Source organism: Streptomyces cyaneofuscatus, assembly GCF_042718795.1.
GTDB lineage: Bacteria > Actinomycetota > Actinomycetes > Streptomycetales > Streptomycetaceae > Streptomyces > Streptomyces cyaneofuscatus_A.
In genome coordinates this window covers 56,112-105,721 of the sequence record NZ_JBHXOX010000002.1, presented here as the reverse complement: position 1 = coordinate 105,721, position 49,610 = coordinate 56,112, and the positions used below count along the sequence as shown (strand labels likewise).

At 73.1% G+C, this 49,610-nt stretch carries 47 protein-coding genes, 1 other RNA gene and 1 pseudogene (1 of these 49 only partly in view); 25 read left to right on the top strand and 24 right to left on the bottom strand.

From position 1 onward, the window contains the following. Positions 1-1,024: MBL fold metallo-hydrolase (locus ACFWRT_RS02160; RefSeq protein WP_380949473.1), on the bottom strand; the 1,024-nt coding region annotated here is incomplete at its 3' end. Positions 1,025-1,223: 199 nt separating this feature from the next. On the opposite strand from ACFWRT_RS02160, the gene ACFWRT_RS02155 reads away from it, so the two are divergent. Further along, complete coding sequence (locus ACFWRT_RS02155; RefSeq protein WP_380949474.1) at positions 1,224-2,693, top strand: aldehyde dehydrogenase; 1,470 nt, start codon at positions 1,224-1,226, stop codon at positions 2,691-2,693. Then, complete coding sequence (locus ACFWRT_RS02150; protein WP_179222419.1) at positions 2,693-2,926, top strand: ferredoxin; 234 nt, start codon at positions 2,693-2,695, stop codon at positions 2,924-2,926. Before ACFWRT_RS02155 ends, ACFWRT_RS02150 begins: the two co-directional genes overlap by 1 nt. A gap of 160 nt (positions 2,927-3,086) precedes the next feature. Here the strand turns inward: ACFWRT_RS02150 and ACFWRT_RS02145 are convergent, their stop codons facing one another. Together ACFWRT_RS02145 and ACFWRT_RS02140 are read right to left on the bottom strand one after the other, a co-directional pair. Further along, positions 3,087-3,290 (bottom strand): DUF397 domain-containing protein, encoded by a 204-nt coding sequence (locus ACFWRT_RS02145; protein ID WP_380949476.1) that lies wholly within the window; start codon positions 3,288-3,290, stop codon positions 3,087-3,089. Next, entirely contained in the window at positions 3,287-4,171 is an 885-nt protein-coding gene (locus tag ACFWRT_RS02140; protein WP_380949477.1) for a helix-turn-helix domain-containing protein, read from the bottom strand. The genes ACFWRT_RS02145 and ACFWRT_RS02140 overlap by 4 nt, the downstream gene beginning before the upstream one ends. A 191-nt stretch (positions 4,172-4,362) precedes the next feature. On the opposite strand from ACFWRT_RS02140, the gene ACFWRT_RS02135 reads away from it, so the two are divergent. After that, on the top strand, positions 4,363-5,034 hold the full coding sequence (locus tag ACFWRT_RS02135) for an ATP-binding protein (RefSeq protein ID WP_380949478.1): 672 nt from the start codon (positions 4,363-4,365) through the stop codon (positions 5,032-5,034). A gap of 265 nt (positions 5,035-5,299) precedes the next feature. Next, positions 5,300-5,674, top strand: a complete 375-nt coding sequence (locus tag ACFWRT_RS02130; protein ID WP_380949479.1) for a type II toxin-antitoxin system VapC family toxin — start codon at positions 5,300-5,302, stop codon at positions 5,672-5,674. Between the two features lie 32 nt (positions 5,675-5,706). Here ACFWRT_RS02130 and ACFWRT_RS02125 read toward each other — a convergent pair whose 3' ends face one another. Beyond that, positions 5,707-6,348, bottom strand: a complete 642-nt coding sequence (locus tag ACFWRT_RS02125) for a TetR family transcriptional regulator (protein WP_380949480.1) — start codon at positions 6,346-6,348, stop codon at positions 5,707-5,709. A 239-nt stretch (positions 6,349-6,587) separates the two neighbouring features. Between ACFWRT_RS02125 and ACFWRT_RS02120 the strand changes: the two genes are divergently transcribed. The 3 genes from ACFWRT_RS02120 (at position 6,588) to ACFWRT_RS02110 (ending at position 9,814) form a co-directional block, all read left to right on the top strand. Next, entirely contained in the window at positions 6,588-7,910 is a 1,323-nt protein-coding gene (locus ACFWRT_RS02120; protein ID WP_380949481.1) for a glycosyltransferase family 4 protein, read from the top strand. Between the two features lie 102 nt (positions 7,911-8,012). Then, positions 8,013-8,744, top strand: a complete 732-nt coding sequence (locus tag ACFWRT_RS02115) for a class I SAM-dependent methyltransferase (protein WP_380949483.1) — start codon at positions 8,013-8,015, stop codon at positions 8,742-8,744. Then, positions 8,741-9,814: a prenyltransferase gene (locus ACFWRT_RS02110; protein WP_380949485.1), complete on the top strand. Its 1,074-nt coding sequence runs from the start codon at positions 8,741-8,743 to the stop codon at positions 9,812-9,814. Before ACFWRT_RS02115 ends, ACFWRT_RS02110 begins: the two co-directional genes overlap by 4 nt. Positions 9,815-9,893: 79 nt before the next feature. Here the strand turns inward: ACFWRT_RS02110 and ACFWRT_RS02105 are convergent, their stop codons facing one another. Beyond that, a complete protein-coding gene (locus tag ACFWRT_RS02105) occupies positions 9,894-10,187 on the bottom strand; it encodes a hypothetical protein (protein ID WP_015608233.1) in 294 nt (97 codons plus the stop codon). A 137-nt stretch (positions 10,188-10,324) separates the two neighbouring features. On the opposite strand from ACFWRT_RS02105, the gene ACFWRT_RS02100 reads away from it, so the two are divergent. Then, positions 10,325-10,921, top strand: a complete 597-nt coding sequence (locus tag ACFWRT_RS02100) for a hypothetical protein (RefSeq protein WP_380949486.1) — start codon at positions 10,325-10,327, stop codon at positions 10,919-10,921. Positions 10,922-10,976: 55 nt separating this feature from the next. Next, positions 10,977-11,756 carry a maleylpyruvate isomerase family mycothiol-dependent enzyme gene (locus ACFWRT_RS02095; protein WP_380949487.1) on the top strand — a complete coding sequence of 260 codons (780 nt, stop codon included), beginning with the start codon at positions 10,977-10,979 and terminating at the stop codon, positions 11,754-11,756. Between the two features lie 13 nt (positions 11,757-11,769). Here the strand turns inward: ACFWRT_RS02095 and ACFWRT_RS02090 are convergent, their stop codons facing one another. From ACFWRT_RS02090 to ACFWRT_RS02070, 5 genes are all read right to left on the bottom strand, one after another. Beyond that, a complete protein-coding gene (locus ACFWRT_RS02090; protein WP_380949488.1) occupies positions 11,770-12,780 on the bottom strand; it encodes an LLM class F420-dependent oxidoreductase in 1,011 nt (336 codons plus the stop codon). 117 nt (positions 12,781-12,897) lie between these two features. Continuing rightward, the gene (locus ACFWRT_RS02085; RefSeq protein WP_380949490.1) at positions 12,898-13,776 is read right to left on the bottom strand and encodes a hypothetical protein; all 879 of its coding nucleotides are present in this window, start codon (positions 13,774-13,776) and stop codon (positions 12,898-12,900) included. A gap of 216 nt (positions 13,777-13,992) precedes the next feature. After that, the gene (locus ACFWRT_RS02080; RefSeq protein WP_380949491.1) at positions 13,993-14,907 is read right to left on the bottom strand and encodes an N-acetylmuramoyl-L-alanine amidase; all 915 of its coding nucleotides are present in this window, start codon (positions 14,905-14,907) and stop codon (positions 13,993-13,995) included. Between the two features lie 89 nt (positions 14,908-14,996). Continuing rightward, a complete protein-coding gene (locus ACFWRT_RS02075; RefSeq protein ID WP_380949492.1) occupies positions 14,997-15,650 on the bottom strand; it encodes a class I SAM-dependent methyltransferase in 654 nt (217 codons plus the stop codon). A gap of 52 nt (positions 15,651-15,702) precedes the next feature. Beyond that, a complete protein-coding gene (locus ACFWRT_RS02070; protein WP_380949493.1) occupies positions 15,703-17,247 on the bottom strand; it encodes an MFS transporter in 1,545 nt (514 codons plus the stop codon). 205 nt (positions 17,248-17,452) lie between these two features. Between ACFWRT_RS02070 and ACFWRT_RS02065 the strand changes: the two genes are divergently transcribed. The 6 genes from ACFWRT_RS02065 (at position 17,453) to ACFWRT_RS02040 (ending at position 25,744) form a co-directional block, all read left to right on the top strand. Then, on the top strand, positions 17,453-19,738 hold the full coding sequence (locus tag ACFWRT_RS02065) for an acyl-CoA dehydrogenase (protein ID WP_380949494.1): 2,286 nt from the start codon (positions 17,453-17,455) through the stop codon (positions 19,736-19,738). A 27-nt stretch (positions 19,739-19,765) separates the two neighbouring features. Then, positions 19,766-20,956 (top strand): lipid-transfer protein, encoded by a 1,191-nt coding sequence (locus tag ACFWRT_RS02060; protein WP_380949495.1) that lies wholly within the window; start codon positions 19,766-19,768, stop codon positions 20,954-20,956. 125 nt (positions 20,957-21,081) lie between these two features. After that, entirely contained in the window at positions 21,082-22,563 is a 1,482-nt protein-coding gene (locus tag ACFWRT_RS02055) for an MFS transporter (RefSeq protein WP_380949496.1), read from the top strand. A gap of 217 nt (positions 22,564-22,780) precedes the next feature. Further along, a complete protein-coding gene (locus ACFWRT_RS02050; protein WP_380949497.1) occupies positions 22,781-23,638 on the top strand; it encodes a MaoC/PaaZ C-terminal domain-containing protein in 858 nt (285 codons plus the stop codon). Between the two features lie 47 nt (positions 23,639-23,685). Continuing rightward, a complete protein-coding gene (locus ACFWRT_RS02045) occupies positions 23,686-24,762 on the top strand; it encodes a Zn-dependent alcohol dehydrogenase (protein WP_380949498.1) in 1,077 nt (358 codons plus the stop codon). Positions 24,763-24,796: 34 nt separating this feature from the next. Then, entirely contained in the window at positions 24,797-25,744 is a 948-nt protein-coding gene (locus ACFWRT_RS02040) for a 3-oxoacyl-ACP reductase (protein ID WP_380949596.1), read from the top strand. 418 nt (positions 25,745-26,162) lie between these two features. On the opposite strand, the gene ACFWRT_RS02035 is transcribed toward ACFWRT_RS02040, so the two are convergent. Continuing rightward, positions 26,163-27,485 carry a hypothetical protein gene (locus tag ACFWRT_RS02035; RefSeq protein WP_380949500.1) on the bottom strand — a complete coding sequence of 441 codons (1,323 nt, stop codon included), beginning with the start codon at positions 27,483-27,485 and terminating at the stop codon, positions 26,163-26,165. A 190-nt stretch (positions 27,486-27,675) separates the two neighbouring features. Here ACFWRT_RS02035 and ACFWRT_RS02030 point away from each other — a divergent pair, with 190 nt between their 5' ends. From ACFWRT_RS02030 to ACFWRT_RS02020, 3 genes are read left to right on the top strand one after another with little or no spacing between them, the layout of a single operon-like run. After that, positions 27,676-28,512, top strand: coding sequence for a Nif3-like dinuclear metal center hexameric protein (locus ACFWRT_RS02030; protein ID WP_380949502.1), 837 nt, complete (start codon positions 27,676-27,678; stop codon positions 28,510-28,512). Further along, positions 28,509-29,252: a zinc ribbon domain-containing protein gene (locus tag ACFWRT_RS02025; protein ID WP_380949597.1), complete on the top strand. Its 744-nt coding sequence runs from the start codon at positions 28,509-28,511 to the stop codon at positions 29,250-29,252. Before ACFWRT_RS02030 ends, ACFWRT_RS02025 begins: the two co-directional genes overlap by 4 nt. After that, complete coding sequence (locus ACFWRT_RS02020) at positions 29,252-30,628, top strand: bifunctional RNase H/acid phosphatase (RefSeq protein ID WP_380949503.1); 1,377 nt, start codon at positions 29,252-29,254, stop codon at positions 30,626-30,628. The genes ACFWRT_RS02025 and ACFWRT_RS02020 overlap by 1 nt, the downstream gene beginning before the upstream one ends. A gap of 101 nt (positions 30,629-30,729) precedes the next feature. Here the strand turns inward: ACFWRT_RS02020 and eda are convergent, their stop codons facing one another. Both eda and yaaA read right to left on the bottom strand, forming a co-directional pair. Next, positions 30,730-31,389: a bifunctional 4-hydroxy-2-oxoglutarate aldolase/2-dehydro-3-deoxy-phosphogluconate aldolase gene (gene eda / locus ACFWRT_RS02015; RefSeq protein ID WP_380949505.1), complete on the bottom strand. Its 660-nt coding sequence runs from the start codon at positions 31,387-31,389 to the stop codon at positions 30,730-30,732. 89 nt (positions 31,390-31,478) lie between these two features. Next, positions 31,479-32,279 (bottom strand): peroxide stress protein YaaA, encoded by an 801-nt coding sequence (gene yaaA / locus ACFWRT_RS02010; RefSeq protein WP_380949506.1) that lies wholly within the window; start codon positions 32,277-32,279, stop codon positions 31,479-31,481. Positions 32,280-32,476: 197 nt separating this feature from the next. On the opposite strand from yaaA, the gene ACFWRT_RS02005 reads away from it, so the two are divergent. Next, positions 32,477-33,925 (top strand): RNB domain-containing ribonuclease, encoded by a 1,449-nt coding sequence (locus tag ACFWRT_RS02005; RefSeq protein ID WP_380949507.1) that lies wholly within the window; start codon positions 32,477-32,479, stop codon positions 33,923-33,925. Here the strand turns inward: ACFWRT_RS02005 and ACFWRT_RS02000 are convergent. Both ACFWRT_RS02000 and ACFWRT_RS01995 read right to left on the bottom strand, forming a co-directional pair. Then, entirely contained in the window at positions 33,876-34,799 is a 924-nt protein-coding gene (locus ACFWRT_RS02000) for a hypothetical protein (protein ID WP_380949508.1), read from the bottom strand. The two genes, ACFWRT_RS02005 and ACFWRT_RS02000, sit on opposite strands and share 50 nt — an antisense overlap. After that, positions 34,796-35,551, bottom strand: coding sequence for a MerR family transcriptional regulator (locus ACFWRT_RS01995; protein ID WP_380949509.1), 756 nt, complete (start codon positions 35,549-35,551; stop codon positions 34,796-34,798). Before ACFWRT_RS01995 ends, ACFWRT_RS02000 begins: the two co-directional genes overlap by 4 nt. Positions 35,552-35,688: 137 nt before the next feature. Between ACFWRT_RS01995 and rnpB the strand changes: the two genes are divergently transcribed. Then, an RNA gene (rnpB, locus tag ACFWRT_RS01990) (RNase P RNA component class A) lies at positions 35,689-36,099 on the top strand. A gap of 37 nt (positions 36,100-36,136) precedes the next feature. On the opposite strand, the gene ACFWRT_RS01985 is transcribed toward rnpB, so the two are convergent. Continuing rightward, on the bottom strand, positions 36,137-36,466 hold the full coding sequence (locus ACFWRT_RS01985; RefSeq protein WP_380949511.1) for a hypothetical protein: 330 nt from the start codon (positions 36,464-36,466) through the stop codon (positions 36,137-36,139). On the opposite strand from ACFWRT_RS01985, the pseudogene ACFWRT_RS01980 reads away from it, so the two are divergent. Next, a pseudogene (locus ACFWRT_RS01980) lies at positions 36,447-36,548 on the top strand (GNAT family N-acetyltransferase); the annotation flags it as partial. The gene ACFWRT_RS01985 and the pseudogene ACFWRT_RS01980 sit on opposite strands and share 20 nt — an antisense overlap. Here the strand turns inward: ACFWRT_RS01980 and ACFWRT_RS01975 are convergent. The 3 genes from ACFWRT_RS01975 to ACFWRT_RS01965 all read right to left on the bottom strand — a co-directional run bounded on the left by ACFWRT_RS01975 (position 36,541) and on the right by ACFWRT_RS01965 (position 39,685). Then, positions 36,541-37,443 (bottom strand): glycosyltransferase family 2 protein, encoded by a 903-nt coding sequence (locus tag ACFWRT_RS01975; RefSeq protein ID WP_380949512.1) that lies wholly within the window; start codon positions 37,441-37,443, stop codon positions 36,541-36,543. The pseudogene ACFWRT_RS01980 and the gene ACFWRT_RS01975 sit on opposite strands and share 8 nt — an antisense overlap. A gap of 76 nt (positions 37,444-37,519) precedes the next feature. Beyond that, the gene (locus ACFWRT_RS01970; protein ID WP_380949514.1) at positions 37,520-38,203 is read right to left on the bottom strand and encodes a GNAT family N-acetyltransferase; all 684 of its coding nucleotides are present in this window, start codon (positions 38,201-38,203) and stop codon (positions 37,520-37,522) included. 87 nt (positions 38,204-38,290) lie between these two features. Then, positions 38,291-39,685 carry an MFS transporter gene (locus tag ACFWRT_RS01965; protein ID WP_380949515.1) on the bottom strand — a complete coding sequence of 465 codons (1,395 nt, stop codon included), beginning with the start codon at positions 39,683-39,685 and terminating at the stop codon, positions 38,291-38,293. A gap of 188 nt (positions 39,686-39,873) precedes the next feature. On the opposite strand from ACFWRT_RS01965, the gene ACFWRT_RS01960 reads away from it, so the two are divergent. Continuing rightward, positions 39,874-40,518, top strand: a complete 645-nt coding sequence (locus ACFWRT_RS01960; protein ID WP_380949517.1) for a TetR/AcrR family transcriptional regulator — start codon at positions 39,874-39,876, stop codon at positions 40,516-40,518. A gap of 67 nt (positions 40,519-40,585) precedes the next feature. Beyond that, complete coding sequence (locus tag ACFWRT_RS01955) at positions 40,586-41,611, top strand: hypothetical protein (RefSeq protein ID WP_380949518.1); 1,026 nt, start codon at positions 40,586-40,588, stop codon at positions 41,609-41,611. 21 nt (positions 41,612-41,632) lie between these two features. Here the strand turns inward: ACFWRT_RS01955 and ACFWRT_RS01950 are convergent, their stop codons facing one another. From ACFWRT_RS01950 to ACFWRT_RS01940, 3 genes are all read right to left on the bottom strand, one after another. Continuing rightward, the gene (locus ACFWRT_RS01950; RefSeq protein WP_380949520.1) at positions 41,633-42,541 is read right to left on the bottom strand and encodes a PhzF family phenazine biosynthesis protein; all 909 of its coding nucleotides are present in this window, start codon (positions 42,539-42,541) and stop codon (positions 41,633-41,635) included. Between the two features lie 131 nt (positions 42,542-42,672). Next, on the bottom strand, positions 42,673-43,152 hold the full coding sequence (locus tag ACFWRT_RS01945) for a lamin tail domain-containing protein (RefSeq protein WP_380949522.1): 480 nt from the start codon (positions 43,150-43,152) through the stop codon (positions 42,673-42,675). A gap of 164 nt (positions 43,153-43,316) precedes the next feature. Further along, positions 43,317-44,072 carry an SDR family oxidoreductase gene (locus ACFWRT_RS01940; protein WP_380949523.1) on the bottom strand — a complete coding sequence of 252 codons (756 nt, stop codon included), beginning with the start codon at positions 44,070-44,072 and terminating at the stop codon, positions 43,317-43,319. Positions 44,073-44,225: 153 nt separating this feature from the next. On the opposite strand from ACFWRT_RS01940, the gene ACFWRT_RS01935 reads away from it, so the two are divergent. Next, positions 44,226-45,959, top strand: a complete 1,734-nt coding sequence (locus tag ACFWRT_RS01935) for an alkaline phosphatase D family protein (protein ID WP_380949524.1) — start codon at positions 44,226-44,228, stop codon at positions 45,957-45,959. Positions 45,960-45,984: 25 nt separating this feature from the next. Here ACFWRT_RS01935 and ACFWRT_RS01930 read toward each other — a convergent pair whose 3' ends face one another. After that, positions 45,985-46,980: a Gfo/Idh/MocA family protein gene (locus ACFWRT_RS01930; protein WP_380949526.1), complete on the bottom strand. Its 996-nt coding sequence runs from the start codon at positions 46,978-46,980 to the stop codon at positions 45,985-45,987. Between the two features lie 88 nt (positions 46,981-47,068). On the opposite strand from ACFWRT_RS01930, the gene ACFWRT_RS01925 reads away from it, so the two are divergent. Next, a complete protein-coding gene (locus tag ACFWRT_RS01925; protein WP_380949528.1) occupies positions 47,069-48,490 on the top strand; it encodes a multidrug effflux MFS transporter in 1,422 nt (473 codons plus the stop codon). A 14-nt stretch (positions 48,491-48,504) separates the two neighbouring features. Here the strand turns inward: ACFWRT_RS01925 and ACFWRT_RS01920 are convergent, their stop codons facing one another. Beyond that, positions 48,505-49,610: the 3' portion of a hypothetical protein gene (locus ACFWRT_RS01920; RefSeq protein WP_380949529.1), read on the bottom strand. Its footprint extends 208 nt past the window's final position; the window shows 1,106 of its 1,314 coding nt (coding positions 209-1,314); its start codon lies beyond the right edge, outside the window; the stop codon is at positions 48,505-48,507.

Here is a 49,610-nt window from a genome sequence, read left to right as displayed (position 1 = left end):
ACGTCACCGGGTCGGCGCCCGGCACCGCCTCCGCGCGCCCGAGCTTCACCAGCCGCCGCAGATGGGACTCGGCCTCCGAGACGGCGATCGACCGCGAACCGTGCGGGATCTGCTCCCAGGGCCGGTTCCACGCCATCCGCTCGGCGAGCTGCCACGGGGTGAGCGGCGTGGCGAGCAGGGCGAGCAGCCCGGTCAGCCGCTCCTCGTGGTGGTCCAGCAGCTCCCGTACGCGTCCGCCCGCACCGGTGAACGCGTGCTGGTGGGCGGGCAGCACCTCGGCCACCCCGAGCCGCCCGATCCGCTCCAGCGAGGCGAGGTAGTCCCCGAGGGGATCGGAGACGGCGGAGTCGTCCGGGTCCTCGTACAGCCCGATGTGCGGGCTGATCCCGGGCAGCAGGTGATCCCCGGAGAACAGCCGCCCGTGCCCCGGCAGATCCGCCGGATGCCGCTCCTCCAGATGGAGGCAGACGTGGCCCGGGGTGTGCCCGGGGGTCCAGACGGCGCGCAGCCGCCGCCCGGCGAGGGCGAGCAGCTCGCCGGGGACGATCTCCCGGTCCGGCAGGGCGGGGCGCAGCCCGGGCAAGGTCCGCGGCCGGCCGCTGCCGCGGGCGGCGAGCAGGGGGGCGAGGTGGTCGTCGGGCGCGCCGACGGCGGCGAGCTTGCGGGCGAGGTAGTCGAGCCAGGTGCCGGGCGCGGCCTCCCGGGTACGCCGGACGATCGCGGCGTCCGCCTCGTGCATCGCGATCCAGGCCCCGGACGCCTCGCGGACCTGGCCGGAGAGGCCGTGGTGGTCGGGGTGGTGGTGGGTGATGACGACGCCGTGGACGTCGGTGACGGCGGTGGAGAGGGCGGTGAGCCCGGCGACCAGGGTGTCCCAGGACGCCGGGTCGTCCCACCCCGTGTCGATGAGGACGGGCCCCCGGTCGGTGTCGACGAGGTGGACGAGGGTGTGGCCGAGGGGGTTGTCCGGGATGGGGACCTTGATGCTGTGGACGCCCCCGCCGTGGTCGGTCACCTGAGTCATGGGCTCCCCATCTCTGCTCGGCAGGCGGCGCGAACTGCCCCCACTCTAACGAGAACTTGTTCCAGTGGTAGCCCAGCCCAACCACATCGACGCCTCTCGGCCGCGGTCCACGCCGTGGACTCCTGGAACAGGAACTGGTATCAGTTCTGACGAGCAGTCAGTTGCGGTGTACGGGTTCGCTTCGCGGGAGGCAACGGCCATGACGGAACGTACGGAGCTGGTGGAACACGGAAAGCTGTTCATCGGCGGGGAGTTCACCGACCCGCTCGGCACCGGCGTCATCGAGGTGATCTCCCCGCACACCGAACAGGTCATCGGCCGCGTACCGCACGCCTCGGAGGGGGATGTGGACCGGGCGGTCGCCGCCGCCCGCCAGGCCTTCGACGAGGGCCCCTGGCCGCGCATGACGCTGGACGAGCGGATCGCGGTGATCACGCGGATCAAGGACGCCTTCGCCGTCCGGTACGAGGAGTTCGCGCGCCTGATCAGCGCCCAGAACGGCACCCCGTACAGCGCGAGCGTGATGGTGCAGGCGCTGGCCGCGATGATGGTGTGGGACTCGGCGATCACGGTGGCGCGGACGTTCCCGTACGAGGAGCGGCGCGACGGGGTGCTGGGCCCCCTCCTGGTCCGCCGCGAACCGGTCGGGGTGGTGGCGGCGGTCGTCCCGTGGAACGTCCCCCAGTTCACGGCCGCGGCCAAACTGGCGCCCGCGCTCCTCTCCGGCTGCACGGCGGTCCTGAAGGTCTCCCCGGAAACCCCCCTGGACGCCTACCTCCTGGCGGAGATAGCGGCGGAGGCGGGCCTGCCGCCCGGGGTCCTCTCGATCCTCCCGGCCGACCGGGAGGTGAGCGAGTACCTGGTGGGCCACCGGGACATCGACAAGGTCTCCTTCACCGGCTCGGTGGCCGCCGGCCGCCGCGTGATGGAGGTCGCCTCCCGCAACCTGACCCGCGTCACCCTCGAACTCGGCGGCAAATCGGCGGCAGTCATCCTCCCGGACGCGGACCTGGAGGCGGCGGTCGCGGGCATCGTCCCCTTCGCCTGGATGATCAACGGCCAGGCGTGCGTGGCCCAGACGCGCATCCTGGCCCCGCGCTCCCGCTACGAGGAGATAGCGGAGGCGTTCGCGGCAGCGGCGGGCGCCCTGCGGGTGGGCGACCCCTTGGACCCGACCACCGAACTGGGCCCCTTGGTGGCGCAACGCCAACAGCAACGCTCTCTGGACTACATCAAGTTGGGCCAGGAGGAAGGCGCCAAGATCCTCACGGGCGGCAGCCGCCCCGCCTCCCAGGAACGCGGCTGGTACGTCGAACCGACCCTCTTCGGCTCGGTCGACAACTCCATGCGCATCGCCCGCGAGGAGATCTTCGGCCCGGTGATCTGCCTGATCCCGTACGGCAACGAGGCCGAGGCGGTCCGCATCGCCGACGACTCCCCGTACGGCCTCAGCGGCAGCGTCTGGACGGCCGACACCGAACGCGGCATCGACATCGCCCGCCGCGTCCGCACCGGCACGTACAGCGTGAACACCTTCAGCCTGGACATGCTCGGCCCCTTCGGCGGCTACAAGAACTCCGGTCTGGGCCGCGAGTTCGGCCCCGAGGGCTACGGCGAGTTCTTCGAGCACAAGATGATCCACCTCCCCGCCGGCTACCGGGAGGCATGATGGGCGACCGCTGGCACGTCGAGGTCGACCGCTCCGTCTGCATCGGCTCCGGCATGTGCGTGAACCACGCCCCGGACGCCTTCCACCTGGACACGGCCCGCCAGTCCCACCCCCGGACCGAGGACCGCGACGCCGGCGAACAGGTCCTCGCGGCGGCGGAGGGCTGCCCGGTCGAGGCGATCACGCTGACGCTGGTGGGGTCGGGGGAGGTGGTGTTCCCGCCGGAGGAGTGACGGGGGAACGGACTTCGCGCGGCCAGGTCGCCGCCGGTGCGTAAACGGCTGCTCCCCTCCGGCCGAGTGGTCGGTCTGCCGGAGGGGAGGTGGGTGTTCGGGAAACGGTTCGGCCGGACGGAGGGGCGGATGGCCCTGAGGGGCTGTACCGGCCCGAGGCCTAAGCCAGGTCACCGATGAACGCCTGCCAGGCGGTGTGGTCGAAGGCGAGGACCGGGCCCGTCGGGCGCTTGCTGTCGCGGACCGGGATCAGGTGGGGGAGGTTCGGGGCGACCTCCACGCACTCGTTGTTGCCGCCGCTGTACGAGCTGGTACGCCACTGCGCGCCTGACAGGTTCGGCGTGCTGTGGTGTGCGCTGTTCATGCTTGATGCTCCTTGGCCCTGCGACGGATGACAGCGCGGGATTCCGTCGGGGAGAGCGCGGACGTCCGCGCGGCATCGAACAGGTCCTGGTAGCGCGAGACGTCCGCCTCCCGTTCCAGCCACATGGAACCGGACGGGTTGTCCGCCAGCACCACGTCGAGCGCGCCCTCCTCGGGAAAACCCAGCACTACGTACGGGCCGAACATACTCGCATGTGCCCCGCGCGAGAACGGCAGCACCTGCACGGTCACGTTCGGGTGCTCGGAACTGGCCAGCAGGTGCTGCAACTGCGCGTTCATCACCTGGGCACCGCCGACTTGCTGGAGGAGGACGGCTTCCGACAGTACGGCCCAGAGCTGTAGCGGGGTGTCGTCCAGGAGCCGTTCCTGTCGTGCCAGCCGGACCTGGACGAACTTGTCGATCTCGTCCGCCGTCTGCCACTGGCGCGAAGCCACGGTGACGGCGCGGATGTACTCCGGAGTCTGGAGCAGACCGGGAATCAGCTGCGCCTGGAAGGTCCGGATCGATCCGGCCATGGCTTCCAGGGCGATGTAGTCGCGGTAGGTGTCGGCGAGTACATCGCCGTACTGGTTCCACCAGCCCTCCCGGCGCCTGCGGTTGGCCTTGCGGGCCAAGGAGGCGAGACGGTCCCGGATGTCGGGATCGGAGATTTCGTACGCGTGCAGCATCGCCGTCAGATCGGGGAGCCGGACGGCCACCCGGCCGTTCTCGATCCGGCTGATCTTGCCCTTGGTGCAGTCCAGGGCTTCGGCCGCTTGGCTGGTGGTCAGGCCGGCTGCCTCCCGCAACCTCCTCAGTTCATCGCCGAGTTGGCGGCCGAGAACGGTGGAGGTGTTGGCGGCGGTGCTCTTCGCGTGCATGTGAACACCTTTAGCAAAGTAGCGGCTCTGTCGGGGGGAGGTTACCCGAAAGAGGGAAAAATGATGTGGAGGCCATCGGCAACGTTGCATTTTCGAGCAGTCCGCGTCCATCCTGCTGATGTCGGAGAGGCCCGGGTGAACGGGCCTTTCCCGCAAGGGATTTCAGTCGACCGCGCCACTGGAGGACCGTGATGGCTGAACTGTGTGAAGTGAACGTCCGGCTGGTCCGTCGCCGCAGCAGCGTCCCCGAGGCCCGCGCACTCCTGCGCGCCAAGCTCGGTGAATGGCGAGCGGGGGAGGCGCCCGCCGACATCGGTGAGTTGGTGCTCTCGGAGCTGGTCACCAACGCCCTGCGGGTCGCCGTCCCCGGGGACCGGATGATCGGCGTACGCATCGTGTGCCGGGAGCGAGGCGCCTCGCTCCGGCTTGAGGTGAGTGACGCTGGGGGAGGCCGTCCCGTGGTGCGGGTGCCCGGTGAGCTGGAGCAGGGCGGGCGGGGGCTGCTGCTCGTGGAGGCGCTCGCGTACCGCTGGGGCGTGGACGAGCGGTCGGCGGGGATCGGCAAGACGGTCTGGGCGGAGGTGGTGGCGCCCGGCGCCGCGCCTGCATCCGTGGGCGCCGAATCCCTGGCCGCCGAGGCCGAGATCGCCGCCGCTACCGTCCGTCCTGGTCAGTCCGTACGGGTCTGGGGCGCCTGGTGCACCGTCCGGAGCGTGCGCAGTGAGCGGTACGCGTCGGGCGGGCTCGCGGTCGTGATCGGCCTGGATGACGGGCCCGGTCTGCGGATGGATGCGGCGGAACCGCTCCTGGTGCGGGACGGTGCGCGGCCGACCGCGGCCGGCGACCCCGTGGTGGCGTCGTGAGGAGTCTGTGGCGCAGGGTTCGGTGGCGTTCGGCGCGCCGTGCGGGGCCCCGGTTTCGCGGCACTCTGGTCCAGCTCGTCGGCGGGTGGCCGACCGTGGTCAGCCGGGGCGGTGTGCCGGTGGTGCCGGTGCCGCTGCTCGTTGCCGCGTCCGTGCGGCCCACCGTCCGGCGGGCCGGGCGGGGTTCGCTGCGGGGGCAGGTGCGTGTGCCTGCTCGTTTCGATGATCCGCATCCCAGGGTCGCCGCTGTCTTCGGGATGGCGTGATGCGGCTCCTCCTCGATACCCGCGTGATCGTGTGGTGGCTCGACGATGCGCCGGAGCTGTCCGAACCCGTCAGGCACCTGCTCGACTCCGCGAACGCCGTACACATCAGTGCCGTGTCGCCGTGGGAGATCACCCTCAAGCAGCACCTCGGCCTGATCGAAGGTCCGGGTGATCTGGCCGAACGGGTGCGCGACCTCGCGTTTCCGAGTCTGCCCGTCACCGCCGCGCACGGCGTGCGGGCCGGGCGGCTCCCGATGGTGCACGAGGACCCCTTCGACCGGATTCTCGTCGCCCAGGCACAGGCCTGTGGGCTGGTCCTCGTGACCCGAAGCCCGTGGATCTCGCAGTACGACGTCGAGGTCATGCCGGTCTGAACCGTGCGGCGGCCGGACTCCGTGCGGGCCCCTCAACCCCGTCCGGGCCCCGGCTCCGCCGTCAGGTCGATCAGGCGGCAGACCGTCTCGATGTCGATCTTGACCTGGGCGATCGAGGCCCGGCCCGACAGCCAGGTGATCAGCGCCGAGTGCCAGGTGTGCTCGATCACCCGGACCGCCGAGAGCTGCTCCGGCGTCGGGTTCTCCAGGCCCATCGCGTCCAGGATGATCGCCGTCGTGAGGCGGGAGACCGTGTCCACCTCCGGGCTCACGCTGCGGTCCGCGAAGGTGAGGGCGCGGACCATGGCGTCCGCCAGGTGGGGTTCGCGCTGGAGGGCGCGGAAGGCGCGCATCAGGGTCTCGGCCACCCGCTGGGCCGCGTCGTCCCCGGCCGGGGGGCGTTTGCGGAGCGTGGAGTGCATGTGCTGGAGCTGGTCCTGCATGGTGGCAACCAGCAGGTGGATCTTGGAGGGGAAGTAGCGGTACAGGGTGCCCAGGGCGACCCCGGCCGCCTCCGCCACCTCGCGCATCTGCACCGCCTCGAACCCGCCGCGGCTGGCGAGCTGGGCGCTGGCGTGCAGGATGCGGCGGCGGCGGGCCTCCTGCCGCTCGGTGAGCGGAGGCGTCGCGCGGTCCGTGGGCGGCTGCGCTGCCGGTCTGGCGTCCGCGGTCATGCTGTCCCCGTTCACGATCCATGGCGTTGATCCCGCACCCGGGTGGACGAAGCGATTGCGTCCGGGCGCGCACAGCATGCCAGGGCCTCCGTCGTGGCGCGAATCACCTGATCCGGGCCTCACACCGTCGCTACCTGCCGGTAGATTCGATGCACGTCGAACGATCAAGTCTGGAACTTGTTCTAGATTAGCGCTACCGGTTACGCTCCGGCGAACACGCAGTCAGAAGGGGGCCGAGTGTGACCGCTGAGGCCATAGAGACGGGCCCCCGCACGGGCGGCAGCAGCTCCGCCGCCGGGGCCGGCGACCGGCCGCTGCGCATCGCGCTCCTCACGTACAAGGGCAACCCGTTCTGCGGTGGCCAAGGCGTCTACGTACGCCACCTCGGGCGTGAGCTGGCCCGGCTGGGCCACAGCGTCGAGGTCATCGGCGCGCAGCCCTACCCCGTGCTCGACGAGGGCGTTCCGCTCACCGAGCTCCCCAGCCTGGACCTGTACCGGCAGCCGGACCCCTTCCGTACGCCGAAGCGGGGCGAGTACCGGGACTGGGTCGACCTGGCCGAGGTCGCCACCATGTGGACCGGCGGCTTTCCCGAACCGCTCACCTTCAGCCTCCGCGCCCGCCGCCATCTCCTGGCCCGGCGCGGCGAGTTCGACGTCGTCCACGACAACCAGACCCTCGGTTACGGGCTCCTCGGCGACCTCGGGGCCCCACTCGTGACGACGATCCACCACCCCATCACCGTGGACCGCAGGCTCGACCTGGCGGCCGCCACCAGCCGCCGCCGGCGCGCCTCCATACGCCGCTGGTACGCCTTCACCCGGATGCAGAAGCGGGTCGCCCGCAAGCTGGACACCGTGCTCACCGTCTCCGGCTCCTCCCGTGACGAGATCGTCGAGGACCTCGGCGTACCGGCGGACCGGATCAGCGTCGTCCACATCGGCGCCGACACCGGCCTCTGGTCGCCCGACCCCTCCGTCGCCGAGGTGCCCGGCCGCATCGTCACCACCTCCAGCGCCGACGTCCCGCTCAAGGGCCTGGTCCACCTCGTCGACGCCCTCGCCAAGCTCCGTACGGAGAACCCCGCCGCCCACCTCGTCGTCGTCGGCAAGCGCGCCGAGGACGGGCCGGTCGCCCGGGCCATCGAGCGGCACGGGCTCACCGACGCCGTCGAGTTCGTCAAGGGCATCAGCGACGCCGAGCTGGTCGACCTCGTGCGCAGCGCCCAGGTCTCCTGTGTCCCGTCGCTGTACGAGGGGTTCTCGCTGCCCGCCGCCGAGGCCATGGCCACCGGCACGCCCCTGGTCGCCACCACCGGCGGCGCGATCCCCGAGGTCTCCGGCCGCGACGGGGAGACCTGCCTCGCCGTGGCGCCCGGCGACGCGGACGCGCTGGCCGGGGCGCTCGCCCGGCTGCTGGCCGACCCGGAGCTGCGCGCCCGGCTCGGCGCGGCGGGCCGGGAGCGGGTACTGGCCAACTTCACCTGGGCCCGGGCGGCCGCCGGAACGGCCGAGCTGTACCGTCAGGCGATCGCCGTCCGTAAGGCAGCGGCCCGCAGGTGACGGCGTGACCACGTCGTACCCGCAGGTGACGGCGGCCCCGTTCACCGGCTGCCGTACCCCGCTTCTCCGAACCCGTCCCTCCGACCTCGAAGGCAGGCCCCCGTGCTGACCGTCGACTTCACCCGCTTCCCGCTCGCCGCCGGCGACCGAGTGCTCGACCTGGGCTGCGGTGCCGGCCGTCATGCCTTCGAGTGTTACCGGCGCGGCGCACAGGTGGTGGCCCTCGACCAGAACGGCGAGGAGATCCGCGAGGTCGCCAAGTGGTTCGCCGCGATGAAGGAGGCCGGGGAGGCCCCCGAGGGCGCCACCGCCACGGCGATGGAGGGCGACGCCCTCAACCTGCCCTTCCCCGACGACTCCTTCGACGTCGTGATCATCTCCGAGGTCATGGAGCACATCCCCGACGACAAGGGCGTCCTCGCCGAGATGGTCCGGGTCCTCAAGCCGGGCGGCCGCATCGCCATCACCGTCCCGCGCTACGGCCCCGAGAAGATCTGCTGGACCCTCTCCGACGCCTACCACGAGGTCGAGGGCGGCCACATCCGCATCTACAAGGCCGACCAGCTCCTCGCCCGCATCCGCGAGGCCGGGCTCAAGCCGTACGGCACCCACCACGCCCACGCCCTGCACTCGCCGTACTGGTGGCTGAAGTGCGCTTTCGGCGTGGACAACGACCAGGCGCTGCCGGTGCGGGCGTACCACAAGCTGCTGGTCTGGGACATCATGAAGAAGCCGCTCGCCACCCGGGTCGCCGAGCAGTTGCTCAACCCGGTCGTCGGCAAGAGCTTCGTCGCGTACGCCACCAAGCCGCACCTCCCGAAGGCGCAGGCGTGAGCACTCCCGAACAGACCGAACACCTGGTCCTGCCCGGCGTTCTGACGGCGGTTCAGGCCGCCGAGACGGTCGCCGCGCTCGCCGCCGTACAGCGCGAGGACGGGGCGCTGCCCTGGTTCCGGGGCCACCACCTCGACCCGTGGGACCACACCGAGGCCGCGATGGCGCTGGACGCGGCCGGCGAGCACGAGGCGGCCGAGCGCGCCTACGACTGGCTGGCCCGCCACCAGAACGGCGACGGTTCCTGGTACGCCGCCTACCACGACGGCGACCCCGGGCAGCCCACCGACCGCAGCCGCGAGACCAACTTCTGCGCGTACGTGGCCGTCGGCGTCTGGCACCACTACCTCGCCACCGGGGACGACGCGTTCGTCGACCGGATGTGGCCGACCGTCTTCGCGGCGATCGAGTTCGTGCTCCGACTCCAGCAGCCCGGCGGGCAGATCGGCTGGAAACGGGAGGCGGACGGGACGGCGGTGAACGATGCCCTGCTGACGGGTTCCTCCTCCGTCCACCAGGCGCTGCGCTGTGCGCTCGCCATCGCGGAGCAGCGCGAAGAGCCGCAGCCCGACTGGGAGTTGGCGACCGGGGCGCTGGCCCACGCGATCCGCCACCATCCCGAGCGCTTCCTCGACAAGAACCGCTACTCGATGGACTGGTACTACCCGGTGCTCGGCGGCGCCGTCACCGGGGCCGAGGCCACCGCCCGCATCCAGGAGGGCTGGGACCGCTTCGTCGTCCCTGGCCTCGGGGTGCGCTGCGTCCTGCCCAATCCCTGGGTCACCGGCGGCGAGAGCTGCGAACTCGCCCTCGCCCTCTGGGTGACGGGGGAGTCGGACCGGGCCCTGGAGATCCTCCAGTCCATCCAACACCTGCGTGCCGAAGGCGGGTTGTACTGGACGGGGTACGTCTTCGAGGGCAACAAGGCCTTCTGGCCCGAGGAGTTGACCACCTGGACGGCGGGCTCCCTGCTGCTGGCGGTGGCCGCACTCGGGGGGGACGAGGCGACCACCGCGGTCTTCTCCGGCGAGCGGCTGCCGGTCGGCCTGGAGCCGGACTGCTGCCGGTAGCCGACAGCCGCTCGCCTGTAGCCGGCAGCCGCTCGCCGGTAGCAGTCCGGCGCTGACCGCTGGTGCGGCCGGTCCGTCGTCAGCGGCGGATCCGGCCGGCTATGGCGTGCCCGATGAACAGGTAGACCACGGCCGCGAGACCGTAACCGGCCACCACCCGCGCCCACGCCGCGTCGAACGTGAACAGGTCGTACGACCAGCCCGCCAGCCAGGTGGCCGCGTCGTGCACCCACTGCACGAAGTCGTTGCCCCGATTGGCGTCCAGCAGGTACATCAGGATCCAGAGAATGATGATGAAGGCCAGGATGTCGGCCACGACGGCGATGATCCTCGCCGCTGAACTGCTGCCAGAAGAACGGGTTCTGTAGGACATGGAGTCCTGGTTACCGCTTTACCCTCAGTGAAACCCGAATGGCGGTACCGGGTGGCGGGCCGTGCGGGGCCGGGTGAGCCTGGCCGGGAGTGCCGAGGTTCGTCACTCCTTGTGACGCTCCTGCCCGGGAGGCCGCTGTGACCCGTTCCGTACCGATCCGTCGGCCGCTGGTGGCTTTCCTGCTCGCCTGCGCCGTGCTGGTGTCCGTCACGGCGTGCGGGGATTCCGGTGATTCCGGCAGTGCGACCGGTACGGGGACCAGTAGTTCCGCCTCCGCCTCCGCTTCCGCCTCGGCCTCTGCCGCCAGTCCGTCCGCCTCGACCGAGAGACAGCGGCTGGCCAAGACCCGCTTCGTGGCCAACGCCGGGCTCGCGGCCGGGGCGACGTATCAGTGGATCGTGAAGCCGTACCACGCGGGGACCTTCAAGAAGGGGGCCGAGGGGCGCACCTTCGCCCTCGTCAAGGCGGGGCTCGCGGGCGGGTTCGCGTACAACCGGCTCAAGGCGGCCGCGGAGAACGCCAAGGGCGACCCGCTGCTGTCGAAGGCCGTCGCCCCGCTCACGGCCGGGATCGAGTCCCTCCAGGGCATGGCCACCAAGCTCCGCAAGGGCGAGGCGGGCGAGGGGGACATCGGGGCGTTCGAGAGCGTCATCGACAGCATCAAGAACGCCGGGAAGGACGCGGGTGCCGAGGTGAAGGAGAAGGTCCCCTCCACCTCGCAGCTGACGGGGTAGAGCGGTCGTCCGTTATTCAGATGATCAACGTCTGCGGTGCGGTTAGGGTCCCGGCATGACGCTTCTTTCCTACGACCGTTACTGCGACGAGATCCTCGCGCAGACCGACGCCCTGCGCGCGACCCTCAAGGGCGCGGATCTCACCGCGAACGTCCCCTCCTGCCCCGACTGGAACCTGCGGCAGCTCGCCGTGCATGTCGGCGGCGCCCACCGCTGGGTCGGGGAGATCGTGCGCGGGCGGGCCACCGAGGACGTGCCGGAGGAGAAGGTGCCGGGCGCCGCGGGGCCCGGGAGCGACGACCCGGGCGCGCTGGACGCCTGGCTCGCCGAGGGGGCGGCCGCGACCGTCGAGGCGTTGCGGGAGGCGGGGCCGGACACCGAGGTGTGGACCTGGGCGTGGGAGCGGCGTACGGCGTTCTGGGCGCGGCGCATGACGCACGAGACGGTGGTGCACCGGGCGGACGCGGCGCTCGCCGCGCGGGTCCCGTACACGGTCGACGCCGAGGTGGCCGCCGACACCATCGACGAGTGGCTGCGGATCGTCTCCTTCTCGCAGGAGGAGGGCGACCCGGAGGCGGACGAACTGCGGGGTGGCGGACGCTCGTTGCACCTGCACGCCACCGACGTACCGGGGGCGGAGTGGCTGATCGAGTTCGGCGATGACCGCTTCACCTGGCGGCACGACCACGCGAAGGCGACGGTCGCCCTGCGCGGTTCGCTCACCGACCTGATGCTCGTCTTCAACCGCCGTCTGGAGCCGACGAGCGAGCGGGTCGAGGTGCTCGGCGACGCGGAGCTGCTGGACTTCTGGCTGGACCGGTCGTCGTTCGGGTGAGCCCGGACCCGCCCTAGCTGTTCAGCTCCGCCAGGACCCGGAGCGTGTGCGGGTCCGGGGCGGTGACCAACAGGTCGGTCACCGGGCCCTTGCGCCACTCCGCGAGCTTCTCCGCGATCCGGGCGCGTGGGCCGATCAGGGAGATCTCGTCGGCGAAGGTGTCCGGGACCGCTTGGATCGCCTCGTCCTTGCGGCCCTGGAGGAAGAGGTGCTGGATGCGGCGCGCTTCCTCCTCGAAGCCCATCCGGGCCATCAGGTCCGCGTGGAAGTTGCGGGCCGCGTGGCCCATGCCGCCGATGTAGAAGCCGAGCATCGCCTTGACCGGCAGCAGTCCCTCCGCCACGTCGTCGCAGACGTGCGCGCGGGCCATCGGCGCGACCATGAAGCCCTCGCGGAGGCCCGCGAGCGAGGCCTCGTACACGTCCGTGCGGTGCGGTGACCAGTAGAGGGGGAGCCAGCCGTCCGCGATCCGGACCGTCTGCGCGATGTTCTTCGGGCCCTCCGCACCCAGCAGGACCGGGAGTGAGGCCCGCAGCGGGTGCGTGATGGGCTTCAGCGGTTTGCCGAGGCCGGTCGCGTCCGGGCCCGTGTACGGGTGGGAGTGGAAGCGGCCTGACACCTCCACCGGGGCCTCGCGGGCCAGCACCTGGCGGATCACCTCCACGTACTCGCGGGTCGCGGTGAGCGGGCTCTTCGGGAACGGGCGCCCGTACCACCCCTCCACCACCTGCGGCCCGGACAGGCCGAGGCCGAGCAGCAGCCGGCCGCCGGAGAGGTGGTCCAGGGTCAGCGCGTGCATGGCCGTGGCGGTCGGCGTACGGGCCGCCATCTGCGCGATCCCCGTACCCAGCCGGATCCGTGAGGTGTGCGCGGCGATCCAGGTCAGCGGGGTGAAGGCGTCCGAGCCCCACGCCTCCGCAGTCCACACCGAGTCGTAGCCGAGCCGCTCCGCTTCCTGGGCGAGGGCGAGATGGCCGGGGTCCGGGCCGCGACCCCAGTATCCGAGTGCCAGTCCGAGCCGCATTCCGTTGCCTCCGGCCGTAGGTGACGATCCGTCAGGTAGGGAGGGTGCGGGACGGACTGTACGGCAGCGGCCCCCCGCCCGGAAGGGCGAGGGGCCGCAGGCGTCACGCGTACGGGATCAGCCGCGCTGGATGCCCGTCGTGTCCTGGAGCACGCCGCGACGGCCGTCCTGCGTCTGGGCGATGAGGCCCTGACCGCGCTGCTCGACCGCGAGGTACCAGGTGCCCGGCGCCAGCTCGGCGATCGGGTTCGGCGCGCCGTCCTCGCCGTACAGCGGACGGGCCACCGGAACGGCGAACCAGAACGGGGTGAAGTCGGCCGCCGGAGCCGCGCCGCCCTGCGGAGCGGCCTGCTGGGCCTGGGCGGCCTGCGCCTGTGCCGCGTCGGGCTGGCTCTGCTGCCCCTGGTGACCCTGCTGCCCCGGCTGGCCACCGGTCTGCGCGCCCGGGTAGCCGTACCCCTGGCTCGGCTGCGCGCCGTAGGGCTGCTGCTGGGCGCCCGGGTAGCCGTAGCCCTGGCCTTGGCCCGGCTGGCCACCGTACGGCGGCTGCACGGCCTGCGCCGGCTTCGGGGCGCCGACGAGCGGGGCCTTGAGTGCGGGGACCAGCGGGCCGGCGACCGTGGCCGCGGCGAGCACGAGCGTCCCCAGCAGGCCCAGGATCAGGCCGGCGCCGGCATCGCTGACGTCGATGATCGTCCAGAAGGCGGTCCACAGCGCGAAGACGGTGAACGCGGTCCCGAACTGGCCGAGGTCGAGCCCCACGACCTTGCGGGGCGCCAGCCGGCCGAGGATCACCAGCGCCGCGCCGATGATGCCGGCGAGGAAGACGCTCATCAGTAGCCCGAGCGAGTCCCAGGCGTTCGGGCTGCTGAAGCGGGAGCAGTCCACGCCGGAGGGGCAGTCGTAGCCGGCGAGGTCGAGGAAAGAGGCGATGAACAGCACGACCGCTGCTCCGATCACCACGCCGTCGCCTCGAGTGAGGGAGCGGATATTCACGTGAAGGTCCTTAGTCGGTCGTCTCGTCGGGGCGGTCGTCGCTGCCGCCTCTGCGGCGGGCGCGGCATGAAGCTCGGGGGTGGCTCCCCATCGTACGGATGAATCTATCGTCTGACCGGTCGGGTTGCGCCCGTGCCCGGTTCTTGAACAGTTATCCCCCCAATATCCCCGCAGACCCACCCCTTGCCCGGCGGCCCCCCTCCCCGCCGGTCAGACCTACCCCTTCAGGTGGGCGGCGATGCCGTCCGCCATCCCCTGGGCCGCCTTCTGCCGCCAACTCGCGTCGGTGAGCAGGGCCGCGTCCTTCGGGTCACGCATATTGCCGCATTCCACGAAGACTTTGGGCACGGTCGACAGATTCAGTCCGCCGAGATCATCACGGGTGTCCAGCCCGGTACCGCCGCCGATGTAATTGGAGGGAGCGCTTCCGGTCGTGCGGACGAAATGGCCGGCGATACGGGCTCCGAGATCGGCCGAACTCTTCACGATCTTCGAGGTGTCCGCCCCGCCGCCCTTCACCGCCGCCGGCAGGATCACATGGAAGCCCCGGTTCCCCTCCGCCGAGCCGTCCGCGTGCACCGAGACCACCGCGTCGGCCTTCGCCTCGTTGCCGATCCGGGCCCGCTCGTCGATGCAGGGCCCGAACGGCCGGTCGTCGTCGTGCGTCAGCAGGACCCGGGCCCCCTGCGCCTGGAGCAACTCCCGGAGCCGGTGCGACACATCGAGGGTGAAGCGGGCCTCCGCGTAGCCGGCGTCCGTGGACGTGCCGGTCGTGTCGCACTCCTTGCGGCCGGTGCCGATGTCGACCTGCTCGTTGATCTCCTTGGTGTGCTCGCGGTTACGGGGGTTGTGGCCCGGGTCGATCACCACGGTCCTGCCGGTCAGCGGGCCTTGGGGGAGTGGGGCGGTGGGGGAGGCCTTCGGAGTGGCCGAGGCAGAAGCGGAAGCCGGAGCGGAAGCCGGAGCGGAGGCCTTCGCGCCCGCCCCGTCCGTCGTGTCCGGAGAGCCGCCGCACCCGGCGACGGCCGTCAGGCAGAGCGCGGCCAGTGCGGCGGCCACGAGGAGCGGGCGGGTGCGGCGGGTGGGGCGGGTGGCGGGAACGGTGGGGGGAACGCTGTCGTCGTACGGCACGCGGCGATGCTATCCGTACGGGCCGGAGGGCAGCGGGACCTCAGATGCCCGCGCCTCCACGGGTACGGGAATGGCGCGCCCGGGTGCGTTCAGACCCCCGCGCCCGTGCGCCGCAGCACGCGCAGCGAGTCCGTCACCGACACCTCGGTGAACGCCCCCGAGGCCAGCGCCCGCCGGTACACCCGGTACGGGGCCTGCCCGCCGTCGGCCGGGTCGGGGAACACGTCGTGGATCACCAGGAGCCCGCCCTCCGCGACATGCGGGGCCCACCCCTCGTAGTCGGCGTTCGCGTGCTCGTCGGTGTGCCCGCCGTCGATGAAGACCAGGCCGAGCGGCCCGGCCCAGACGGCGGCGACCTGCGGGGAGCGGCCGACGAGCGCCACCACGTGCTCCTCCAGACCGGCCCGGTGCAGGGTGCGGCGAAAGGCCGGGAGGGTGTCCATCAGCCCGACCTCGGGGTCCACCACGCTCGGGTCGTGGTACTCCCAGCCCGGCTGCTGCTCCTCGCTGCCCCGGTGGTGGTCCACGGTGAGGGCGCCCACCCCGGCCGTCCGGGCCGCGTCGGCCAGCAGGATCGTGGAGCGCCCGCAGTACGTGCCCACCTCCAGCAGGGGCAGCCCCAGCGCCCCGGACTCGGTGGCGGCCGCGTACAGGGCGAGCCCCTCGTGGACCGGCATGAAGCCCTTGGCGGCCTCGAACGCGGCGAGCACGTCCGGGGACGGGGAGGGGGTGGCGGCGGTCACGGGGTTCCTCCAGGTGGAGCGGGTCTGCACAGGGCTGCGGCAGCGGGTCTGCCTACGACGGCGCCCCATCGTGCCGTACGGTCCGGCCGGCCGTCGCGGCGGGGGCCGCCTGCACCGAAGCGACGGGCGCGGGCCCGGCGTCCGCGCTGCTGGCCAGCAGTACCGGGTGGCCCGACGGGCGCTGCGACGGCAGGAACGCCGCCAGCACCAGGCCGATCAGCACCGCCCCCGTGGCGATCAGGAACGAGATCCGGAACCCCTCCATCGACGGCACCTGCACCGACCCCATCCGCACGGACGTGTTGGCCAGCACCATGCCGATGACCGCGCTCGACACCGACGTACCGATGGACCGCATCAGGGTGTTCAGCCCGTTGGCCGCGCCGGTCTCCGACGGGTCGACGGCGCCGATGATCAGGGCGGGCAGCGAGGAGTAGGCGAGGCCGATCCCGGCGCCGAGGACGACCGCGATCAGCACGGTCTGCCAGGCGGCGCTGAGCAGCCCGAGCCCGGCCCCGTAACCGATCGCGATGATCAGCATCCCGAGCATGAGGGTGGACTTGGGGCCCCGGCGGGCCGAGATCCGGGCGTAGAGCGGGGCGACGAACATCATCGTCACGCCCAGCGGGGCCACGCAGAGCCCGGCGACCACCATGGACTGCCCGAGGCCGTAGCCGGTGGACGTGGGGAGCTGGAGCAGTTGCGGCAGGACCAGGGAGACCGCGTAGAAGGCGACCCCGACCATGATCGAGGCGAGGTTGGTGAGCAGCACCTCGCGGCGGGCGGTGGTGCGCAGGTCGACCAGGGGCGCCGGGGTGCGCAGTTCGAACAGGCCCCACAGCACCAGGACCGTGACGGACGCGGCGAGCAGGCCGAGCGTGGGGGCCGAGGCCCAGCCCCAGTCGCCGCCCTTGGTGATCGGGAGGAGCAGGAGGACCAGGCCGAGCGAGAGGCCGAAGGCGCCGGTGTAGTCGAAGGTGCCGGGTGCGCGGAGGGGAGGTTCCGGGACGAGTGCGTACGTCAGTGCCATCGCGAGCACGCCGAGCCCGGCCGAGCCGAGGAAGAGCGCGTGCCAGTCGGTGTGCTGGGCGACCACCGCGGCGGCGGGCAGCGCGAGGCCGCCGCCCACGCCGATCGACGAGCTCATCAGGGCCATCGCCGAACCGAGCTTCTCGCGCGGCAGCTCGTCGCGCATGATCCCGATGCCGAGCGGGATGGCGCCCATGGCGAAGCCCTGGAGCGCGCGTCCGACGATCATCACGACCAGGTCGTCGGTGGACGCGCAGATCAGCGACCCGATCACCATGACGGCGAGCGAGGCGAGCAGCATCCGGCGCTTGCCGTGGAGGTCGCCGAGCCGGCCCATGATCGGGGTCGAGACGGCACCCGCCAGCAGGGTCGCGGTCATCACCCAGGTGGCACTGGCCGGGTCGGTGCCCAGCAGGACCGGCAGGTCCTTGATGACCGGGACGAGCAGGGTCTGCATGACCGCGACGGTGATCCCCGCGAAGGCGAGGACGGGAACGATGGGTCCTGAGCGCGCTTTCGGCGGGCGGGGGAGGCCCCCTGTGTGCCGTATCTGTTTCGTCCGTCGCATCCGTGGGGCCTCCCGGGCAGCCTTGACCACCCGGGCTCCCCCCAAGTGTGTGCATGGTGAACGCTTCCCTGGTGGGTCCTATTCCGGTCCGGGCGCCTCGACATCCTGACGTGTCGTCAGGTCTTCCGCCGCCAGGCCTTCCGTAGAAGTGAAACGTGTTCTACTCTTGCGCCCGTTCCAGTGGCTGCGACCGGCGAGGATCCGCATGCGCATCGGCACGGATATCGGGATCGGCACGGGTATCGGCATCACCGAAGAGCATCGCGCGCTGGCGCACTCCGTACGGGGGTGGCTGGCGCGGGCCGTCCCGCCCGGCGAGGTGCGCAAACTTCTCGACGCGGGGAGCCCGGCTCCGTGCGGAGTGCGCCCCGCGTACTGGGAGGCGCTCGCCGGGCAGGGGCTGACCGGGATCCATCTGCCCGAGGAGTACGGGGGCGGGGGCGGCGGCGTCCTGGACCTCGCCGTGGTCCTAGAGGCGGTGGCTTACGGGTCGCTGCCGGGGCCGTACCTCGCGACCGCGCTGACGGGGGCGGTGGTGCGGCGAGCGGCGGGTGCGGGGGCCGGGGACCTGCTCCAGGACCTGCTCCAGGACCTGCTCCGGGGCCTCGCCGCCGGGGAGCGTACCGCCGCCCTCGCCCTCGCCCCCGGCACCCTCACCGCCACCCCGGCCGAGGGCGGCCACCGCCTCGACGGCACCGCCCCGCCCGTCCTCTCCGGCGAGGCGGTCGACCTGCTGCTCCTGCCCGCCGCCGACGCGTCCGGCAGGGTGCGCTGGTTCCTCGTGGACGCGGGGGCCGAGGGGCTCACCGTGCGCCCGCACCGCAGCGTCGACCCGACCCGGCCGACGGCGGAGGTGCGGGCCGACGCCGTCCTCCTACCGGCGCACCGGGTCCTGCCCCTCAACTCCGCGCTCGTCCGCGACCTGGCCGGCATCCTCCTCGCCGCCGACGCCTGCGGGACCGCCGCCCGGTGCCTGGACACGGCCGTCGAACACGCCCGGGTACGCGAGCAGTTCGGGCGGCCCATCGGGGCGTTCCAGGCCGTCAAGCACCTCTGCGCCGACATGCTCGTCCGCCTCGAACAGGCCCGCGCCCTGACCTGGGACGCGGCCCGCGCCGCCGACGAGGCCGCCCGCGCCGCCGACGAGCAGGCAGGAGGCGGCCACGAAGGGCCCGACGTGCGCGGGCTCACCGCCGCCCTCGCCGCCGCCACCGCGCCGGAGGCCGCGTACGGCTGCGCCAAGGACGCGATCCAGATCCTCGGCGGCATCGGCTTCACCTGGGAGCACGACGCCCACCTCGCGTTGCGCCGGGCCGTCCTCGCCCGCCAGCTCCTCGGTGCCGCCGGCGCCCACCACCTGCGCGCCGCCCGCCTCGCCGAGGGCGGGGCCCGCCGCGAACTCGCCCTGGAACTCCCCGCCGAGGCCGCCCGCCACCGCGCCGACGCCCGCCCCCACCTCGCCGCCGCCCGGGGCCTGCCGCCCCGCGAGGCCCGCCGCGCCCTCGCCGCCACCGGCTACGCCGCCCCGCACCTGCCCGCCCCGTACGGGCTGGGCGCGGGCCCCGTACAACAGCTCGCGATCCAGCAGGAGTTGACGGACCAGTCCATCCGGCTCAGCGACCTATCCATCGCCACCTGGGTCGTGCCCTCGCTCATCGCGTACGGCACCGAGGCGCAGCGGGAGCGCTATCTGCCGGCCACCCTGCGCGGCGACCTCCAGTGGTGCCAGCTCTTCTCCGAACCCGACGCCGGGTCCGACCTCGCCGCCCTGCGCACCCGCGCCGTACGGACCGCCGAGGGGTGGCGGATCACCGGGCAGAAGGTCTGGACGAGCGCCGCCCGCACCGCCGACCACGGCATCCTGCTCGCCCGCACGGACCCGGACGCACCCAAGCACCGGGGGCTCACCTACTTCCTGGTCGACATGAAGAACGCCGAAGGCATCGACATCCGCCCGCTGAAGGAGATCACCGGCGAATCCCTCTTCAACGAGGTCTACTTCGACGACGTGCTCCTCCCCGCCGACGCCGTCGTCGGCGAGGTGGGCGGCGGCTGGCGTGTCGCCCGCAACACCCTCGGCAACGAACGCGTCCACATGGCCGACCAGATGACCTTCGACAGCGGTCTCGAGGCTCTGATCGCGCGCTCCGCCGGGCTCGACGACACCACCCGTACCCGGATCGGCGCACTCGCCGCCGAGGCCCACGCCCTCGCCTGCATCGGGCTGCGCACCACCCTCCAGCAGGTCTCCGGCCTCGAACCGGGCGCCGGGGCCTCGGTGCGCAAGCTCGTCCAGACCGTCCACCAGCAGAAGGTCGCCGAGCTGACCCTCGAACTCCTCGGTCCGGCAGGCGCGGTGGACGAACCGGAGGCGGGGGAGCGGGCCCTGCACGGCTTCCTGATGTCCCGCTGCCTGACCATCGCGGGCGGCACCACCCAGATCCAGCTCAACGTCGTCGCCGAACGGATGCTCGGCCTCCCCCGGGACTGAGCACGGCCAACACCTGAGGAGCGGAACATGAAGGCCTACATCGTCGGCGTCGGCATGACGAAGTTCGAGAAGCCGGAGACCCGCGACTGGAGTTACGCGGACATGGTCCGCGAGGCGGGCACCGCCGCGCTGGAGGACGCGGGGGTCCGGTACGACCAGGTCGAGCAGGCCACCGTCGGCTACTGCTTCCAGCCCTCCACCGCCGGGCAGCGGGCCGTCTACGAGCTGGGGCTCACCGGCATCCCCGTCTACAACGTCAACAACAACTGCGCCACCGGCTCCACCGCCCTGATGCTGGCCCGGCAGTTCGTCGAGGGCGGCGCCGGCGACTGCGTCCTCGCCGTCGGCTTCGAGAAGATGGCGCGGGGCTCACTGGGCGGTGGCAGTGAGGGGAGCGGGGACTTCGCGGCCTCGCCCGTCGCCCGGCACTACGGGATCATGGCCGCCGCCCACGGCTTCGAGGCGTCCCCGCCCACCGCGCAGATCTTCGGCAACGCGGCCCGCGAGCACATGGAGCGGTACGGGACGACTCCCGCGCAGCTCGCCGCCGTCGGGGCCAAGAACCACCGGCACTCGGTGGACAACCCGTACGCCCAGTTCCAGGACCCGTACACGGTGGAGGAGGTCCTCGCCTCCCGTACCGTCCACGACCCCCTCACCAAGCTCCAGTGCTCACCCACCTCCGACGGCGCGGCGGCGGCCGTGGTCGTCTCCGAGCGGTTCGTCGAGGCACACGGCCTGGGGGAACGGGCCGTGGAGATCGCCGCCCAGGCCATGACCACGGACACCGACGCCTCCTTCGCCTCCGGCACCTGCATCGACGCGGTCGGCACCCCGATGTCCCGGGCCGCCGCCCGGCAGGTCTACGAGAGCGCGGGCATCGGCCCCGGCGATCTCGACGTGATCGAGCTGCACGACTGCTTCTCCGTCAACGAGCTCCTCACCTACGAGGCGCTCGGCCTCTGCGGTGAGGGGGAGTCCGGCAAGCTCGTGGAGTCGGGGGCGACCACGTACGGCGGTCGGTGGGTGGTGAACCCGTCGGGCGGGCTGATCTCCAAGGGGCACCCGCTGGGCGCGACCGGGATCGCCCAGGCCGCCGAGCTGACCTGGCAACTGCGCGGCGAGGCGGGCCCGCGCCAGGTCCCGGGCGCCCGCACCGGCCTCGCGCACAACATCGGGCTGGGCGGGGCGGCGGTGGTGACGCTGCTGCGGCGGTGAGGCCGCCGGGGAGGCGACGGGTGCGGAGGTGAGGGGAGCGAGGGCCAGGACTTCGGACCTAGGACGCCCCCGGCCCAGGATCTCCGACCGATACCCGATGTACGGGGCATCCACTACCTGCGACCATGACCGGCATGGCAGACGTCCCGGCCCCCGCGCCCACCCGTACCTCCCGCTCCCGCATACCCACCGGCGCGTGGGCCGTCGTGCTCGCCGCCTGCACCGGCCAGTTCCTCGTCGTCCTCGACGTTTCCGTGGTCAACGTGGCACTGCCCTCCATGCGCGCCGACCTGGGGCTGAGCCACAGCGCGCTCCAGTGGGTCGTCAACGCCTACTCGATCGCGTTCGCCGGATTCATGCTGCTGGGCGGGCGGGCCGCCGACATCTACGGGCGCAAGCGGATGTTCCTCGTCGGGCTCGGCGTCTTCACCGCCGCCTCCCTCGCGGGCGGCCTCGCCCAGGAGGGCTGGCAGCTCCTCGCGGCCCGGGGAGCGCAGGGCCTCGGGGCCGCCGTCCTGGCCCCCGCCACGCTCACCATCCTCACCGCCGCCGTGCCCGAGGGCCCCGCCCGGACGAAGGCCATAGCGACCTGGATGGCGGTCGGCGCGGGCGGCGGCGCGGCCGGCGGGCTCATCGGCGGGGTCCTCACCGACGCCCTCTCCTGGCGCTGGGTCCTCCTCATCAACGTGCCCGTCGGCGCCCTCGTCCTGGTCGCCGCCGCCCTGTGGATCACCGAGGGCCGGGCGGGCGACCGCCGCCGCATCGACCTGCTGGGCGCCGTCCTCGTCACCGCGGGCCTCGCCACCGTCGCGTACGGGATCGTCCAGACCGAGGCCGTGGGCTGGACGGCCGCCGCCACCCTCGTACCGCTGCTGGCGGGCGTGGTGCTGCTCGCCGCGTTCGTCCTGGTCGAGGCGCGGACGTCGGTGCCGCTGATCCCGCTGTGGGTGTTCGGCGTACGGGCGGTCTCCTCCGCCAACGTGTCGATGTTCCTCATGGGGTCGGCCACCTTCTCCATGTGGTACTTCATGACCGTCTACGCCCAGAACGTGCTGGGCTACACGCCGTTGCAGGCCGGGCTCGCCCTGATGCCGACCTCGGCCGCCGTCATCCTCGGCTCCAAGATCGCGCCCCGGATCATGGCGCGTACGGGGGCCAAGAGCCTGGCCGTCGCCGGGGTGCTGATCACCGCCGCGGGCTTCGGCTGGCAGTCCACCATGGGCGTCGACGGCTCCTACCTCACCGCGATCATGTTCCCCGGCATCCTGATGATGGCCGGTGCCGGGCTCGCCTCCACCCCGCTGGCCACCCTCGCCACCTCCGGCGCCGCCGCCGGGGACGCGGGACTCGTCTCCGGCCTGGTCAACACCTCCCGCACCATGGGCGGCGCCCTCGGCCTCGCGGTGCTGTCCACGGTCGCCGCCGCCCGCACGGCGGGCTCCGTCGACCCGGCCGAGGTCACCGCCGGGTACGCCACGGCGTTCCGTACGGCGTGCGGGGTGCTGCTGGTCGGGGTCCTGGTGATGCTGGCGTGGCTGCCGAACCACCGGACGCCCCGCGTACGGGAGGAGCAGGCGGCGAAGGTGCAGGCGCAGGAGCGGGTCTGAGTACCCGGGCAGCCGCGCAGAGCTGACATGGCGTCAGCAACCTTCCCAACTTCCTGGGCCTGGGCTATACATGGGCCATCGGATAGAACGCGTTCTAGAACGGCGCGCGCTGCCGGTCCCCGCGCGGCCTCGGTGCGGTCTGCGGTGCGGACAGCCGCACCGAGGTCTCCACCGTCGGCCTCCCCGTCGGTCTCCCCCGTCAAGGAGCGGCTTCGCCATGCCCATCGATGCCCCAGCGGCCCTCGCCGCCGACCCCCGCCGAGCCGAGATCGCCTGGAACCACAAGGACGTCCAGCTCTACCACCTGGGCCTCGGCGCGGGGATCCCCGCCACCGATCCCGACGAGCTGCGCTACACCCTGGAGTCCCGGCTCCAGGTGCTGCCGAGCTTCGCCACCGTCGCCGGCGCCGGAACGGCCGCGTTCGGCGGGATGGGCGCGCCCGGCATCGACGTGGACCTCGCCGCCGTCCTGCACGGCGGCCAGACCGTACGCGTGCACCGGCCGATCCCCGTGACCGGCCGGGCCGAACAGACCTCGAAGGTCGCGGCGGTGTACGACAAGGGCAAGGCCGCCGTCATCGTGCTGCGTACCGAGGCGAGCGACGAGGACGGGCCGCTCTGGACCAACGACGCCCAGATCTTCGTACGGGGGGAGGGTGGCTTCGGCGGGGAGCGCGGGCCCTCCGACCGCCTGGCCCTGCCCGACCGCGCCCCCGACCGCACCGTCGAACGCCAGATCCGCGAGGACCAGGCGCTGCTCTACCGGCTCTCCGGGGACTGGAACCCGCTCCACGCGGACCCCGCCTTCGCCAAGCTGGCCGGCTTCGACCGGCCGATCCTGCACGGGCTGTGCACGTACGGGATGGTGCTCAAGGCCGTCACCGACACCCTGCTGGACGGCGACGTCTCCCGCATCACCTCCTACCGCACCCGCTTCGCCGGAGTGGTCTTCCCCGGCGAGACCCTCCGCATCCGGATGTGGGCGGCCGGGGACGGCCGCGTCCAGGTGACGGTCACCGCGGTCGAGCGGGACGACTCACCGGTCCTGGCGGACACGCTCGTCGAACACTCCTGAACCCAGCAGCACCCTTTCCGGCAGCCGATTCGAGGGGAGCCGCACCCATGCGCGCAGCCTTACTGCACGAGATAGGCCAGGAGAAGCTGGAGGTCCTCGACGACGTCGAGGCGGTGGGGTTCGGACCCGGAAAGGTCAAGCTCCGCATCCGGGCCACCGGGCTCTGCCACTCCGACGTCTCCGCGATGAGCGGCATCCTCCCGCAGCCCGCCCCCTTCATCCCCGGCCACGAGGGCGCGGGCGAGGTCATCGACGTCGGGGACGGGGTGAGCGGCCTCAGCGCCGGCGACCGGGTCCTCGTCTGCTGGCTGCCGGCCTGCGGGGCCTGTCCGTCCTGCAAGCGCGGCCAGACCCAGCTCTGCCTCGCGGGCTTCATGAACGCGGGCACCCCCAACTTCAAGCGCCCCGGCGGCGACGTCTTCGGCTTCGCGGGCACCGGCACCTTCACCGAGGAGGTCGTCGTCGGCGCCGGCTGCGCGGTGCCGATCCCCGACGACGTCCCCTTCTCCATCGCCGCCCTGATCGGCTGCGGCGTCACCACCGGCCTCGGCGCGGCCATCAACACGGCGAAGGTGGAGGCGGGTTCGTCGGTCGCCGTCATCGGCTGCGGCGGCGTCGGGATCTCCACCATCCAGGGCGCCCGCGTCCAGGGCGCCGCCCAGATCATCGCCGTCGACCCGGTCGCCTCCCGCCGCGAGGCCGCCCTCCGCTTCGGCGCCACCGAGGCCGTCGACCCGGGCGGACTGGCCGACGCCCAGCAGCGCATCACCGGCGGCGAGGGCTTCGACTACGTCTTCGAGGTCGTGGGCAAGTCCGCCACCGCCCGCACCGCCTACGAGCACACCCGGCGCGGCGGCACCCTCTGCGTCGTCGGCGCCGGGGCGATGGACGACCACTTCCAGGTCAACATGTTCGAGCTGTTCTTCGACGAGAAGCGCATCCTGCCCTCGATGTACGGCGGCGGGGACGTGCTGCGCTCCTACGAGCGGGCCATCGCGCTCTGGCGGGCGGGCCGGATCGACCTGGAGTCGATGATCACCCACCGGGTCCGGCTGGAGGAGGTCAACGACGCGCTGGACCAGATGCGGACCGGGGAGTCGCTGCGTACCTGCATCGAACTCTGAACCCCACCCGTACCGAAGGAAGCCGAGGACCGTGATGCCTCTTCCCCTCCCGCTCGACGGGCTGTCCGCGATCGTCACCGGCGCCGGCCGCGGGCTCGGCCGCGCCGAGGCCCTCGAACTGGCCCGGCTCGGCGCCGCCGTCGTCGTCAACGACTACGGGCAGCCCGGCCGCGACGGATCGGGTGAGGCGTCCGCCGCGCCCGCCGAGGAGGTCGCCGCCGAGATCCGCGCGGCGGGCGGCCGGGCGACCGCCCACCTCGGAGACGTCTCCGACCACGAACAGGCCCGAGAGCTGGTCGAGTCGGCGGTCTCCACCTACGGAAAGCTCGACATCCTGGTCAACAACGCGGGCATCCTGCGGGACCGGATGATCTTCTCGATGAGCGAGGACGAGTGGGACGCGGTGATCCGCGTCCACCTCAAGGGCCACTTCAACACCACCCACTTCGCCGCCGCCCACTGGCGCTCCCGCTCCAAGGAGACCGGCGGTCCGGTCTACGGGCGGATCGTCAACACCTCGTCGGAGGCGTACCTCGCGGGCTCCGCGGGGCAGCCCAACTACGCGGCGGCCAAGGGCGGCATCGTCGGCCTCACCACCTCCACCGCGCTCGCCCTCGCCAAGTACGGTGTCACCGCCAACGCCATCTGCCCGCGCGCCCGGACCCGGATGACCGAGGACGTGTTCGCGGGCTTCCAGGAACCGGCCGACGGCACGCTCGACGCGCTGGCCCCCGAGCATGTCTCGCCGCTCGTCGGCTATCTCGCCTCACCCGCCGCGGCCGGGGTCAACGGGCAGTTGCTCGTCGTCCACGGCGGCATGGTCGCGATCGTCGAACGGCCCAGGGTGGCGGCCAAGTTCGACGCGGCGAAGGAGACGTTCACCTTCGCCGAGCTGGACGAGCTGATCACCCCGTACTACGCGGACCGGCCGCCGAACGAGACCTTCGCGGCCGCCGAAGTGCTGGGCCTCAAGCGGGAGTAGGGGAGAACGGAAGGTGGGTCCGGTACCCGGCTGCTCGCCGGGTACCGGACCCACCTCACGCTCTGCCGCGCCTACTGCTCAGGCCGCCCTGGATTCCTCCTGGGCGGGCCTGCGGTGGCGCCCGTGCGGCTGCACCGACGTGTTCTCCATCGACGCACCCCCTCGGTGCTTTCCGGAACCGCCGGTCCCGGCCCCCGCCGCGTCGCCCCCCGGCGTGCGCGGCGTGGTCATGTCGGTTCGGGCTTCAGACATCTGGGAAGTCACCCCGTTGTGATCGCTTACCTGTTACCTGTGTCGCACGTACGTGGTCGCACGGCGCGCCTATGTGTTCCGTATGCGTGTTCGCAGGCTCCGCCGCCCTCCGGTGCGGTCACCGTCGGCGCCCGCCCGGTACGGCTGCGTAGCCCGGGCGCCGAGTTTAGCCAGGTGACGCCGTCCGGTGCAGAGGCGCCTGCCCCAACGGAACCGGCTTACACACGACAGGAGGGGTGACGGCGGCGGACGGTTCCGTTCCGCCCGCATCGCCGCCCGGTCCGCCGGTTTCCGGGAGCGGTCCGTCGTCGCCCGGGGCCTCGATCCGGGCCACGGCGCAGGGCGTCGCCGCGTTCGCGTACGGCAGGTGCAGCACCCCGTCCCGGCTCCAGTACCCGGCCCCCGCCGACCAGCCCTCCGGCGCCGCGAGCTGGTGCAGCCGCCGCCCCTGCGGGCGCCACACCCCCACCCAGCTCCCGGCCGCCCCGTCGATGCGCAGGGCGACGGCGCAGCTCTCCGGCATCAGCATCTGCCCCGGCTGGACGGCGAACGGCGTCACCGCCACATCCGCCGGCCGCAGGCACTCCGGGAAGCGGACGGGCAGACAGCTCCCGAGGACGCCCCAGCCGAGCCGGTCGTGGCCCGGCGCGTCCGAGCGGATCAGCAGCAGCCCGCTGTCCGGGTCGGCCAGCAGCAGCCGGTCGTCGCTCGCCGGGGTGATCTGGAGCAGCGGGGTCACCTCGCCGTTCCGCTCCAGGTCCACGGCGACCGCCTTGACCGGCCCGCCGCCCGGCGACTGCCGGTCCAGGGCCAGTATCCGGCCCGCCCGGTCCAGCCAGACCCCGCCCGAGCAGTGCCCGGGGACCTCGGCGACCAGCTCCGGCCCGAAGGCGCCGCCGGCCACCAGCCACAGCAGCGAGGAGTGGTCGCCCGCGGAGAGGCCGTACACGCTGGAGCCGTCCGGCGAGGGCGGCAGCAGCACCATCCCGTCGCACTCGACCGCGCCGAGGGCCAGCTCGCCGGTGGCGGGCCCGGTCGGGTAGAGCAGCGAGAACATCTGCCGGTCCGCCACCCGCCGCCGGATCAGCACGCGCCCGTCGGCCAGCGGCACCACCTGCGCGTCCGGCTCCTCGGGCTGGTGGAGCGGCAGCGGTACGGCGTAGGGCTCGGGCCCGTCCAGCGTCCAGCGCTCCGGGTACCAGGCCCGCTGCTCGCCCGGGACGCCGGGCGCCGCCGTCAGCCGGGCCCCGTACGCACCGTCCGCGGTCAGCGTGAACGCCCCCGGGGCGCGGGGCGCCTCGGCCCAGGGCGCGGGGGCCCCCTCCGGTGCGGCGGCCCCCTCCCGCGAAACAGCCCCCTCCGGTTCGGCGGCCTCCGCCGCAGCGTCCTCCGCGCCGACGGGTTCCTCCGGCTCGCCGGACTCTTCAGGACCGGGATCCGCCGTCGTGGCGGCCCCGGCGGTTCCGCCCTCGATGGCACAGGCAGTCATGGACTCGTCACCTCCGGCTACGAAAGCTAGTTTTCGCACTTCCAGCCGAACAACACGAGCCACCGCACTTCACACATAAGGGTGGTGATGCCCGGATTCTCCTGAGGGGGAGGGGGTGAGTGTGCTGGCGGGGGGTACAGGTCCGGCGGCCCGGGGCGGCGGACCTGCCCGGACAGGTAGCCTTTCCCCCGTGCCCCGTCTGTCTGAAGTCATCGCCGCCCTCGACGCCCTCTGGCCCCCCGAGCGGGCCGAGGGATGGGACGCGGTCGGCACGGTCTGCGGCGACCCGGACGCCGAGGTCGACCGGGTGCTGTTCGCCGTCGACCCCGTGCACGCGATCGCCGACGAGGCCCTGGAGCTCGGCGCCCAGCTGATCGTCACCCACCACCCGCTCTATCTGCGCGGGACGACGACGGTCGCCGCCGACACCTTCAAGGGCAAGGTCGTCCACACCCTCATCAAGCACGACATCGCGCTCCACGTCGCGCACACCAACGCCGACACCGCCGACCCCGGCGTCTCCGACGCGCTGGCCGGCGCCCTGGACCTGCGCGTCACCGGACCCCTCGTACCGGACCCCACCGACCCCCACGGGCGGCGCGGACTCGGCCGGATCTGCGAGCTCGACCACCCCGAGACCCTGGCCGCCTTCGCCGCCCGCGCCGCCGCCCGGCTGCCCGCCACCGCGCAGGGCATCCGCCTCGCCGGCGACCTGGAGGCGCTCGTCCGCACCGTCGCCGTCAGCGGCGGCTCCGGCGACAGCCTCTTCGACGCCGTACGAGCCGCCGGGGTCGACGCCTTCCTCACCGCCGACCTGCGCCACCACCCGGCCTCCGAGGCCGTGCAGCACTCGCCGCTCGGCCTGGTCGACGCCGCGCACTGGGCCACCGAGTGGCCCTGGTGCGAGCAGGCCGCCGCGCAGCTCGACGCGCTTTCCGACCGCCACGGATGGGACCTGCGGGTCCATGTCTCGACGCAGGTCACCGACCCCTGGACCACCCACCATTCCTCTGGAGCCCCCAACTGAACGCCGCGCCCGCCGACCAGATCCGACTCCTCGACGTCCAGGCCCTCGACGTACGCCTCGCCCAGCTCTCCCACAAGCGCACCTCGCTGCCGGAGCACGCCGAGATCGAGCAGCTCGGCAACGACCTCGCCCAGTTGCGTGACCTGCTGGTCGCCTCCACCACCGAGGAGAGCGACACCACCCGCGAGCAGACCAAGGCCGAGCAGGACGTCGACCAGGTGCGCCAGCGCGCCGTCCGCGACCAGCAGCGCCTGGACTCCGGCGCGGTCTCCTCGCCCAAGGACCTGGAGAGCCTCCAGCGCGAGCTCACCTCGCTCGCCAAGCGCCAAGGCGACCTGGAGGACGTCGTCCTCGAAATCATGGAGCGCCGCGAGGCCGCCCAGGAGCGGGTCGCCGAGCTGACCGAGCGGGTCTCCGCCGTCCAGGCCAAGGTCGACGACGCCACCGCCCGCCGCGACGCCGCCACCACCGAACTGGACGCCGAGATCGCCACGGTGACCAAGGACCGCCAGGTCGTCGCCGAGGTCATCCCCGCCGACCTGCTGAAGCTGTACGACAAGCTCCGCGCCCAGCAGGGCGGCGTCGGCGCCGCCCGCCTCTACCAGCGCCGCTGCGAGGGCTGCCGCCTGGAGCTGAACATCACCGAGGTCAACGACGTGAAGGCCGCGTCCCCCGACACGGTGCTGCGCTGCGAGAACTGCCACCGCATCCTGGTCCGCACCTCGGAGTCGGGCCTGTAATGAGCGCCGTTCGCCGGCTGGTGGTCGAGGCCGACGGCGGCTCCCGGGGCAACCCGGGGCCCGCCGGTTACGGCGCCGTCGTCCTGGACGCGGCCACCGGGGAGACCCTCGCCGAGGCCGCCGAGTACATCGGCGTCGCGACCAACAACGTCGCCGAGTACCGGGGCCTGATCGCCGGCCTGACGGCCGCGAAGGCACTGTTCCCGGACGCGGAGGCCTCCGGGCCGGACCTGGAGGTCCACGTCCGGATGGACTCCAAGCTGGTGGTCGAACAGATGTCGGGGCGCTGGAAGATCAAGCACCCCGACATGAAGCCGCTGGCGGCCCGGGCCGCCGCCCTGCTGCCGCCGCCCTCCGTCACGTACGAGTGGATCCCGCGCGCGCAGAACAAGCACGCGGACCGGCTCGCCAACGAGGCGATGGACGCGGGCCGCGACGGCCGGCAGTGGGAGGCGTCCGCCTCCACCGCCGAACTGGACGCCCCCGCCCGCACCCCGCTGCCCGAGCGCGGCCCGCCCGGCGACGCGATCGCGGGCGCGGCGAAGGCACGGGCGGCGCTGGCGGCGGCGCGAGGCGGAACGGCGGCGCGAGGCGGAACGGCGGCGGCGCGAGGCGGAACGGCGGATGTCGGGACGCTGTTCGAGGCCGACGCCGGTGTCCTGGCTTCAGAAGAACCCGAGCCCACCGACGTCACAGCGGCCCCCGTCGCCACCCCGGCCCCCCAGGTCGGCTGGGCCGCCGCCCCCGACCTCGGCGCCCCCGCCACCTTCGTCCTGCTCCGGCACGGCGAGACGCTGCTCACCCCCGAGAAGCGGTTCTCCGGCAGCGGCGGCACCGACCCCGAACTCTCCGCCGTCGGCCGCGACCAGGCCGCCCGGGCCGCCGCCCACTTCGCCGCGCTCGGCACCGTCCAGGAGATCGTCAGCTCGCCGCTGCGCCGCTGCCGCGAGACGGCCGCCGCCGTCGCCGACCGCCTCGGCCGGGACGTCCGCATCGAGGAGGGCCTGCGCGAAACGGACTTCGGCGCGTGGGAGGGGCTGACCTTCGGTGAGGTACGTGAGCGGTACGGGGACGACCTGACGGCCTGGCTCGCCGACCCGGCGACCGCGCCGACGGGCGGCGGCGAGAGCTTCGCGGAGGTCGCCGAGCGGGTCGCGGCCGCCCGGGACCGGCTGACCGCCCGGTACGCCGGCCGCACGGTCCTGGCCGTCACTCATGTGACCCCGATCAAGACGCTGGTCCGGCTGGCGCTGGAGGCTCCGGCGCGGGCGATGTTCCGGATGGAGCTGTCGGCGGCCTCGATCTCGACCGTCGCGTACTACGGGGACGGCAACGCCTCCGTACGCCTGCTCAACGACACCTCGCACCTGCGCTAACGGGAGCAGCCCCCGGGGCCGACGTGGCTGCCCGGGTTCGCCGCCGGCCTGTACACGATCCAGAGATGTTGCTCTGAGGTGCACTGAGCTGCGCTGAGGGTTTATGCCCCCAGCGCGGCCGCCTCCGCCGCCAGCCGGGCCACCCGGTCCCAGTCCTTCGCCGCGATCGCGTCGCCCGGCACCATCCAACTGCCGCCCACGCAGGCGACGTTCGGCAGGGCGAGGTACGAGGGGGCGGAGGCGAGCGAGATGCCGCCGGTCGGGCAGAAGCGGGCCTGGGGGAGCGGGGCGGAGAGGGCCTTGAGATAGGCCGCGCCGCCCGCCGCCTCGGCCGGGAAGAACTTCATGTCGCTCACCCCGCGCTCCAGCAGGGCCACCACCTCGGAGGTGGTCGAGACGCCGGGCAGGAACGGCACCCCGGACTCCTTCATGGCCTCCAGCAGCGCGTCCGTCCACCCCGGGCTGACCAGGAACCGGGCCCCCGCCTCGACGGTGTCCCGTACGTGCTGCGGCGAGATGACCGTGCCCGCGCCGACGACCGCGCCCGGCACCTCGGCGGCGATGGCCCGGATCGACTCCAGCGCGGCGGCCGTCCGGAGGGTCACCTCGATCGCCGGAAGCCCGCCCGCCACCAGCGCCCGCGCCAGGGGCACGGCGTCGGCCGCGTCGTGCAGGACGACGACGGGGACGACCGGGGCGAGGTCCAGTACGGAGGTGTCGGAGGGGGCGGCGGGCGGCGGCGAGGCGGGGGAGGAGGTCATGGGCCCATCCTGCCGCGCCACGAGCGATATCTGCAACGCCCGTTGCGCAGGCTGCAATGGATCGGCGAATCTCTGTCACCACCACACACTCAGTGGATCTCTGTCACCACCACATCCAGCGACCACGGCCGCCCGGCGCGGGCAGGGGCCTCGGCCTCCACCACGTACCCGAGATCCCGCAACGCATCCACCAGTTCGGCCGGACCCTTGGGCCGCACCCCCGCCAGCAGCAGGTCCCGCACCATCCGCCCCTTGGTCGCCTTGTTGAAGTGGCTGACCACGGACCGCTTCTCCACCCCGTCCACGATCTGCGACTGGAGCACCCGCACGCTCGCCGTTCGCGCGGCCACCTCGCCCTTCGGCTTCCACGCCGCCGCGTAGGCGGACGACCGCAGATCCAGGACGAGCCCGTCGGCGGCGGCCTCGGGCATGACGGTCTCCATGGGCGTACGCCAGTACGCGCCGAGCGCGCCGAGGCCGGGGAGCTTCACGCCCATCGAGCAGCGGTACGGCGGAATCCGGTCGCCGATCCGGACCGCACCCCAGAGCCCGGAGAAGACCAGCAGCGACTTCGCGGCGCGGCGGCGGGCGCCCGCGTCGAGGGTGGCCAGGTCGAGGGCGTCGTACAGGACGCCCGTGTACAGCTCCCCGGCCGACCGGGTCCCGGCGGTCCGCAGCTCGGCGTTCTTCCCGACCTCGCCCCGCAGCCCCACGCTCAGCCCGAGTACCTCGCGTGCCTTCTCCTCGTCCGCCTGGCAGAGCTCGACCAGCTCCTCCAGGACCGCCGCCCGCGCCTCGGAGAGCCCCGGCAGCGACAGCGACTCCGGCTTCAGGGGAGCCCCGCGCCCCGAGGCGGCCTTTCCTTCGGAGGGCGGCAACAGCACGAGCACGGCGGTTCTCCTTCGTACGCACGACGAGCGGTCCCGGCGGGCGTGCGGGCACTCCGGGTCCTCGGCAAGGGTACGGGGGCGGGGCGGGGCTCCCCGTACGGCGCCGGGGCCGCCCTCCCGGCCCGGATGCCGCCCTCGGCCCGGATGCCACCCCCGGCCCGGATGCCGCCCGCCCCCGCCCGGCCTACGCTCGGTTCATGCCCCGCCGCCATCTGCGTATGACCGGAGCGGCCGACTGCTCGCTCGGGGCCGCGCTGCGCGCCCTGCGTACCGAGCTCGACCTCCCCGCCGGCTTCCCGGCCGCAGCGCTGGCCGAGGCGGAGGAAGCGGTGCGGGACCCGGACCTGTCGGCCCACGAGGACGCCACCGACCTCCCCTTCCTCACCATCGACCCACCCGCCTCCACCGACCTCGACCAGGCGATGCACCTGGAGCGCCGCCGGGACGGGCGCGGCTACCGGGTGCACTACGCCATCGCCGACGTCGCCGCCTTCGTCCGCCCGGGCGGCCGGCTCGACGCCGAGGCCCACCGCCGCGTCACCACCCTCTACTTCCCCGACGACCGCATCCCCCTCCACCCCACGGTCCTCTCCGAGGGCGCCGCCAGCCTCCTCCCCGGCGCCACCCGCCCGGCCGTGCTCTGGCGGATCGACCTGGACAGCGACGGGCGAACGGTCGCCACCGACGTACGCCGGGCCCTGATCCGCAGCCGCGCCAAGCTCGACTACGCGGGCGTCCAGCGGCAGATCGACGCGGGCACCGCCGAGGAACCCCTCGCCCTGCTCCGGCACATCGGGAGGCTGCGCGAGGAACAGGAGCTGGCCCGCGGCGGCATCTCGCTGAACGTCCCCGAGCAGGAGATCACCGAGCACGAAGGCTCCTACGGCCTCGCCTACCGCGCCCCGCTCCCCGCCGAGGCCTGGAACGCCCAGATCTCGCTGCTCACCGGCATCGCCGCCGCCCACCTGATGGCCGGGACGGGCACCGGCATCCTGCGCACCCTGCCGATCGCCCCGGACGGTGCCGTCGCCCGGCTGCGGCGCTCCGCCCGCGCCCTGCGCATCGACTGGCCGCACCACGTCCCGTACGCGGAGGTGGTCCGCTCCCTCGACCCGGGGAAGGGCAACCACGCGGCGTTCCTCCAGGAGTGCACCACCCTGCTGCGCGGCGCCGGCTACACCGCCTTCGACCACGGCGACCTCCCCGACCCCGCCGTGCACGCGGCCGTGGCCGACCTCTACACGCACTGCACCGCACCGCTGCGCCGCCTGGTCGACCGGTACGCCTCCGAGCTCTGCCTGGCGGCCACCGCGGAGAGGGAACCCCCGGAGTGGGTACGGGAGGCGCTCCCCGCCCTCCCGAAGGAGATGGCCGAGGGGACGCGCCGCGCCAGCACCGTGGAGCGGGCCTGCGTCGACCTGGTGGAGGCGGCGCTGCTGGAGGGCCGGGTGGGTGACCTCTTCGACGCGTACGTGGTCGATGTCGGGGACCGCGACCCGGCCACCGGCACGGTCCACCTCCGGCACCCGGCGATCGTGGGCCGGATCGAGGGCGGTACGGCTCCGCTTCCGCTGGGGGAGCGGCTGCGGGTCCGGCTCACGCGGGCGGGCCCGGCGTCGAGGACGGTGCTGTTCGCTCCGGCGTGACCGGGGGAGGGGCCGGCGTGACCGGGGGAGGGGCCGGCGTGACCGGCACCCGCCCCAGCGCGGCGACGGCCGCCCGAGGAGCGTCCGCATGGAACCGGAGCGTACGGGCGCTCCCGCGCCGCCCCAGCGGCCGTACGAACTCCACCGGCTCCGCCAGCTCCACCGTCACCGTCGTCTGGCTCCCCACGGCCAGGTCGAGGACCCCGTCCTCATCGACCCGCACCAGCCCACCGCCGTCGTAGCGCCGCTCCACCCGGGCGGCGGTGATGAGGGATGCGGGCACGCGCAGGTCGAACAGGGCGCCGTAGCGCAGCCGCAGCGAACCGTCGGCCCCCACCACATGCGGCCGGGTCACGCAGGCCGCGTGCAGGGCGACGATGAGCACCGTCCCGTACACGCCGACCACGAGCAGGACCAGGTGGACCAGCGGCCAGGGGATCACCAGGGCCAGGACCACGGTCTCCAGGACGGAGGCGAAGAAGAACGCCCACATCGTCCCGGTCTGCGGCTCGGTGTACGAGAAGGGCAGCGCGCCCTCGGGGATCCGGTGCCGACGGCGTACGGCCCACACCCCCAGACTGTGCAGCGCCCGCAGCTCGTGCACCATCAGCCGCCGCACCGCCACCGGCACCACGGCACGCACCGCCGCCAGCGCGGCCGCCCGCCGCCCGTCGCCCGCCCGCCGCCGGGCCGTGTACAGCGGCCCCATCACGGCGGCCTCCAGCACGAGCACGCCCACGACGAGCGCCTCGACGGCCAGCAGGACCGCACCGGACATCCGTACGCCGCCCACCAGGCAGACCACCAGCGCCAGTTCGGCGGGCAGCGCCACCCACAAGGCGGCCCGGGCCGCTCGCAGAGCTATCACCCTCACACCGTCCTCCCTCGCGTCGCGCGGACCCGGACGGCCAGCGCCTCCATCACCCGGCGCACCACCTCGCGCTGCGCGGGCGGATAGTCCTCCAGCAGCACCCGCCCGAACCCCGTCGACGACGGCTCCCCGTCCGGGATCACCGCCAGCACCTCGTCCGGTACGGCGGCCACCAGCTCGGCCGCCAGGGGCGCGATCCGGGGATCGTCCACCCCGGCCCCGGCCAGCTCGTCCAGCCGCTCGTACAGCGCGCCGACACCGGGATCCTCGGCCAACGGCCGCAGCGCCGCGTACAGCTCGGCCCCGGCCCCGCCGCCCGCCGCGTCCAGCAACGCCAGATGCTCCCGGTCCTTCGCCGCGGCCGGCGACCCGGTGACGGCCGCACTCTCCAGGAGTGCGGCAAGGGCGGGCGAGAGCGGCCCGTCCGAGGTCGGCGGCGCCTCCAGCAACGCCGCCAGCACCTCCCGCCGCTCCCGGATCTCCCGCTCCTGCCGCGCCAGATCCGCGTCCAGCTCCCCGAGCACCTCGACCAGCTCCCGCCCCGCGTCATCCGCCAGCACGTCCCGCACCTCGTCCAGCGAGAGCCCGATCTCGGTCAGCCGCCGGATCCGCGCCAGCAGCACGGCATCGCGGACGGTGTAGGCCCGGTACCCGTTGGCCCGCCGGGCGGGCTCGGGCAGCAGCCCGATGTGGTGGTAGTGCCGGACCGCCCGGGAGGTGACTCCGACGAGCGCGGCGATCTCTCCGATACGCATGTGGCCAGTACAAACCCTGCCGCTGCGGCAAGGTCAAGCGTCGCCTTCGGCCCGGGGGCCGGGGGATTTCGGTCTGACTCCGGTCGAGGGACCCTGGAAGGGCCGTTCGGCGGGACCGCTAGGATGGGCGGAGCAGTCAAGTCAGGCGGACGGCCGCGTGAGGATCCTTCGGGGCTCCTCCCGAGGAACGTCCGGGCTCCACAGGGCAGGGTGGTGGCTAACGGCCACCCGGGGTGACCCGCGGGACAGTGCCACAGAAAACAGACCGCCCGGGATTTCGGTCCCGGGTAAGGGTGAAACGGTGGTGTAAGAGACCACCAGCGCTTGAGGTGACTCAGGCGGCTAGGTAAACCCCACCCGGAGCAAGGTCAAGAGGGGGCGTTCCAGCGATGGGGCGGCCCTGCGTGAACGTTCGAGGGCTGCTCGCCCGAGTTCACGGGTAGACCGCACGAGGCCGGCAGCAATGCCGGCCCTAGATGGATGGCCGTCTCCCCGGCCGCCGCGAGGCGACCGGGAGACAGAACCCGGCGTACAGCCTGACTTGGCTGCCACCAGGCGACAACCGCCTCCGACCAGGTGTTCCACTCAGGTGTTCCCCTGGGGCGGAGGCCCTTTCTCCTCCGCCGGCGGGTCCGTCGGCCAGCGGTCCGTCAGTTCCTCCGCGTACACCTGCGAGAGCGGCTGCGGACCCACGTACTGCTGGCAGGTGCACTGCCCGGCCTCGTAGCGCAGCGGCTTCCTGTTCTCGTCCCAGGCCGTCGGGACCTCGACCTGCTCGTGGCACCGGCCCCGCCTGTCGTGCTTGGCGAGGTGGTGGGTGCAGCCGCAGACCGGCTCCGGCGACCTGTGCGCGGCCTCCAACGCGAGGCGCTCCTGCTTCGCCGCCTCCAGCAAGCTGTACGTGTTCCAGCGCAACGCCGCCGCCCGCGCCTTCTACGAGGGGCACGGCTTCACCGCCGTCGCGTTCGCGGGCCCGGCGCAGCGGCAGGTCAGATGACCGGCGGGCGGCCCAGTCGCGTCATCCGCCACACCGTCGACCAGCGCATCGGGTGCCGCTCGCCGCACGGGGTGCGCACGCCCTCCGCGAAGCCGCCCGCCCAGGCGCGCAGGCCCTTGGCGTCGCGGGTGCGGGCCAGAGTGAGCAGGGTCCAGGTGCCCAGGTAGGCCGGGACCAGGGGGAGGGGCAGGTTGCGGCGGGCGAGCCAGACGCGGTTGCGGGCCGTCATCCGGTAGTACACCGCGTGCCGGGCCGGGCTCGTCTTCGGGTGCTGGAGCAGCAGCTCGGGGTCGTACTCCACCTTCCAGCCGGCGTCCAGCGCCCGCCAGGCCAGGTCCGTCTCCTCGTGGGTGAAGAAGAACTCCGCCGGCCACAGGCCCGTCCGCGCCAGCATCTTCATCGAGAACGCGTGGCCCCCGCCGAGGAACGCCGTCACCGGGCCGCCCCGCATCGGGTCGCCGGCCCGCAGCCGGGGCACGTGGCGGCGCTGGGTCTCGCCGGTCTCGTCGGCGATCCGGAAGCCGACGATGCCGAGCCGGTCGTCGGCGGCGAAGTGGTCCCGGACCCGGCGGATGACGTCCTTGTCGACCAGCAGCCCGTCGTCGTCCAGCTCGATGACCACGTCCACGTCACCGATCTCGGCGAGCCTGCGCAGCCCCTCGTTCCGGCCGCCCGGGCAGCCCAGGTTCTCCGGCAGCTCGATGGTGGTCACCCCGCCGTCGAGGTCCTCCAGGCCGGGGGTGGCGGTGTAGTCCGGGAGCTCGGTCCCGTTGCCGATGATCACGAGCCGGGTGGGCCGGACGTCCTGCATGGCGACCGACGCCAGCAGCGCCTCGACCGCCTGCGGGCGGTCCCCCATGGTCACGATGGATACGCCGATGCGTGGTGCGGACAAGTTCGGTACTCCTGGAGCTCGGCTGCCGTGCGGCTGCTGGTCGGCGGCGGTGCCCGCGATCGTAACGCCTCGGTGTTCAGTTCGAGGCCACCGCCCGGCCATCCACCGGCCCGTCACTGTTCAGGAGCCCGTACACGGCCATGTCCCGGCGCTCGTCGCCCACCTGCTGCCAGCCGCGCAGCAGCCCCTCGTGCCGGTAGCCGACGTCCACGGCGATCCGGGCGGAGGCGGTGTTCCAGGGCTCGATGAAGAGCTGGAGGCGGGGGACGCCGAGGTCACGCAGGGCCCAGCCCGTCACCGTACGCAACGCGGCGCGGGTGACGCCCTGGCCGCGCCCGGAGGGGACCATCCAGTACCCGATCGACGCCCGGCCCTCCGGCAGCTCGCGCAGCCAGAGCCCGATGGCGCCCACCGGGCGCCGGTCCCGGGAGCGGACGATGGCGAACGGGTACCCGGCACCCGTGGCCGCCCGGCCCCACTGCCGGCGGACGAACTCCTCGGCGGCCCGGTCCGAGTAGCGGGACGGGACCGTCGTGATGAGGGGGATGTACGGGTCCTGCGCGGCCTCCCGGATCAGGGGCAGGTCGCTCATCTCCCAGGGGCGCAGGACGAAGTCCGGGCCCGCGGACATGCTCGGGACGGTCAGGGGGTCGGGGCCGGGCGGGGCTTCCGGGGCCGCGTCGGGGTCGGTTCCGGGGTTCGTGTCGCGTACGGGGCCGGGGCTGGGGGCGGGCTGGGGATCAGGCGCGGGGGCAGCCATGTCCGCATCCTCCCGCGATCGGGCCGGTTCCGCCCGTCGGCCACGCGCGCCGCGCCCCCTGCCCCCTCGCCCGTCGTGCCTCTCCCCTCACCCCTTGCCCTGCGCCCCGCCCCCGTCCCGTACCGCCAGGAAGCGGCCCGCGAGCAGGGCGCCTGCCAGGACCAGTGCCGCGTTGACGAGCACGGCCGTCGAGACGCCGGAGAGCACCGCGTCCGGGCCGGTCAGGCCCCCCGTCCGAGCCGTGACCACCGCGCTCATCACCGGGATGCCCAGGGCGATACCGACCTGCTGGGTCATCGTCGCCAGGCCGGTGGCCCGGCCCTGCTCCTCGTCCGGCAGCCCCGAGGTGGCCGTGACCATGAAGCCGACGATCATCAGCATGTTGCCCACGCCGCCGATGAAGGTGGCCGCCAGCAGCAGCCAGATCCAGGCTCCGGAGGAACCGAGCGCCACCAGCGAGAAGGTGGCGGCGGCCTGGACGACCCCGCCGGCCACGATCGCGCGCCGGTTGCCGAACCGGCCCACCGCCCGGCCGCCGAGCACACCGCCGACGACCGTGCCGATGCCGAGGACGCCGAAGGCGAGGCCGGTGGCGAGCGGGGAGTAGCCGAGGATCTCCTGGAGGTAGAGGGTCAGCAGGAAGACCAGCGAGGTCTCCGTGGCGAAGGCGATCAGTCCGGCCGTGTTGCCCCAGACGACGCTGCGCCGCCGCAGGATGTGCATCGGGACGAGCGGGGCCGCCGCCCGCCGCTCGATGCGGACGAAGGCGACCAGGAGGACGGCCCCGGCGGCGAGCGAGACCAGCGTGCCGGGGGCGGTCCAGCCGGTCTCGCCGGCCTGGGTGAGGCCGAGGACGAGCAGCAGCAGCCCGCCGGTGACGGTGACCGCGCCCGGCACGTCCAGCTTCGGGCGCCGCTCCGGCCGGCTGTCGGTGATCGCGGACGGGGCGAGGATCACGACCAGGGCCGCGACCGGTACGTTGACGAAGAAGGCCCAGCGCCAGGAGAGCAGGTCGGTCAGGAGGCCCCCGAGGATCGCCCCGGCGGTGAACCCGGCCGACATCAGGGCCCCGTTGAGCCCGAGCGCCCGTTCCCGCAGCGGCCCCTCACCGAACGCGGTGGTCAGCAGCGCGAGCCCGGCCGGGGTGACGGCCGCCGTGGCCAGCCCTTGCAGCACCCGGGCGGTCAGCAGCACCTCGGGCGAGGTCGCCAGGCCGCCGAGTGCGGAGGAGAGGCCGAGGAGGACCATGCCGCCGACGAACAGGTTCTTACGGCCGACGAGGTCGGCGACCCGGCCGAAGAGCAGGGTGAACCCGGCGGCGGCGAGCGCGAAGGACGTGGCGATCCACTGGAGGTGGGCGAGGGAGAAGCCGAGCCCCTCCCCGACGACCGGCAGCGCCACGTTCAGGATCGAGAAGTCCACCGCGATCATGAACTGGGAGCCGAGCAGCAGGGCCAGTACAAGTCTCTGGCGGCTCGTCATACGAGGGCCGGCGGCCGTGGGAGAGGGGACAGCCGCCGGAGCGGGGGCGGGTACGGACATGGCAGGGGCGCCTTCCTGAGAGCAGGGCGGAGCAGAGGGCATCAGGTCAGTCCTAACGGTTCTGTGGTTCCGTTAGGGTGGTGTCACCGTAACAGGGGGAGAGGTATTAATGGAACTGGAGAACCGTTATGACGTCTGAAGGTGCCGACAGCGACGGCGGCCTGCACGCCGACGGTGGCGAACCGGGCACTGTGCGGCCCGGCGGCCGCACCGCCCGGGTGCGGGAAGCCGTGCTGCGCGCGGCCGGCGACGCGCTGGCCCGGGACGGCTTCGACCGGCTCGACCTGGCCGATGTCGCCCGCCGCGCCGGGGTCGGCAAGACGACCGTCTACCGCCGCTGGTCCACCCCCGCCGGGCTGGTCGCCGACCTGCTCACGGACATGGCGGAGCAGTCCCTGCCGCGCACCGACACCGGATCGCTGGCCGAGGACCTCCGGGCCAACGCCCGCCTCGTCGTCCGGACGCTGACCGATCCCCGTCAGGGGGCCCTCTTCGCGGCCGTCATCGCGGCCGCCACCTGCGACCCCCGGGCCGCCGAGGCCCTCCACCGCTTCTACGCGGTCCGCATCGGGGAGTGGTCGGGCTGTGTCGAGGCCGCCGTCGCGCGCGGCGAGCTGCCCGGGGGGACGGATCCGGGCGAGGTGGTCGCGGCCGTCTCGGCGCCGCTGTACTACCGGCTGCTGGCCAGCGGCGCCCCCTTGGACGAGGCCGCCGCCGACCGTGCCGCCGACGCCGCGGCCGCCGCCGCCCGGGCCGGGGTCTTCGTCCGGTGAGGGCCACAGGGGTCCCGGTCGGCGACCGGCTTCACGGTGCCCGGAGGGGCGTCGATAAAGTGCTGGAATGATATTCAGCAAGGCCGGGTTCGGGGGAGCGGTCGCGGACTTCGAGGCCGCGGTGGTGGCCCAGGACGCGAAACGGTCCGGCAAGGCGTTCGTCCGGCTGCAGGAGACCTTCGGGCAGGCCAAGGAGGCGGACCTGCTGGACGGCGGGCCGCGCCTCGCCGCCGTACTGGAGCACGTCCCGCCCGGCCCCCGTGCCGTCGTCGCCGTCCTCGTCGGGGCCTGCGTGGAGCGCGGCGCGGACGCCGAGCGCTGCGCCCCGGGCGTCCGGGCCGGGCTGCGGGTGGCACTTGAGGGGGCCGCGGCCTTCGCCGGGGCGTGGGCGGCGACCGGCGGCGGCCCGTTCCCCGTACCGGACGCGGGTGAGCCGGGCGAGGAGATCGTCGGGAGGACGGGGTTCGACGCGGCGGTCGGCTGGTGGACGCTTCGTCAGTGGGAGATGGCGGCCGTCGCCCTGCTCAACCACCGGGCCGTACGCGCCGGAGCCGGCGGCGACCGGGAGGAGCTGCTGCGGCTGCTCGCCACCGTGGAGCAGGCGTCCGGCGAACAGTTCCGGTCCCTCGGCCACGCCCTCCGGGTGCTGGACGACGAACCGCTCGTCGCCCTGCACCGGACCAGCGGCACCGGCTACGCCCTGCGGTTCTTCGGCATCGGGGACAACTTCCAGCTCCACACCCTGCTCGCCGACGCCCTCATAGGCGGCGGCCACGTGGCGGGCCACGCCCCCTCGCCGCACGAGGTCGCCGTCTGCCGGGAGACCCCGGGGCAGGTGGACACCGTGGGCTCCTTCGACCTGACCGCCCCGGACGGCGGCCGGCTCTGGAACGAGGGCGCCCCGGCGGACATTCCTGTGGTCGACGGCGTACGCCTGCTCGTGCTGGACGAGCCGTCCTACCGGCGGTCCTGGCCCGCGGGCCGTTTCTTCCCGGGCATGCGCGGTGACGTCATCCTGGAGCGCGCCCTCGAACCGGAGGAGACCGAGCGCTGGTTCGCCCATGTCTCCCCGGCCAAGGAGCTCACCGGCTGACCCGGGCCCGTTCCGTACGGCTCAGCCGATCCGCGCCCCCGTCCCGCTGACCCGCACCCGGTCGTCCCCGGCGCGCAGCTCCACCGTGAGGGTGCCGGGGCGGCCCAGGTCCACGCCCTGGTGCAGGGTCAGGACAGCGGCCTCCGGGACGAGCCCCAACTCCCGTACGTACGCGCCGAACGCGGCCGCCGCCGCCCCCGTCGCCGGGTCCTCGACCACCCCGCCCACCGGGAACGGGTCCCGGACGTGGAAGACCTCCGGCGCCTCGCGCCACACCAGTTGCAGGGTCGTCAGATCGAGCCGGCGCATCAGCGCTTCCAGCCGGGCGAAGTCGTAGCGGAGGTCCGCGAGCCGCTCACGGGTCGCGGCGGCCAGCACCAGGTGCCGGGCGCCCGCGTAGGCGATCCGGGGCAGCAGGGCGGGGTCGAGGTCGGCGGCCGGCCAGTCCAGGGCCGCCAGCGCCTCCGCGAGGTCCGCCGCGCCGATCTCCGTGACGTGCGGGGCCACGCTGGTCAGGGTGGCCCGCAGCTCGCCGCCCTCCCGGACGACGGTGACCGGCACCTGACCTGCCGCCGTCGCGAACTCCAGCGCGCCCGGTCCGTCCCGCTCGGCCAGCGCGACGGCGGTGGCGACCGTGGCGTGGCCGCAGAACGGCACCTCGGCCTTGGGGCTGAAGTAGCGGATCGTGTACGCGCCTTCGCCGGTCCGCTCCGTGAGGAACGCCGTCTCGCTGTAGCCCAGCTCCGCCGCGACGGCGAGCATCCGCTCCTCGTCCAGCCCCGACGCGTCCAGGACGACCCCCGCCGGGTTTCCGCCCTCCGGATCGGCGGAGAAGGCGGTGTAGCGCAGGACCTCGGGGCCGGAACCGGAGCCGGGGGCGTGGCCGGGACCGGGACCGGAGGCCTGGCCGTGGTCGTGATCAGGTGTCATGAGCGGTCCAACCCTGCCGCCGCTCCCGGCATTCCCGCCCGGTTCCTCACCGTACGGCTGCCGCAGCCCCCCCCGGACCACGGCAGCCCCACCAGCACGGAGACCGGTGCAGCGACCGTTACGGCAACCGGTCAGTGGCAGTTCTTGACGCCCTTGTTCTTCGGCGTCGACTTCCCCCAGGAGCAGGAGTCCGCGAGCTTGCCGTTCGGCTTGATCAGCCGGGCCTTGTCGCCGGTGTTGTTCCAGACGTACGAGCCCCGGTTCCAGTGCACGGTGCCCGCGACGTTCTTGCCCTTGCCGGTGCGGACCTTGACGGTCTTGCCCGCGCCGATCGTGTAGCTGCCGAAGGTGTAGGTGTAGCCGGTCTTGTCCTTCACCTTGTAGCCCTTGAGCTGGACCTTCTTCTTGCCGTTGTTGTGGATGTTCACCCACTCGGCGTTGAGCGACTTCTTCGACCGGTCGTCCTTGCCGGGACCGTCGTACTGGATGGCGCCGAAGTGCAGCCCGCCCTGGTGGGCGGCCGCCGAGGCCGGTGCCGCCGTGGCGAGGAGCGAGCCGGCCAGGGCGGTGGCGGCGACCAGGGCGATCGGGGCGGCGGTGCGTATGCGCATGCGGTGTTCCTTCTGTGTCGTTCAAGTGAAGGCGTAACGAGATGCGATCATACGGTGAGTACGCGCTTGCTCTCCCAGGCGTGCGGAAATCCGCAAAGTCGGTCGCCCGGCGGCAATTTCGGACAGAAACGGTCACGCCTGGAGCGCGACTTGGCGGTACCGACTCAGCCCCGCCCCCCGTACGGCATGTTCGTCGCCATCACCGTCAGGAACGGGATGTTCGCCTCCAGCGGCAGCTCCGCCATGTGCACCACGGTCCGCGCCACATCGGCCGCCGCCATCACCGGCTCCACCGCCAGCTCCCCGTTCGCCTGGAGGATGCCGGTCCGCATCCGCTCGGTCATCTCGGTCGCCGCGTTGCCGATGTCGATCTGACCGCAGGCGATCCGGTACGGGCGCCCGTCCAGCGACAGCGACTTCGTCAGCCCGGTGATCGCGTGCTTGGTCGCCGTGTAGGCGACCGAGTGCGGGCGCGGCGCGTGGGCGGAGATCGAGCCGTTGTTGATGATCCGGCCGCCCTGCGGGTCCTGCTCCTTCATCAGCCGGTACGCCGCCTGCGCGCAGAGGAACGCCCCCGTCAGGTTCACGTCCACCACCGCCCGCCAGTCCGCCGCGTCGAGGTCCTCCAGCGGTACGCCGCCCGGGCCGAACGTGCCCGCGTTGTTGAACAGCAGGTCCAGCCGGCCGAACCGGTCCCGTACGGCGGCGAAGAGCGCGGCCACCTCGTCCTCGTCGGTCACGTCCGTGGTGACGCACAGCGCGTCCGGGGCTCCGGCCGCGGCGGCCGTCCCGGCCAGCGGTTCCGCCCGCCGCCCCGCCAGCGCGAGCGACCACCCCGCACTCGCCAGGGCGAGCGCGACGGCCCGCCCGATTCCCGAACCGGCACCCGTGACCACAGCGACTCGTTGATCAGTGTTCATGGCCCGGCAGCGTACGGGAGAGGTCGGTGCACAGGGCACGCGGTGCTCATCGACCCGCCATGCGGATGTTGTGCACGCGACAACGGCGCGTCGTGCGCCGGCGGTCCGCTGGATTCCGACAGCATCCGGCAGCATCCGGCAAGCGAGGGGCATATGACAGCCGCACAGAACTTCACGGCGCCCGGCCAGGGTGTCCGAACCGTCCGATCCGCCGAACCCGCGGTCACCACCTCGACCGCTCGTTTATCCCGCCCGAGCGGCCCGAGCGGCCCGAGCGGCCCGAGCGGCCCGAGCGGCCCGGGCGGCCTGGACCGCCGCCGGCTGCTCACCGGGGCGGGAGCCGTCGCCGCGCTCGCCTTCACGATGAACCTGCCCGCCGCCGGTACGGCCGCCGCCGCCGAGCTGGACGCCCGCAGGATCACCGAGAACCCCTTCACCCTCGGCGTCGCCTCCGGTGACCCACTGCCCGGCTCCGTCCTCATCTGGACCCGGCTCGCGCCCCGCCCCTACGAGCCCGCCGGGGGCCTCCCGGCGAGCCGCGTCCAGGTGACCTGGGAGCTCGCCCACGACGAGGCCTTCCGCCGCATCGTGCGGCGCGGAACGGTCACCGCCCACGCGGAGTTCGCCCACAGCGTCCGCGCCGACGTCCAGGGCCTCGACTCCGGCCGCGGCTACTTCTACCGCTTCCGCACCGGTAGCTGGACCAGCCCGACCGGCCGCACCCGCACCGCGCCCGCCGCCGGGACCCGTACCAGCTCCCTCACCCTGGCCGCCGTCTCCTGCCAGGCGTACCACGACGGCTACTTCACCGCCCACCGCCACCTCGCCGCCGAGGACGTCGACGTGGTCTTCCACCTCGGGGACTACCTCTACGAGTACGCCGTCACCGCCACCGGCGGCGCCCGCAACTACACCGACCGCCGCCTCCCCGCCCACTACAACCGCGAGACGGTCACCCTGGAGGACTACCGGCTGCGCTACGCCCTCTACAAGTCCGACCCGGACCTGCGCGCCGCCCACGCCGCCCACCCCTTCGTCGTCACCTGGGACGACCACGAGACCGAGAACAACTACGCGGGCGACATCCCCGAGAACGACGTGGAGCCCGAGGAGTTCCTGCTGCGCCGGGCCTCCGCGTACCGCGCGTACTGGGAGAACCAGCCCCTGCGCACCCCGCAGCGCCCCACCGGCCCCGACATGCGCCTCTACCGGCGCCTCACCTTCGGCCGGCTCGCCCAGTTCGACATCCTCGACACCCGCCAGTACCGCAGCGACCAGGCGTACGGCGACGGCTGGCGCACCCCGGGCCCGGAGTCCGAGGACCCGACCCGCACGATGACCGGGGCCGCCCAGGAGCGCTGGCTGATCGACGGCTGGCGCGCCTCCGCCGCCACCTGGAACGTCGTGCCGCAGCAGGTCACCTTCGCCCAGCGACGCGATGTGCCCACCGCCGCCTACAAGCTCTCCATGGACGCCTGGGACGGCTACCCGGCCTCCCGGCAGCGGGTGCTGGCCGGGGCCGAGTCGGCCGGGGTCGAGAACCTGATGGTGCTGACCGGTGACGTCCATGTCTCGTACGCCTTCGATCTCAAGAAGGACTTCGACGACCCGGCCTCCCGGACCGTCGGCACCGAGATCGTCACCACGTCCGTCTCCAGCGGCAAGGACGGCGCGGAGCGGCCCGCCAACTGGGAGAACCAGACCCGCGCCAACCCGCACCTGAAGCACTACGACGGGCGGCGCGGCTATGCGCTGGTCACCCTCACGGAGAAGCAGGCCCGCGCCGACTTCCGTACGGTGTCGGCCGTCACCACCCCCGGAGCGCCGGTCACCACCGCCGCCTCCTTCGTGACCGAGGCGGGGAACCCGGGGCTGAAACCGGCCTGATCCAAACGAGAGGTCCTGGGGGAACTCACCGGTCCGCCGGGTAGCGGACGCCGATGCGGTCCCGTACCGCGTCGAGCGTCCGCATCACCGCGAGCGTGCCCTCCAGCGGAACGAGGGGGGACTCCGTCTCACCCGCCCGGACCGCGCGCGCCACCTCGGCCGCCTCGTACTGCATCCCGGACAGGCCCTCCGGCCCCGGACCCGAGGTGACCGTCTCCGGCTCCTTGCCGGGCCGGTGCAGCACGAAGTGGTCCGGGTGGAAGAAGTCGCGCGGCAGGTCGATCCGGCCTTCGGTGCCGATGACCGTGGCCGCCGTCGGGTGGTGGCCGACGATCGAGCAGGAGAGCAGCGCCGTCGCGCCCGACTCCCAGCCCAGCAGCATCCCCGTGTTCAGGTCGACGCCCTCGGGGGAGAGCAGCGCGTCGGCCTGGATGCGGTCCGGCTCGCCAAGGAGCAGGTGGGCGAAGGAGACCGGGTAGACCCCGAGGTCCAGCAGCGCCCCGCCGCCCAGGTCCGGGTCGCGCAGCCGGTGGCCGGGGGCGAAGTCGCCCGCGAAACCGAAGTCCGCCTGTACGGCGCGGATCTCGCCGATCGCCCCGTCCCGCACCAGCTCGGTCAACCGGCGGACCACCGGGTTGAGGTAGGTCCACATGGCCTCCATCAGGAAGAGGTTGTGGTCCCGGGCGAGGCCCACCAGCTCCTCCGCCTCCCGGCTGTTGAGCGTGAACGCCTTCTCGCACAGCACATGCTTTCCGGCGTTCAGCGCGAGCGCGGCCGCCGTGTGGTGCGCCGAGTGCGGGGTCGCCACGTACACCACGTCCACCGCGTCGTCGGCGACCAGCTCCGCCCAGCTCCCGTAGGCGCGGGCGATGCCGTGGCGCTCGGCGAAGGCCCGCGCCGAGGCCTCCGTACGCGAGGCGACGGCCACCACCTCGGCGCCCGGCAGCGCCTGTACGTCCGCCGTGAAGGTCGCGGCAATGCCGCCCGTCGCCAGAACACCCCAGCGCACCGTCTCGCCCATGCCCGTGCCACCGCCGTAACAAAAGAGGTATCGACCACTCCGGCCGAGCTGAGAGCATAGATGCGGATTCAACGATGTGGAGACGAGAATGCCGGACAGCGGCGGCAGCCGGGCCCAGCGAGAACACATAACCACCTCCGGGACCGGTCCCGGAGCCGACAGCGCGCCGCTCACCCCGCACGGGGACGCCGGCGCCCTCTCCGTCGACCCGGGCGCGCCGCAGGTCACCGCCCCCGCCGGTCTCCCGGCGGCACCGGAGGCAGGCGGCCGCACCGCCCCCGCCGTCAAGGCGGCCCGGCGTACCGGATTCCTGGTCACCATGGTCCTCGGCGGGCTCACCGCCCTGCCGCCGCTCTCCATGGACATGTACCTCCCGGCGCTCCCGGCCGTCACCGACTCCCTCGCCGCCCCCGCCGCCACCATCCAGCTCACGCTGACCGCGTGCCTGGCCGGGATGGCGCTCGGCCAGCTCGTCGTCGGACCGATGAGCGACCGCTGGGGCCGCCGCAGGCCGCTGCTGCTGGGCATGGTCGTCTACGTCATCGCCACCGCGATCTGCGCGCTCGCCCCCTCCGCCGAACTCCTCATCGGCTTCCGCCTCCTCCAGGGGCTCGCGGGCGCCGCGGGCATCGTGATCGCCCGGGCGGTCGTGCGCGACCTCTACGACGGCGTGGAGATGGCCCGGTTCTTCTCCACCCTGATGCTGATCTCCGGCGTCGCCCCGATCATCGCCCCGCTGATCGGCGGGCAGGTGATGCGGTTCACCGACTGGCGCGGCATCTTCGTCGTCCTGACCGGCGTCGGCATCGCGCTCACCCTCGTCGTCTGGAAGTGGCTGCACGAGACCCTGCCGCCCGGCAGCCGCCACACGGGCGGGGTCGGCGAGGCCCTGCGCACGATGCGCGGGCTGCTCGCGGACCGGGTCTTCACCGGCTACATGATCACCGGCGGGCTCGCCTTCGCCGTCCTGTTCGCCTACATCTCCGCGTCCCCCTTCGTCGTGCAGGAGATCTACGGAGCCTCCCCGCAGACCTTCAGCCTGCTCTTCGGCCTCAACTCGATCGGCCTGATCGCCGTCGGGCAGATCAACGGCAAGCTGCTGGTGGGCCGGATCAGTCTGGACAAGGTGCTCGGCTTCGGTCTCGCCGTCATCGTGCTCGCGGCGGTGGCGCTGCTGCTGATGACCACGGGCGTGTTCGGTGAGGTGGGGCTCGTGCCGGTCGCGGCCGGGCTCTTCGTGCTGATGTCGGCGATGGGTGTGGCGATGCCCAACACCAACGCCCAGGCCCTGATGCGTACCAAGCACGCGGCGGGCTCGGCCTCCGCGCTGCTCGGCACGTCCTCTTTCCTCATCGGGGCGATCGCCTCGCCGCTGGTCGGGATCGCGGGGGAGGACACGGCCGTCCCGATGGCGGTCGTGCAGGTGGTGTGCGCGGTGGCGGCGGTGGGCTGCTTCCTGGGGCTGTGCCGGCCGTGGCAGCGGGCGGGACGCGAGGCCGGCGGGCTGTAGCCCTCTCCGGCAGGTCAGTCCGTACGCGGATACCCGATCAAGCGCGTCCGCTCCTGCCGGTCCGTCCACCGGAACACCCCGACCCCGGTCGTCTCCAGCCCCGGCAGCCGGGCGTTGCGCGACAGCGGCTCGGTCGTCCAGTCGGTGAAGTCCACCGCGACCGGCAGCCCGCCGCCGGAGAGCGCCTCCGCGGCGTCGCGCGCGTTCTCCGCTCCGTACGCGATCCCGTCGTCCGTCACCGAGGCCAGCGCCAGATGGCTGGAGCCGTCCTCCTCCTCGAAGCAGTGGCCCCGGCCGCCCGCCAGGTCGAAGGCCAGGTTCCCAGCGATCAGGCGGTCGCCCGAGGGGGAGAGGACCGCCTGCGGGTAGCGCCCCGGCTTTATGGCGGGCCGGTGGCACTCCACCGAGACGAGCGGCTTGCCGGTCACCGTGTCGTGCACCGTCCACAGCTCGTGGGTGGCGGCCCGCTTCGCCTTCCTCGCCAGGGCCCACTTCGCCAGCACCCGGTCCCCGGCCACCGACGTCACCACGCCGCTCCCCGGGTCGGCGCCCTCGGGCGCCACGTTCCGGCTGAACCAGCCGCCGCGCACCCAGAACTCCCGGGCCCCGCCGACGAGGAGGCCCGCCGCGGTCTGCCCGTACACCTCGGTGAGCTGCTTGCAGGCCGGGCAGCCCTTGGGGTACTTCAGCTCGTCCGCACTCAGCTCGGAGACCGTGCCGGTGACCGGGTCGATCAGCGTGCTGTTGGCCTTACCGTCGCTGATCACGATCTCCGGGCCGTTCGTGTCGACATCCGGGGCGCCGGACCACGGCACCTCGACGCGCTGCCGGGCGCCGTCCGTCACGTCGTACACGTCGAGGGAGACGAAGGTGGACGCCGGGGTCAGCCCGTCGCCGGCCTTCCCGTACGACCAGGTCACGAAGTACTGCCGGTCGCCCGCGGTGACCGTGGCGAGCCTCGGGTAGTGCGGCGGGTCCGGCGGCCGCCAGGCCTGGCCCTGCCAGCCCAGCCTCCCGGTGGCGGTGTCGACGGTGCGCAGCCGGTAGCGGTCGCCGTTCAGCCGCTCCAGGTAGGCGAGGCGGCCCGTCGCGTGGGAGACGGCGACCTCGGGGGAGGAGC

Coding starts and splice junctions, on each gene's coding strand:
- ACFWRT_RS02125 (WP_380949480.1), bottom strand. CDS start 6,348: ATGACCGCGGACGCCAGACCGGCAGCGCAGCCGCCCACGGACCGCGCG.
- ACFWRT_RS02095 (WP_380949487.1), top strand. CDS start 10,977: ATGACGCTTCTTTCCTACGACCGTTACTGCGACGAGATCCTCGCGCAG.
- ACFWRT_RS02155 (WP_380949474.1), top strand. CDS start 1,224: ATGACGGAACGTACGGAGCTGGTGGAACACGGAAAGCTGTTCATCGGC.
- ACFWRT_RS01940 (WP_380949523.1), bottom strand. CDS start 44,072: ATGAACACTGATCAACGAGTCGCTGTGGTCACGGGTGCCGGTTCGGGA.
- ACFWRT_RS01995 (WP_380949509.1), bottom strand. CDS start 35,551: ATGCGTATCGGAGAGATCGCCGCGCTCGTCGGAGTCACCTCCCGGGCG.
- ACFWRT_RS01970 (WP_380949514.1), bottom strand. CDS start 38,203: ATGGCTGCCCCCGCGCCTGATCCCCAGCCCGCCCCCAGCCCCGGCCCC.
- ACFWRT_RS02135 (WP_380949478.1), top strand. CDS start 4,363: ATGGCTGAACTGTGTGAAGTGAACGTCCGGCTGGTCCGTCGCCGCAGC.
- ACFWRT_RS02070 (WP_380949493.1), bottom strand. CDS start 17,247: ATGCGACGGACGAAACAGATACGGCACACAGGGGGCCTCCCCCGCCCG.
- ACFWRT_RS02045 (WP_380949498.1), top strand. CDS start 23,686: ATGCGCGCAGCCTTACTGCACGAGATAGGCCAGGAGAAGCTGGAGGTC.
- ACFWRT_RS02020 (WP_380949503.1), top strand. CDS start 29,252: ATGAGCGCCGTTCGCCGGCTGGTGGTCGAGGCCGACGGCGGCTCCCGG.
- ACFWRT_RS01965 (WP_380949515.1), bottom strand. CDS start 39,685: ATGACGAGCCGCCAGAGACTTGTACTGGCCCTGCTGCTCGGCTCCCAG.
- ACFWRT_RS02140 (WP_380949477.1), bottom strand. CDS start 4,171: ATGCACGCGAAGAGCACCGCCGCCAACACCTCCACCGTTCTCGGCCGC.
- ACFWRT_RS02130 (WP_380949479.1), top strand. CDS start 5,300: ATGCGGCTCCTCCTCGATACCCGCGTGATCGTGTGGTGGCTCGACGAT.
- ACFWRT_RS02090 (WP_380949488.1), bottom strand. CDS start 12,780: ATGCGGCTCGGACTGGCACTCGGATACTGGGGTCGCGGCCCGGACCCC.
- ACFWRT_RS02150 (WP_179222419.1), top strand. CDS start 2,693: ATGGGCGACCGCTGGCACGTCGAGGTCGACCGCTCCGTCTGCATCGGC.
- eda (WP_380949505.1), bottom strand. CDS start 31,389: ATGACCTCCTCCCCCGCCTCGCCGCCGCCCGCCGCCCCCTCCGACACC.
- ACFWRT_RS02060 (WP_380949495.1), top strand. CDS start 19,766: ATGAAGGCCTACATCGTCGGCGTCGGCATGACGAAGTTCGAGAAGCCG.
- ACFWRT_RS01950 (WP_380949520.1), bottom strand. CDS start 42,541: ATGACACCTGATCACGACCACGGCCAGGCCTCCGGTCCCGGTCCCGGC.
- ACFWRT_RS01945 (WP_380949522.1), bottom strand. CDS start 43,152: ATGCGCATACGCACCGCCGCCCCGATCGCCCTGGTCGCCGCCACCGCC.
- ACFWRT_RS01955 (WP_380949518.1), top strand. CDS start 40,586: ATGATATTCAGCAAGGCCGGGTTCGGGGGAGCGGTCGCGGACTTCGAG.
- ACFWRT_RS01930 (WP_380949526.1), bottom strand. CDS start 46,980: ATGGGCGAGACGGTGCGCTGGGGTGTTCTGGCGACGGGCGGCATTGCC.
- ACFWRT_RS01925 (WP_380949528.1), top strand. CDS start 47,069: ATGCCGGACAGCGGCGGCAGCCGGGCCCAGCGAGAACACATAACCACC.
- ACFWRT_RS02050 (WP_380949497.1), top strand. CDS start 22,781: ATGCCCATCGATGCCCCAGCGGCCCTCGCCGCCGACCCCCGCCGAGCC.
- ACFWRT_RS02145 (WP_380949476.1), bottom strand. CDS start 3,290: ATGAACAGCGCACACCACAGCACGCCGAACCTGTCAGGCGCGCAGTGG.
- ACFWRT_RS02105 (WP_015608233.1), bottom strand. CDS start 10,187: ATGTCCTACAGAACCCGTTCTTCTGGCAGCAGTTCAGCGGCGAGGATC.
- ACFWRT_RS02035 (WP_380949500.1), bottom strand. CDS start 27,485: ATGACTGCCTGTGCCATCGAGGGCGGAACCGCCGGGGCCGCCACGACG.
- ACFWRT_RS02040 (WP_380949596.1), top strand. CDS start 24,797: ATGCCTCTTCCCCTCCCGCTCGACGGGCTGTCCGCGATCGTCACCGGC.
- ACFWRT_RS02005 (WP_380949507.1), top strand. CDS start 32,477: ATGCCCCGCCGCCATCTGCGTATGACCGGAGCGGCCGACTGCTCGCTC.
- ACFWRT_RS02065 (WP_380949494.1), top strand. CDS start 17,453: ATGCGCATCGGCACGGATATCGGGATCGGCACGGGTATCGGCATCACC.
- ACFWRT_RS02055 (WP_380949496.1), top strand. CDS start 21,082: ATGACCGGCATGGCAGACGTCCCGGCCCCCGCGCCCACCCGTACCTCC.
- ACFWRT_RS01935 (WP_380949524.1), top strand. CDS start 44,226: ATGACAGCCGCACAGAACTTCACGGCGCCCGGCCAGGGTGTCCGAACC.
- ACFWRT_RS01960 (WP_380949517.1), top strand. CDS start 39,874: ATGACGTCTGAAGGTGCCGACAGCGACGGCGGCCTGCACGCCGACGGT.